Source organism: Terriglobus sp. ADX1 (assembly GCF_036877645.1).
Classification (GTDB): domain Bacteria; phylum Acidobacteriota; class Terriglobia; order Terriglobales; family Acidobacteriaceae; genus Terriglobus.
Genome location: NZ_JAEDXV010000001.1, coordinates 1 through 57,671, shown reverse-complemented (window position 1 = coordinate 57,671; position 57,671 = coordinate 1). Strand labels below are relative to the sequence as shown.

The following is a 57,671-nucleotide window of genomic DNA, read 5'->3' as shown; positions in this document are numbered from 1 at the left end:
CGCGCATTGCTGCCGACGAACTTCAACGCTACATAACCGGTGAACCTCTGCACCACTGCGCAAACCCCAAATAACGTGATGTTCACTGAAAAGACATGGCAATCGCTATGTCTCTGAGACCCACTCTAGCGTTTGGCTCTTTGTAAAATCATCGGCGGCTGAGTTCCTCCTCCGCGCCGCCCCAGTCCCAACGACGGATCGGAGCCCTCAGGCGGCGGACCAATCACGGGATGCGGCCCCGTCTCGGCAACACGCGCAGGTTGCCCTCCTCGCGGTGGCATAGCCCGGTGCAACTCCATGCGATCCCCTATAACACTGCCATCATAGGTTGTGCTTCCCGATGTAAAGTGCACGCGACCACCCTCCACTGTTCCCCGTATAGCACCAGTGGTCGCTGGTCCAAACATCGCTGGTGGAGCATCGATAGAACCTGTCAGTACATTGCCCTGTTGAACGAACGTATACAGCGTGTCGCCAGAAACAGCGAGCTGAAGCGGATCAGGTCCCGTTGGGCCTTCCTGTAAAACAGGACGCCACAATCCAGTGACTCCTTCACCTACTGGTGCGTCACGCTTCCAAACGGCCACTTCTGGTCGTTCCTTTGCAACACGCGATGTCACTGTCGCTGTGGCCGATTCCAATCCAGGCGAAGTAATCTCTATCGTGATGATGCCGCTCTCTCGCGTCGCCTGAACAATCCCCATGCACATCCCTGCAAATGCCTTGCGACTGCTGCTAGAGTCCGGCTCATGCGATACAGGATTACCGTTACCCGTTCCCCTTACGCGCGCAGGGCCACCCACCTTGAAAGAGATTTCGTTGTCTGTCATAGGTAACACGCGGCCTTCAGCATCGTGTACTTCAGCTACTACGAAGACCAGATCCGCACCATCGGCATCGATCTCAGTGCGATCAACGCGAATCGCAAGCTTCGAAGCTTTACCAGTAGTTTCTCGTCTGGTCGACATCATCTGCTGGCCATTCTTGAAACCACGCGCCTCCAGCGTTCCCGGCTTATAAGTCACAATCCATTGCAGGTGCGAATCCTTTGGCACGCGCTGTCGCCCAAGACTCGTACCATCCTGCAGCAGTTCCACTTCGTCCATGTTGGAATGCGCCCAGACAGCAATTTCTTTGCCCACAAGATCCGGCCAGTTCCAATGCGGAAAGATGTGCAGAACTGGCTTCGCGGTCCACCATGCCTGGTAGTAAAAGTATGTGTCTTTAGGGAAGCCGCACGTGTCCAGGAAGCCATACTCTGAGCTGATGTTGGGCCATTGATAAGGCGAAGGCTCACCGCGATAATCGAATCCCGTCCATACAAATCCACCGCTCATCCACGGCCACGAATTCACAAAACGCCACCACCCCTCAGCCGAAGCGCGCCCAGTCATGGTGTACGGATCGTAAGAGCTCACAGCGCCATTTGCCTCATCAATGGCATATGCTCCGCGTGTAGCCACAGCGCTCACGTTCTCTGTGCCCATGCATGGCAATGTGGGATGTGTTTTGTGGAATGCTTCAATCTGCGGATCAGCGTAGTTGTAGCCAATGACGTCGCTCACCATCAGTCCGCCCTGTCCTAACCCCATACCAAGCGGCGGCGGTGCGACCGTGGCAGGTCGCGATCCGTCGAGCTTCGTTGCGGAACGCTTCATGGTGGACAGAATATGCAAACCTGTCTCCGTCGTTGCCTCGCGCTCCTCGTTGCCCATGTTCCACATAAAGACGGAGGGGTGGTTACGATCGCGACGAATCAAATTCTCAAACTGCGCAATGCCTTCCGGGTTCGAAGACATCATGCGTGTCTCATCCAGAAACAACATGCCCATCTCATCGCACTCATCCAGCAACTCAGGCGTGGGCGGATTATGTGCGCTGCGATACGCGTTGCAACCAACGTCCTGCAACGTCTTCACGCGAAAGCGCTGTGCCGCATCCGGCAGCGCAACACCAAGGCCAGCATGATCCTGGTGATTGCACGTGCCTTTGATCTTTACCGACTTTCCATTCAAGAAGAATCCTTCATTCGCATCAAAGCGCAGCGTGCGGATACCAAAGCGCGTCTCGTATCGATCCATAGCCACGCCATCTGAATCCACCTCAGTAACAAGCCGATATAGATTTCGTTCTTCCAGCGACCAAAGTGCGGCATCACTCACACTCACCTGCTGCTCAAATGTGCCCGTCTCATCTGCAGGAACAGCCATCGGTTTGCTTGTGATTTTTCCTACACTCTTTCCGCTGGGATCAATCACTGTCGAGGTCACCCGCACAGCCTTCGAAATACCTGATTGGTTCTCCACTTCTGTGCGGATCTGTAGATTTGCCCTTCTTCCCTCTACGGTGGAACGAACAAACGTGCCCCATTGCGCTACATGAACAGGAGCCGTCTTCACCAGCCATGTGTGTCGATAAATTCCCGCGCCCTCATAGAACCAGCCATCGCTCTCCGTCGCGTCCACACGCAGCAGCAACACATTCGCTTCGCCAGGCTTAATGAAGTCCGTCACGTCATAGCGAAAAGGATCGTAGCCACCGCGATGACGGCCAATGTAATAACCGTTGAACACTACAAGTGCTTCACGATACACACCATCAAACTCAACACTAATGCGCTTGCCTGTATCTTCTTTCGCAAGCATGAAGACACGTCGATACCACCCCACGCTGTTCTCTGGATACGATCGACCAATCGGATAAAAGCCCTTGCTGCTCAACGACGGATCATTTTTGAAAGGCAGTGAAATCACCCAATCATGTGGCAGATCAACATCCATCCAACCAGTGTCATCAAAGGGAAGCGCTGCTGCAGGCAGGAAGTTACCAGTCTTCTGAAACGATCCGTTGCGTCCAGAGTTGTAACCAAAATCCTTGGCCGCGTCCGTCGCGTGGCCAAAATGAAATCTCCAACCGAAGTCGAGACAGAGCTGTTCGCGCACCGTGTGCGATGCTGGAGCCTGCGCTGGCAATAGCTCTGCAGGCAGTAGGCTCAATGTAGGTAGTGCCACTCCGCTCTTCAATACTTCCCTGCGCGACAACGAAGCCATGAGATTCCCACTCAGAAAAAGTGCCCATGCAAGAATCCGGGCCGCACCATCTTAGCCTTATTTGAATCGTCTCAACCAGTGAAAAATCGCTGGTCCTGAACTGAACTGTGTCGGAACCGTAAACCTGAATTTCAATTGGGCAATTGTCCTGCTTTGTCTGTATAAGTCCTTCAGCGTTCATTTTGGAGAGAGGACGGGGAGGATGACGACAGGAGTCATGGGGCGATTTGCTTTCCTGTTGGGCTGCTGGTCACTCCGCTGCTTGTAGGAGTTACCAAACTATGGCAAACCACCGGTTGCTGTCGCGGACCCCGCCTTTGCATTTTGAAAAGCAGATCGTTCGTATTCCTCTACATCGCAGGATGGACAGCGAGAAAGAACAACCTCCAATTCAACCAAATGAAAACGACCTCCTGGCAGATGCCCAGATAGTCAGTTCATTCATTTGTGCTCTCCACATTCAGTGAAACTTAAGTTTGGATAGCAGATAATAGAGGGTCATGAGAATCCTCCTGGTCGAAGACGAAATCCGGCTGGCTGCAAACATTGTTAATGGCATGCGCGAGGCAGGTTTCGCTGTTGACCATGCAGCAGACGGCAAGGAAGGTCTCGACTATGCGGAACAAAATCTCTTCGACCTGATTGTGTTGGACCTCATGCTGCCGGGACTATCCGGGCAAGAAGTTCTGCGCGTTCTGCGCAAGAAAAAGAACCTAACACCGGTATTAATCCTCACTGCGCAAGAGGGTAAGACGACCATTATTGAGATGTTGAATGGCGGTGCAGATGACTACCTGGCCAAGCCTTTTGATCTGGGTGAGCTGATTGCGCGGATCAAAGCTTTAATTCGTCGCTCGAATGGAGCAGCATCGCCAAAATTGCAGGTGTCGGATCTTCAAATTGATACGGTGTTACAGACAGTCAATCGCGGCAGTGAAACCATCGACGTATCACCCACCGAATACCGCATCCTGGAGTATCTGGCATATCGTCCTCGTGCCGTCGTTTCCAAGAAAGAGCTCTTAGAGCATCTTTACGACTACAACTGGGAACATCATTCGAACGTGATTGAGGCGCACATCTCGAATCTCCGTCGGAAGATTTCTCTTCCAGATGGTGAGCCAATCATTGAGACACTGCGTCATCGGGGCTACCGGCTGCGATCGGGTGAGGCAAAGTGAAATCGGGCGTATCCATTACGCGCAGGCTCATGCTTGCAGTATTGTTGCTGGAGTTTCTTGCGGCGCTTGTATTGATTGCAACCGTTACAAATCACGAGCGACGTGTACAGTTCGAGACCTTCGACGCGAACCTTCGTGCAACCTCCAATGCTCTGTTGGGCGCAGTACAGGAAGCAGACAGTAAGGACGGAAGTATCGCGCTGGATACGCAAGGTGTGAGTCTGCCTTCGCGGGCCGCCTATCGCGTAACTGCAGATAATGGGCAGGTGTTGGCCGAACGTGGAAACGTGCCTTCCTTGCCACTCAATTCCGGCACAGTATTCCCTACGCGGACACAAGATCACCCGTTTCGCTTCTATGTCTTAAAGGGTGATCGCATCATTGATCCCAACAGCCCACGCTCAGTGAATCACAAGGTTACCGTTGTTTATGGCCTTCCGGAAGGGCGCACATGGCATTCGATCTTTGAAGCAACACGTTTCTTCATATATGCGACACTCATTCTTCTCGGCATAACCGCCGTCGTCTTGTCATGGTTGATTCGCCGCTCTCTTCTTCCTATACGCGAACTGGCACAGGAAGCAGAAAAGGTTGACGCTGAACGATGGGCCTTTGAAGCACCTGCAAGTAGCCAACAATTCCACGAACTGCGCCCGTTGGCATCGGCCATTGAAAAAACGCTTGCACGTTTGCAGCGGTCATTTGAACAACAGCGCCGATTCACAAGCGATGCAGCACATGAACTGAAAACAGATCTTGCGATTGCAAAATCGTCCCTCCAATTACTTGCGATGAGACGCAGAACGGCGGAGGAATACGAACGCGGACTGGACGTGGGGTTGGAAGACATCGCTCGCCTGGAAGCCACAGTACAGAAAATGCTGGCGTTGGCGCGCCTTGAACAGAGTCCGAAAGAGGGCTCGCATGAAAGCGACTTTGCACAAGCTTTACGGAATGCGATTGCTCAATGCCAATCGTATGCCGATCTTCGTGGAGTCATCTTCGAGCTTTCAGATCTCCCATCAAGTGCAAAGATCAATCTCAATTCTGAAGATGCGCTGCTTCTGTGCTCGAATGTATTGGTCAATGCGATTCAGCATTCGCAGGAAAATGCGCGGATCGCAATATCGCTAACAGTCCATAGCCCATGGACCGAACTAAGAATCCGCGATCACGGCGACGGAATTGCAGACAGTGATCTGCCGCATCTCTTCGATGCGTTTTACCGTAGCGATGTGTCACGTAGCCGCAACACTGGTGGCACAGGCTTGGGCCTTTCCATCTGCAAAGCGATCTGCGCCCGGGCAGGTGGCAGAATTTCCATCGCCAACCACTCCTCGGGAGGCGCTGAAGTCGTAATTCTTTTACCAATTCTTGTTACAAAGTCAGGGATAAATTAAGCCCTACTTAAGCCGGCGAGACGAAACTCATCGTCAACGGTGCATTTTCTGCGCCGAATTCAACGCTGGAGTGCGATCGTGCGTTCATTCAATCAGGGCGTGACATTGCTTTTTCTCTCGTTTGCGGTCATGTCACAGGCGCAAACCTACCATGTTTCCGACCACTGGAAGATCGGAGGCGAGGGCGGCTGGGACTATCTCCTGAGCGATGATTCCGCACATCGTCTCTACGTCACACACGGACCTCGAGTGGAAGTCGTGGATACAAGCACCGGAAAGCCTATTGGCGCAATCACGGGAATGAAGAGCACGCATGGTGTCGCGCTTAATCCCGATGGAAAGACGGGATACATCAGCGATGGCGCTGGTAATGCAATCATCGTATTCGATCGCGGAACTCTTGCCATCACCGCAACTGTGTCCGCCGGAACTAACCCCGATGGCATCACCTATGAGCCTGTCACGAAAACCGTATGGGCCTTCAATGGACGCAGCAAAGACGTGTCCGTGATGGATGCAGCAAGCCATCGCATCGTGGCGACCATTCCCTTGCCGGGCAAGCCTGAATTCCCTCAGGCCGATGAAAAAGGCAATGTCTTCGTCAATATTGAAGATAAAAACGTCATCGTAAAACTCGATGCCAAGACCAACAAGTCTGTTACAAGCTGGGCCTTGACAGGTTGCGATTCCCCGTCGGGCATGGCAATCGACCACGCGGGACATCGTCTTTTCTCTGTGTGTGATGGGAAGAAGATGGCCGTCTCAGATTTTGCTGATGGAAAGTTAATCGGACTGGCCTCTATTGGAGACTCTCCCGATGCAGCCTTCTTCGATCCCAAAACACGTCTCGCGTTCTCCTCCAATGGAGAAGGAACGCTTTCGATTGTGGATACGAGCAAGCCTGGCTTCCCCACCGTACAGACAGTAACTACCGTGAAGGGTGCGCGCACCATGGCGTACGATGCCATCACGGGCAAGGCATTTCTTTCTGCCGCTCAATATGGACCGGCTCCGGCCCCCACGACTGCAGCACCACATCCTCGCCCAACAGTACTTCCGGGAAGCTTTGAGATTGTCGTCGTCTCACGCTAACGGTATAGCAATCAAATAGGAATGGCCCGCTTAGCGGGCCATTCTATTTACACATCAGGCGACAACTTCCGGCGATGGATCATGCCTGTGAGCCGTCAACAGGTAATACACAACGGGAGTAACAATAAGACTAAGGAGCATGGAAATCACCAGGCCACCAATGACTGCAATAGCAAGCGGCTGCAGCATCTGTGATCCAGCTCCGATCGCAAAGGCTAGCGGCAACATACCGCAGATAGCAGCCGTTGCTGTCATCAAAATAGGCCGAAGACGCCGTTGTGCCGCATGTAGCATTGCATCTTTTGCCGACGTCCCATCACGGCGATAGCGTTCATCGGCATCCAGCAACAGAATTCCGTTCTTGGCCACAATGCCAATCACCATGATGATTCCCATGAAGGAAGCAACATTGAAGGTTGTGCCTGTGATGAACAATGCGAGCACAACACCTGCGACAGACAAAACAGAAGAGGTAAGAATTGCAACGGGTGCAGAGAAGTTTCGGAACTCCACCAGCAACACTCCAAACACTAACGCCAGGGAAATCACCAAAACCTTCAAGAGCTCACCAAAAGATTTCTGCTGTTCCTGATAGGTTCCACCGTATACGACCGTGACGGTTGAAGGCAGATGCATTGCATGGACCGTCTCCTGTACTTTCGCAATGGCTGTGCCAAGATCGGATCCCTGTAGCTGTGCCGTGACAACGACAAGGCGTTGCAAATTTTCGCGTCGTATTTCATTCTGCGGCGGAAGCTGTGTAATCTGCGCAAGCGATCCAAGCGTTGTCAGTTTGCCGCTTGCGCTATTAAAGACGGTATTTTCGATGGTATCGAGAGACTTCCGCGTCTCTTCTCCCAGTCGCACGCGTACAGTGTAAGGGCGACCATTTGCAATCAGAGGATCGGTCGTAGTGACACCATCAAGAATAGAAGTAGCATCCTCAGCAATTTCCTGCGGCGTAAAGCCCATCTTCCCCGCGACAGTGGGGTCAATCTGGAAATTGGTCGCAGGGCTGCTGAGCGTGTTCTCGATTCCGTTTTCTACGCTGACAACGCCGGGAATCTTTTCGATAGCATCTGCGACACGCGGGGCCACATTCGATAGCAATGCAGGATCGCTGGCAAAAAGCTTGATCTGGATCGGTTCCGGAGCATTGGAAAGGTCGTTGATCATGTCCTGTAGAACCTGCGTGAACTCAACATCGAGTTCCGGCTCTGTCTTCTTAATCTCAGCGCGCGCATCCGCAATGACTTCATCAATGCCGCGGCTGCGTTTGTTCTTTAACTTGACGGTAAAGTCTCCGTAATTCGCCTCAGTAACAGCGGCAAGCCCCATTTGAAGCCCGGTTCTGCGCGAGGTACTTTCTACTTCGGGGATCGCATGAAGAATACGGTCGAGATGTTCCATGACGCGGTTTGTCTCTGTCAGAGAACTTCCCGCAGGCATGATGTAGTCAAGGATGAAGCCACCTTCGTCCATCTCCGGCAAGAGATCGGAACCAAGCGAACGATATCCGAAGAACGTACTCACCACGAGTACTCCGCAGAGACCCAGTAACAGGAATGGTCGAGACAGCGCCCAGGTTAACCAGCGTTCATGCCATGACAAGACTTTTTGCATGACGCGGCCATGCTGTTCGTGCTGGCCCGGTGTGCTTCGTGTTTCTCTCAACAAGACAAGGCTAAGAGCCGGCGTCCAGGTGACCGCGAGAAGCAGCGATGTCAGCAGCGCAACCGTCATCGTGATAGCAAGCGCACGAAAGAAGCTTCCGGTAACGCCCGTCACCATAACAAGAGGGAGGAAGACCACAACGGGTGTAATCGTAGAGCCCACCAGCGGTACAGCGATTTCTTTCAAGGCGAGTCGCGCAGCTTCTGCTCGCGATTCACCATTGTCGCGATTCAGAACAATGTTTTCCACCACGACGATGGCGTCGTCAATTACAAGCCCAACCGCGGCCGCCAAACCACCGAGTGTCATCAGGTTAAAGCTCTCGCCCATGGCCCAAAGCGCAAGTACTGTAAGTGCAACTGTGACGGGGATAACAAGCGCCGCAACCAGTGACGAGCTCCAGTCGCCAAGGAAGAAGAAGAGGATGACACACGCGAGTAGCAAGCCGATGAGAATAGCATCGCGCACACTGCGTATGCTTTCACGCACCAACTCTGATTGATCGTAATAAGGCTTTAGTTCCACACCTGCTGGCAGTGTTTTTCGCAGTTGCTCAATTTGTGCAGCGACTGCATCCGCAACCGCAACAGTATTACCGGCAGGTTGTCGGGTGATATTCAGAAGCACCGCAGGCTTCCCTTCTGCAGTCACCGCTGTGTAGACAGGCAGCACTCCATTCTGAACGGTGGCTACATCAGAGACACGGACAGCCGCGCCTCCGGCAGTTGTCTTTACAACAAGATGGCCCAGTTCCGACGCATCGTGTGCCTGCGCGCCCACAAGACCAAGCACAAGCTGATGGTTCGCTTCGTAGAGACCGGGCGAATCAATAATGTTTGAAGCCTGCACCGCATTGGCAAGATCCAAAATGGTGACGCCTGCCGTTTGCATGCGTGCCATGTTAGGGACGATATGAAACTCAGGGACCTTACCGCCCTGCACGGTTACAGTGCTGACACCTTCCACGCGATTGATGGGTGGCTTCAGTTGATACGTTGCCACTTCCCAAAGTTGTGTTTGAGAAAGCTTGTCTGAAGTAAGGCTGTATCCAAGAATTGGGAACGTTGCGAAGGTCAGCCGATTCGTCGTGATAGTGGCTGTTTGTGGAAGAGTCTGACGCGCCTTACTAAGTGCTGCATCCACAAGCTGCAGCGTTTGGAACATGTTGACGTTCCAATCAAAAAACAGACTTACTTCAGCAGAGCCGCGACTGGTGGTGGAACGAACCGTGGTTAGTCCGGGAACAGAATTCACCGCGTCTTCAATGGGTTTTGTAACGGTGACCTGCATTTGATCTACAGGCATGACACCGTTATCAACACCGATCACGACACGAGGAAAGTTCGTTTCCGGGAAGACAGAAATAGGGACTTTCTGTGCTGCATAAATACCGGCAAGTGAAAGGACAATCAGAAAGAAAAAAATGGGTCCGCGAAAGCGGACGAGCCAATAACGATTCTGGCGCGGCATGAGGGGATGCTCCATTACTTATCGTCTCCCTCGGTTCCTGCCTTACCAACTTTTACTTTTGCTCCATCACTAAGGCCATAAGCGCCTTTTGTAATGACCGTCTCTGAACCGTTCAATCCTTGTGTAACCTGCACATCTTCGCCATCGTTGATACCAAGTTGGACGGCTACCTTGTGAGCTGCTCCATCGGAACCAATCGTGAAGACAGATTTTCCGGCATCTTCCGCAGTGATGACTGCTTCCAACGGAACTTTGATGGCACTCGGAGCGGTTCTTCCCATGATGGCTACGCGAACAGGTGTGCCCGCTTTGAATTTGTTTCCGTCGTTAGGAATCTTCAACCAGATTTCAACGGTCGTGCTGCCCGGATCAAGTGCGGGACTGATAAGGGTTACTTTCCCTTTGACTGCTTCATCGACACCGGGAATGGTGACAGAAGCTTCATCACCCAAGCTCAATCGCTGCGCAACAATCTGTGACAAATGCACCTTCGCCAAGAGCGATGAGGTATCCATGACCGTAATCAGCGTTGTTCCGACGTTTGCTGTTTCGCCCTGGAAGAGTGGGCGATCTGTTACCACGCCAGAGATGGGGCTGTGAATCTGCGAATACGATACCTGGGCTTCAGAAGCCTCTAGCTTTCCCCTCGCTGAAGACAACTGCCCCTGGGCTTGTTGTAGTGATGCTTCTTTACTAACGTTCTTAAGAGAGGTGAGGTGGTTGCGCGCGACATCGTACGCAGCCTGAGCCTGCACCTGCGCTGCCACCGCCGTATCATAGTCACGACCTGCAATGGCACCTTGCTCTAACAATCTCTTGCGAGCGGCAACGATCTCTCCCTGCAGATGCAGTTGCGCCTGTGCCTGCGCCACATCCAGTTCCGCCTTCGCATAGTCTTCCGGAACCTGCGCCTTTGTTTGCATGTTGTACGACGCCTGGGCCGCTGTGTACTGACCTTTGTTGTCTAGTGCTTGCGCTGAGAGATCGCGATTCTCCAGCACTGCCAGCAATTGCCCCGCTTTCACCTGCGATCCGCGCTGCACATAGAAGGTGCGGACAGGAGCAGTAATCTTCGGAGAAATTGCGGCCTGGGCCAGTGGCGAAAGTGTAGCGTCTGCCATGATTCGCTCAGTGACATCGCCCCGCTCGACATGCTCTGCTTCCACCGTTACCAGCGATTGCGTCGTATCGTCTTCAGATTTTTTGCAACCCGTCATTGTCGTGGCGCATAAGAGCGAAAGTGTAAGTAGAGAAGCCTTCAGCGGAGTCATATGTGAAACCAATTTGTTGGTCATGGATTAGAGGTTTCCTGTAAGTACTTGAAGTGCAGCAAGTGCCGATTCAAAGCGAACTGATCCGTCAGACTGCGCAGTTACGGCTGCAAGATAAGAATTCTGAGCATCCACCACTTCAAGCGCAGTTGATTCTCCAGCCGCATAACGAAGTTTAGTGAGACGCAGACTCTCTTCGGCGGTGTGGACGCTTTGATCCAGGAGGTCAAGCTCATCTCTCGCCGCAGTAGCTTCTGCATAGCTCTCTTCAAGTGTGGCGATCAAGCGTCGCTGCGCTGACGTCAGACCCACCTTTGCGGCATCGCGTTGAATCTCACTTTGTTTAACCCGCTTTTGCGTGGAGAACCAATCCCACACAGGGATATCAACAGTTCCGCTGATGGAGTAACCCAGGTTACGAACATCATCCGGGCCTCGTTTCGCGAATTGTGGAGCGTCAATACCGTATGTGAAGTTCAATCCAAGATCCGGAAGATATGCAGCCTTTGCCGATTTCACGCCGGCATTTGCAGCATTAATGGCGGCCAGCGCGCTACGCATCTCAGGATTATTCTTCGTCGCCAGTAGATTCACTTCTTCGCGCGTTGGAAGGTTGCGTTGCTGGGTTGATGCATCCGTACTATAAGGGGTTCGCGGATCGGGAAACAGCAGAACGCCAAGCTCGAGTCGAACCCTGTCTGCCGCCACATTTGCATCTGTTAGATCGCGCTGTTTTTGTTGCATTTGAAGTTGCGCCTTCACCACATCGGCATGTGCCACTTCACGCGCAGCCTCGCGTTGCTGCGTCACGGTGGTAAATGCCTTCGCCTCTGCAAATGCGTCCGCCTGCGCCTTTGCTTTGTCTCTCGCTGCTGTAAGGCTGTAATACAGCGCTACTACTGTAGCGACCAAACCACGACGCGCGATTTCAAGTTCCGCTGTAGCTCTCGCAGCATTCGCTGCGGCAACCTGAGCATCGGCAAACTGCTTTAGCCCAATCGTTTCATTCACGACACCTTGGCTCGTGTATTCGTGCACTGCATTGTTTGCAATGAAGACCGGCGACGCCTGAGCACCCACCTGACCACCCTGATTTGTCTGGCCGTTGGGTTGGGTGTAGAGCATTTGATTGTGATAAACGACGGACGGCAGCAGAGCTGTCTTCGCCAGGTAGCCATCAATCCGCGCGGATTTTTCCGCGGCAGCGGCTGCAGCGAAGGTGGGCTCATTGGCCTGTGCCTGCTGAATGGCTTCACTCAGTGTGAGGTGATGCGATGGATCTGGCTGCACTTGTTGAGCCAGACTCAAGGACTGACATCCCGCAGGAAGCAGAATGGCGAAACACATTGTTTGGCACAGTCGGGACCGGAAATCCATGGTCCTCAGCTTATGGGGCAAACCTTAAACAAGACTGAAGCCGTTTTAGAAAATTGCTTAAAGTTTCCCTGTGCATTCCGCTGCGATTAATGCACATGAACCGCTATCACCTTGGTATTGCCAACGCCACCATGAATGAAGTCACCACTTAACAACACTTCAAAGTCATGGAGATGTCCGGAGCTATCTGTGGCCTGACGAAGGACGGGACCATAGAGCCAGTCACTGGTGAAAAAGTTCAAGGCGCCATAGGTTGTTCCCATGGAAGTGCCTTCGACAATCAACACGAGCCCCTGCCCTTGCGAGTTATTCAGGAGAGCAATATGCGTGATGGTTTTCAGGGCAGGTTTGCCACGCCGATAGATATAAGTCGACTCTTCACCCGGTTTCGGCGATTTGTTTTGTACGGAGTAGACATCGGCTACGTAGTCGTAGTGCGCCACAAAATCCATCTCAGGTTGATAAAGCATCACCCATGGATTGAATGTCTCCGAACCAATCAGAATGAGGTTATTGTCGTGCGTATCCGCCACGGCAACATCGCGGGCGTATCGGATTTCAATATTCCGATCGAGTTCGGGCATTCCCATATGCTCTGGCGCCTTCACCAGATTAGCGACCAAAGCCAGATCAGCCATCGGAGTCACCGAACGTACGGCAAGCGGCACATCCGTATGCGTCGGCGGAATGCTTGCAGTGGAATCACGGTCATAGTTGTGCGAGGCATATTGTTCCAGCGTGAGCGATCTCTGCTCCCAGACTGTAAACATGTCCAACGCAGCGTCACCCGGGACAATCAGAGTCTTTCTGTCGGGGGTGAAGAGTGCCTTCCAGATTGGAAGCGGCCCCTTCTGAACAGGCGGCACCACCAACGGCACACGGCGCTGTTGGATGCACACCACAGCCAGCACCAGAACAGCGATGCTCAAAAGGATCGTCGCAATACGATAATGTGCACTCTCCCGAGATGTGACTGGAGACACGAGCGGAACAGCAAGTGGGTACGGAGAAACCACAGGAGGCACCGCGGCTGCCGATGCTGCGGAAGCGCTATGCGCCGCCTGCCTCTCCACCGTGGCGATGTAACCGCCTTTCGGAATATCGATCCGGAACTGGTTTCCTGCCCCCTCCGACGAGTAGTAGAGATCAAGGCGTTGGCGCAGTTGCCGCACCGTCACGCGGACGATGGTGTCCTCTGAGGAGTTGTAACCGGGGACGCGACCGAAGACCTGGATACCGATTTGCTGTTCCGTCAGGTCCCCATGAGAGCCCCGAAGTGAGTGCGTTACTATGAACCCAAGGAGGGAACAGAGGCGCGGAGACTTAGCGAAAGAATGACTGGTTAGGACACGTTCCAGTTCCAGCTGTTCTGCCAAACTTTCGGTATTTGCCACAGTCTCAGGCGTTGTAGACACGTCATGCTTCTATCACCTTCCTCTTTCCAGTCACAAGTGCAACCCCAGCCTTGTAGGGCCGTGCTCGCAATTTCGCAGCGCATTCCGGCCTGTTGTTGTTGTCGATAATCCTCACAAAATGAAGGAATAACCGGGTTTTCACGTGTGTTTCACACGTGAGACACCGTGAATCTCCTGCTTACCCTTGCCAGCCGTGTGTGCTGCCCTTCAGGGTTGCACTGTTTCATACCTCCATGTTCCTTGACTGCCTTCCCGTGAATGACGAAGGCCTTTTCCCTTTTGAGAATGACGATGAATAGACGTGAATTTGTTGGTCTCTCCTCCGCCGCCCTTGCCGCCACACAGGCACGAGCTGCGATGGCCTCCACACCGGCCCCTGCTGACAGTCGGCCTAACTTTCTCTTCTTCATTGCGGACGACCTCATGTTCCGCACGATTAACTCCATCAACAATCCCGAGGTTCACACCCCGAACATCGACCGACTGGTTCGCGACGGCGTCCACTTCACCCATTGCTTCCACTCCGGTTCGTGGACCGGAGCCGTCTGTATCGCCAGCCGGACGATGCTGAACACCGGACTGTCTCCCTTCAAGGCGCAGAAGGCCTTGGTGGATAACCAGTCAGGCATGGTCCCCGTTTGGGGCCAGACTCTGCGCAATGCAGGCTACCGAACTTTTCAAACCGGCAAGTGGCATCTGGATGCTGTTTCCCTACAGCGTTCGTTTACCGATCTGAAGACAACCGGCCCCGGCTACCTGGACTCTACCCATGACCCGAAGGATCCGGCACACAACATGTACAACCGCCCGGCACCGGGCAATGTGTGGAGTCCGACCGACCGTTCCCTGAAGGGTCACTGGCTCGACAAGCATCTTTGGCTTGACGGTCCCGAGGGTGAGACAAAGCATTCCTCCGAGGTCTATGCCGACTCCGCGATCGACTTCCTGAATGGGCAGCGCGGCAAGCAGGAGAAGCCCTTCTTTATGTACGTGGGCTTCAACGCGCCGCATGATCCGCGACAGGCACCCGAGGAATACCAGGCGATGTATCCAGTGGATAAGATCGCGCTTCCGCCCAACTACCTTCCTCAGCACCCCTTCGACCAAGGCGACTTCCACACGCGCGACGAGCAGCTTGCTCCCTTTCCGCGGACCGAGTTCGACGTGAAGACGCACCGCAAGGAGTACTACGCGATCATCACGCACATGGATGCGCAGATTGGCCGCGTGCTGGATGCGCTGGACAAGAGCGGACAGGCAAAGAACACCTACGTGATTCTGACCGCCGATCACGGGCTTGCTGTTGGCGAGCACGGCCTGATGGGCAAGCAGAACCAGTACGAGTGCTCCATGCGCATGCCACTGATCATGCGCGGTCCTGGCATCAAGGCTGGAACGCACGTGGACGAGATGGTCTACCAGCACAGCATGTACGCCACCACCTGCGAGTTGGCGGGCGTCCCTGTGCCAAAGCATGTGGAGTTCCCCAGCCTGAAGCCGATGGTGCTGGGCCAGTCCACTGCGCCGCTGCACGATGCGATGTTCGGATGGCTGAACGTCATCCAGCGCTCCATCCGCACCAAGAAGCACAAGCTGATCTTCTACGTGCCCATCAAGCGCTTTCAACTCTTCGACCTTGAAAACGATCCCTGGGAGATGCACGACCTCATCAACGATCCGCAGTACGCGTCGGTGAAGACGGACATGATCGCAAAGCTCAAGGCCGAACAAAAACGGTTAGGCGATCCGCTGGACATTGATGCGCCGCCAGCCGTAAAGAACGGCAACTCGTACTGAGCCGGAACGACAGCAACACCATTTCAGGAGGCCACGGCCCTCACCGTGGATGAAAAATGACACATCGATTAAAACATTTTCTTGCCTATGCGCCACTCCCAGCTCTCTTCCTGTCTGCCACAATGATGCACGCGCAGAACTCAACCGGTGCCATCAGCATCACCGTCTTCGACTCGGGCGGTGCTGCTGTGCCGAACGCGCAGGTCGTAGTTACCGGAACAGACACAGGCGTACAGCTACGCTCACTCACCACCAACGATCACGGCATTGCAGAAGTGCCACTAGTGCCGCCAGGCAACTACAACGTCAGCATCACCGCAACCGGCTTCAAGACGTACCAACAACAATCGATCAACGTACAGGTGGGCGCTACTGTCACGTTGCGCCCAGCGCTGGAACTGGGCTCGGCAAGCGATGCTGTTACCGTCACCAGTGAAGCCCCGCTGATCGAAGACAAATCGCAGACCGTACAGCAGGTCATTGAGAACAAGGAACTCACAGACATCCCATTGAACGGCCGCAACTATATTCAGGCCGCGAACTACATCCCCGGCGTCGTGCCGCAAAACTCCGGTCGCGATAACTCCTTCGTTGCTTACGGTAATGACGGTTTGCAGAATAGCTTCCTTCTGGACGGTGCACGCAACGTGAACTATCTGCGTGGCCTGGACAACGGGCAGCGTGACATGGTGCGTCCACCACTCGATGCCCTGCAGGAATTCACAGTACAAACGTCGAACTACTCTGCTGAGTTTGGTGCGGGTGCAGGCGCAATCCTGAATGCCATCACCAAAAGCGGCTCGAATAAGTGGCATGGATCAGCCTACGACTTCATCCGCAACAAGGTGCTGGACGCGCGTCCGTACAACCTCTCAACCGCTGTAGTGAATAAGCAGCAGTTGGTACAGAACCAGTACGGCGGTAGCCTGGGTGGGCACATCATTAAGGACAAGGTGTTTTTCTTCGGCGCATACGAAGGCCGCCATACGAAGTCGTCCTCACAGAACAACGGAACGGTGCCCACTGCGCTGGAACGCGTTGGTGATTTCTCGCAGTCGAAATACACCGTGTACGATCCAACCACAACGACGAAACTATCCAACGGCACGTATGTGCGCGCTGCCTTCGCTGGCAACAAGATCCCGACAGCACAGATCAACTCTATCGGCCAGCAATTGGCAAACCTCTATCCATTACCTAACTCGACCAGCTCTACGGATCCGTACACGCACTACTACACGTCTTTCATTCCCAGCAAAACAGATGTGAAGAATGGCATTGGCCGAATGGACTACACACTCAGCAGCAAGGACAGCATCTTTGCTCGTTATGGTGAAACTCTCAGCAATGTCTACACCGGTGTGGGCTTGCCCGGCGCGCAGGATCCCGGCAACAGCCGCGTAGATTCTAAGGGCATCGGCGCTGGCTATACGCGCATCATTACGCAGTCACTGTTGAACGAACTGCGCTTCTCCTGGACGTCCATCGCCGACGATGGCCTGGGAACCTTTGCTCGCAAAGAGTTCATCTCCGGATTGCTGGATCCGAACCTTGCAGAAGGTTGGCCTACGTTCACCGTCACCAGTGCAGGTACGATCGGCTCTGAAGCCGTGGGCAACTCGCCACTGCACAAGACTTCGGGCGTGTGGGACTGGGCAGATAACGTTTCCTGGTCACACGGCAAGCACCTAACCAAGTTCGGCGGCGAAATGATGTGGATTCGCCCGAACACTCAAGCTGCATCGAATGGCCGTGGCGGATTGACGTTTACCGGCGCATTCTCTCAACAACCCACAACTTCCGCGACCAAGGCCTCAAGCGGCTACGGTGTTGCGGACTTGCTTCTGGGGTATGCAAATGGTTTGACTACAGGCACCGTTCTCAAGAGCGAAGAACGCGGATGGTACTACGGCGGTTATGCGAACGACCAGTGGACCGTCACGCCGAACCTAACCATCAACTACGGCGTTCGTTATGAGCTGTTCACTCCCTTTTACGATGTGAACAATGGTGAAGCCAACTTCATCACCGATCCAGACAGCCCGCTCTATCTCCAGTACATCAAGGCAGGCATTGATACTCGCCTGCCCCGTGCGCTGGTATACACCGATAAGAACAACCTCGCTCCTCGCGTCGGTTTCGCGTACCGTGTTCCGGGCGTGAAGGACATGACGCTGCGTGGATCCTTTGGCATGTTCTACTCGCAGGATCAAGGCTTGGGTATTACGAGCCGACTGTCCACCAACCCGCCGTATAACAACTATGGCGCCATCTCGCAGACCAGCGATCAGCTCAATACCAGCACCGCGTTCTATCTCTCCACATCGACGAGCATTCCGCGGCCACCAGCAGTCAATCCAGCCACATTCACGTTTGACCCCACTTACACTGGCACCATTACCAGCTGGGTGGAACACATGCAGTACGGCTATGTGCAGCAGTGGAGTCTCTCCGCTCAAAAGCAACTCCCAGGTGGTCTGCTGACGGAAATCAATTACGTCGGCAACCATGGCGTGCATCTGCTTGGCCGATCAAACCTGAATCAGCCTAAGGTGCTGAATAGCACGTCTGTGGCATCCCGACGTCCATTTCTGCCATACACCGCCGCTGCAACTCTCAATCAGATCGGCGATTGGAACGCCTCACAATATGAGGGTATTTCCGCCAAGGTGGAGAAACGCTTGGCCCACGGTGTGCAATTCCGTGACTCCATCACTTACGGCCGCACGTTCAGTCTGCTCAGCCAGGCACTGGACGTAAATGACTCTGCAACGAACGGCGATACGCTGCAAAATCCATACGACCATGCAGCGAACTGGGGACCTGCTGATTTCGACATCCCCTTCCGCCAAGTGCTTACCGGCATCTTCTCTGCCCCAACCGGTAGCCACGCAATCTTCAACAATCGGTTAGCATCTGCGGTTCTAGGCGGATGGGCCGCATCACCGGTATGGGTATGGCAGTCCGGTCAGCCTCTGACACCGTCTACCAGTGCTGACAATGCCAACTCCGGCGCAACCAATCGCCCGAACCTGCTCTGCTCCGCCGTGCACGGGGCGCCGCATACTGCCACGAAGTGGTTCAACACAGAATGCTTTGCAGCAAATGCGCTCTATACCTATGGCAACGCAGCAAAGGGCTCCATCCGGTCTCCAGGCCAGAACCGCGTAGACCTGAGTCTGCAGCGTAACTTTGGCGTCCCTAAGTGGGAAGGTGCAAACATCAATTTCCGCATCGAAGGCTTTAATGTTCTGAACCATCGCATGTGGAGCAATCCCAACGTGACCTATGGCAGCACTGCATTTGGCACCATCTCCTCGGCACAGGCGATGCGTACGGTGCAGGTGGCAGCACGCCTCACGTTCTAATCCATTTACCCCGAAGGGCACGGCCTTGTGCTGTGCCCTTTTCCTTTGGCGCGACATACAACAAAAGCGCAGCACTAGAAAGTACACTGTTGGCATGGCAATCCGCGTGAATGGAGAGATCATCAGCGACGAGCGATTCCATCGCGAATTCGTTGAACTGTCCGGTGGCCGCACTCCAGAGCAAGTTCAGGAACAAGCTCCCATGGATTACCACCGGCTACTGCAGACAGCAGAACGCAGCGCGTTGCGTTCTGTCCTACTTCATCAGCTTGCCGTTGCCGAGGGCATCACAGCCACTGAAGAGGAAGCGGAAGAAGAACGCCGCTCCACATGGGGTAGCGCTGCGAATCAGTCCTGCGGTATTGGAATTACCAGCGATATGACTTCGCGCCTGATGGTGAAGAGGGTACAGCACCACCTTACGCGGCATGTGCAGCGTCCTGATCGCCGCGAAGTGGAAGCCATCTATCGCAATAACTCTGCGGCGTTCACACTTCCAGAACGCTGGCTGGTTTCTCATATTGTTCAGATTGCCGAAACCGAAGCAGAACGCGCGAAAGCTATCGAAGTTTTGAAACAGGCTGAGAGTGAACTCAAGCGCGGTAAGTCATTTGCTGCTGTTGCTGATCGTTACTCCGATTGCAAAGGCAATGGAGGTTCGCTCGGCTGGATCAGTCGCGGCGCAATGGTTCCTGAATTTGAAGCGAAAGTCTTCACGCTGGAACGACGTCAACGCAGCGACATCTTTGAAACAACATTCGGCCTCCATCTGGCCATACTGCATGATTCAAAACCTGCTGGGTTGCAACCACTGGACGAAATCAGAACCGATCTTGCTCGACACATCTTCGAAGAGCGCAAGCAGGTGTTGCTGAATCAAATCACAGAAGACCTGATACGCCGCGCAAACATTGAAATGCTGCCGGACTCCGAACACAGCGTTACTGCTGGGGAGAAAATGTAATGAAGAAGAACCCATCTCCTTGCTGCGTCCCCAGCAAACAGCATGCCGATGTGTGGCAGGCTTCGCAACAGAATTCATCCTCACGTATTCGCGCTATCGGCGGCAGTACAGATGAAATGCTCCTCCTGCCCGGTGGACCATTCCTGATGGGTTCCGAGTCAGCAGACACGTTTCCGAACGACGGTGAAGGCCCGGTACGCCAAGTGACCGTCGATTCTTTCTGGATGGATCAGTACGCCGTCCGCAATCGCGACTTCATGAAGTTTGTGCAGGAGACGCAGTACATCACCGAAGCAGAACGCATTGGATGGTCCTTTGTTTTTGCAGGTGATCTTCCAGAAAATTCTCCTGCGGTGAACGCACAATCGGTTCACGGAACGGAATGGTGGCGTGTCATCGAAGGAGCCACTTGGCTACATCCTGAAGGCCCCGGTTCCAATCTCGCTGACCGCACAGATCACCCGGTCGTACAAGTTTCATGGAATGACGCAGCAGCTTACGCCGCATGGGCGGGTAAGCGCCTGCCAACTGAAGCCGAATGGGAGTTCGCCGCGCGAGGTGGCCTGGAACAAAACGCCTATCCCTGGGGAAACGAACTCACGCCCGACGGAAAGCATCTGTGCAACATCTGGCAGGGAGTCTTCCCTGTTTCAAACACGGCAGAAGACGGCTACGCTTCAACCTGCCCTGTGGATGCGTTTCCACCGAATGGATACGGCTTGTTCGGCATCACAGGCAATACATGGGAATGGATTGCAGACTGGTTTCACCCCACCTACCACCAGCTTGCAACCCGCCACAACCCGATTGGCCCGCCACAAGGAACAGCACGCATGCTGAAGGGCGGCTCCTATCTCTGCCATCGTTCTTACTGCAATCGCTACCGTGTCGCAGCTCGCAGTTCCAACACACCGGACAGCGCGACTACAAACATCGGCTTCCGTTGCGTCCGCGACATAGCGTGAACCTAAGGGACTGAGAACTAAAACAAACCGCAGGAAAGCATTTCCTGCGGTCCTATGTTTAAGTCGTCTTCTCCTCAGCTTGATTGCATCCCATGGAAACGTTCACTCGAACCCAAATGGTCTTCCCGCGGCAAATCTTGGCAATTTAATCAATCGCTTAGAATTCCGACAAACATCGTACGAAGATTTTCGTTGACATCTACGAAGACCTTCGGATATTGTCCTGTCCATGAAGATCACCAAGCAAATCCCAAAGCCGACAGAGGGTGAACTCGAACTCCTGACCATTCTGTGGGAGCGAGGCGAAGCCACCGTTCGCGACGTATTTGAAGCCGTGAATGAACGACGCCCCGTGGTGTACACGGGCGTGCAAAAACTCATGCAGATCATGCTGGACAAGGGGCTGCTGGAACGCGACGCTACGGAACGTGCGCATGTCTATCGCCCCGCCATCGCAAAAGAAGATACGGAGCGCCGCTTTATGCGTGAGTTGAGCGACCGCTTTTTCGCAGGTTCAGCGGCACAGTTGGCGCTGCGTGCGCTGGAGATGGAACCCGCCAGCGACGAGGATCTTCTTGAGATTCGCAGACTCATTGCAAAGAAGCTGTCCTAAAGGAGCCGGGGATGAGCGCTTACCTTGGAATACACACAGGCGAAGTGGTTGCGCTGGGATGGACTCTACTGCACTTCTGTTGGCAGAGCGCGGCGATAGCGCTGCTGTATGTTCTGGTAGATCGATGCACGCGCAGCGCCTCTGCATCGATTCGCTATGGCATCGCAGTGACTGCACTCGCGCTCATGCCACTTGTTGCAATCGCGACCTTTGTGGAACAGGAGCGACTGGTGGTTCCCCTGCAAAGCACCGTGCAGGCCTCTACGCAGATGGAGCAACAACTCCCCGTCATTGCCTCACGTCTGGGCAGCATGCACACGGCAGTTCTTGATGAACTTCCCTCTGCCGCCCCTGTGGTCAGCGGAGGCGAGCTTTGGATCGCAGAACACGCCGGATTACTACTGCCATGTATGGATGCCGTATGGCTTCTGGGTGTGGTGTTACTTGCAGTGCGTGCAGCAGGCGGATGGTGGCAGTTGCGCGGGTTGAAATTGCGCGCAAGCAACGCTGTACCAGCGGAAGTCCATGTGGCATTTGAACGATTGAAGCGCAGATACGCATTAAGCCGCGGCGTTCTGCTGCGTATGTCAGATGAAGTGATATCGCCCATGGTATTTGGCGTGTGGCGCACGGTAGTTCTCGTACCGCTGAGTGCAGTCGCACAGTTGACACCTGAGCAGATGGAGGCCGTGCTCGCGCATGAACTCGCTCATGTGCGGCGTTGGGATTACCTGGTCAACCTGATGCAAACGGTGACAGAGTGTCTGTTCTTCTTCCATCCAGCTGTGTGGTGGATCAGCCATCGTGTCAGAGACTTTCGTGAAGTGTGTTGCGATGAGGCGGCAGCACAGACCTGTGCGGATCCTGCGATCTACGCATCAGCCCTGCTGCAGATGGAGGAACAACGCTTCCGTCAACCGCAACTGGCAATGGCATTAAACGGCAATGGTGGAACGCTTTTGCAACGAGTACGGCAAATTATGGGAGAGAAAGCAATGGAGCAGAGACAGATGAGCGGAATCCGAATGATGACGGCAGGACTGGCACTGGTAGGACTGTATGCAGTTCCGCATGTAGCCCACAGTATGAAAATGGAGATAAAGCCGCAGGCAACAGTTGCGCCAATCGTAGAAGTAACTCCAGATGTGGCTGTACAACCTCCACCAGCAGTTTCCGTCGTGATGAAACCAAAGATCGACGTCGCAGCTGTCCAGTCAGTCGATGTGGATACTGCGGATGCGAACCCCATGCCAAATCCCGCACCAACTCCAAGCCCAATGAACGAAGATGGTTCGCAAGAAGTGAAGCAGAATGGTATGCAGTATCTCGATGCCATGAAGGCTGCAGGCTATCCGCTGGATCTCAACAACGATCTCAACGAAATCATCCATCTGCGCGCCGTGGGTGTAACTCCAGAATATGCAAATGCGATGGCACAATCCGGCATGGGAAAACCCACGCTGAAAGAATTGGGCACGCTGAAGGCCGTTGGCGTAACACCTGAATATGTCAGGTCACTGAAGTCTTCCTCTTCCGCGCCAACAAACTTTCACGATGTGATCTCCTTCAAGACCCTCGGCATAACGCCTGAATATGCGCAACAAGTTGAATCGTTAGGACTCGGCAAGCCCACCGTGCATGACCTCACCAGCATGAAGGCCGTCGGCGTCACGCCCGAATATGCTGCAGGATTGAAGAGCGCAGGCTTCACACCAAAGGATCTGCATGAACTGGTAAGCATGCGCGCTGTAGGTGTTACTCCGGAATACGCAAGCGCTATGGCTGCTGCGGGCTTCTCCGCGAACTCCACGCACGACCTGGTCAGCATGAAAGCACAGGGCATGACACCGGAGTATGCGAAGTGGCTGAAGACAAACTTCCCCAACGCAGACATGCACGCCATGCGCCAGGCAATCAACTTCCACATTGATGACAAGTTCATCGCCGATGCCAAGTCTCACGGCTTCAACGGAACTGACCTGGATAAGTTGACGAAGCTGAAGATGTCGGGCTTGTTGAACTAAAGTTCAGCGGCCCGAACAAACTCCCTAAACATTGCAAACGGTTAGTCGTTGCGGCGCACATGCTGCAACGGCGGAACCACGCCTTTTCCGGCGTGCATGACAGAGCACGCCCTCAAAAACGAGGAGACACGCTGATGAAACGTACATGGATCGCGCTGGTAATGATCGCTGCTTCTGCACCATGCATTGCACAAACCATCTCAGGAGTCTGCATGATCTCAGAGGGTCAACACAAAGACGGAACACCGGTAGCCAGAGTCATGCTTTCTGAAAACAACTGTGCAAGCGATGGCCGCAACTGCATGGAGATGTCGAATACATCCACCGAGTGGCGTCAATGGACTGGCGTTTCGCCGGAGATACTGCATCACGATAACGCAACGACAGATGCAAAGCTCGTCGGCGATGCAGGAACGCTTACATGCAATGGCATCGTGCATGACAGCATCCTTTCCGGACGGTTCAGTTTCGATGCGAATCCAACATTCGTTACAAACATGGCCGCGCTTGGCTTTGACGGCATTCTGCCACGCAAGCAGTTGGGCATGCTCATGCTGGATATCACTCCTGCTTGGGCAAAACAGATGCAATCGCTCGGCATTACCGAACTCAGTACGAACAGACTGCAGGGCCTGCGTGCCTTGCATGTCGATGCCGACTACGTACATGCAATGGCTGCAGCCGGCTATCCCGAATTGCGTGCAGGAAAGCTGACAGAGATGAAGGCTGTCGGTGTCACGCCGGAGAAGGTTCAAGAGGCGAAGTCGCTCGGGTTTCAGCCTTCAGAGCAAGACCTGATTCAGATGGCTGTCTTCAAAATCGATAGGCCATTCGTGGAACGGATGCGTGCGCGGGGACTGACAGACCTCACGCTAAAGAAGCTGATTCAGATCAAAATCTTCAAGCTGGACAACTAAGTACGAGAAATATCTGAAAGGAGCATACCCATGACATACAGGATACTGTTTGCGGCACTTCTAAGTCAGGTAGCTTGCTTGCTGGCGATGGCCGCGCCGATGGAATCCGTGGCACACAATGCAAGGCCCACAGACCTCAGAGCCAAATCAGAGCAAAGGGCCATACAGAATAGCCAGGGACTGCATCTGTCCATTCGCGGAGGCACGGCGTTATGGGCCTTCCAATTCGTATGCACAGACACACACTGCCAATTTCGCCATATTCGCGCATCGCGTCACGTACAACAGCCGGAATACATCGATCTGTCTGTCAGTTTGACATGCTCGGCGGAATGCATGGGACGTCCGAACACACCACTACAATCAGCTTCTGTTTCTGACGGACGTTAGTGTTTCAGAAGAAACATGCCCCAGCTCACTACGATTGCCGCCACCACAAATCCGCCGAAGCAAAGCGCTCCGAACCGGATCATGTTTTTGGGCTCTGTACGCTGGGTGATTCCAAACACAATCGAAGCGAAGAAGGCATATACCACAAGGGCTGCAAAGTGAGACATTACAGACCCTCCTTGCGACCGTTGGCCAACGACTGCGCATCCACCGCAGCCATCACGTTCAGCAGCCCGGCAACCACTGCAAACTTGCTGCCGTAGTCGGAAACCGTGTCCGTCAGCGCCTGACCGCCAAGACTAGCCGCATGGGCGATCACATACAGCAACGGCGAACCCATCTGTCCCACAAAACCCAGCAGATCCAGCACGTCGCCATTGGTGGCGGAATAAACCTTACCGTGCATCATCATGCCCAGAAAGAACATGCTTACGATGGAGACAAACAGTAGCGCCGCACGAATAGGCTTCTTCACCAGAACATGCCCAAGCCCCGGTACCAGCCAGCCAGCCAACAACACCAGCGTAGGAGACACTGCACTCTGCCGCACCGGCACACTCGTTGTTTGTGTCACTGCCATTCGTTGTCGATCATATCAGCTAGATCCGAACCAGTTCCCGCTGAATCTTCCCGGTAACAACCGCGCTGCCCGGTTTCGTCAACATGTCGATCTCGCTCCTCACCCCAAAGCACTCCGGCCCCGGCGGCAGATAGATGCCCGGCTCCACGGAAAAGCAGGTCATCGGGAGGATTAGGCGTTCGTCATGCGTCTCAAAATTGTCCAGATGAGCGCCCGCACCATGAAGTTCCGTACCAATGTTGTGTCCCGTGCGATGCGTGAACCACTGCCCAAACCCGGCATTGACGATCACCTGGCGAGCTGCGGCATCTGGTTCCCACCCCGCAACCGGCTTCTCCGCAGCAAACCGCTGTTCCACCAGCCGAATCGCCGCATCACGAGCCTCCACAACCGTGCGGAAGACGCGCCCTTCAAGCTCGGTGGGGTCACGATCCACAACACCGGTCCACGTAATGTCGTACCAGACCGCCGATGGATCGTCCTTCAGCTTGCCCCAAATGTCGATCAACACAAATGAACCGCGCTCAATGCTGGAGGACTTCCCTGCTACCGGTTCGTAGTGCGAGTCGGCTGCATTCGGCCCCACGCTGACGTTCGGCCCATGCTCCCACACAAGGCCTTCCTTCGCCAGCTCTGCCTGCAAAAACTCCACCATGGCGAACTCGTCTGTACCTGCGCCGCGGACACGCGATCCTATCTCGCGCCACGCATCTTCCAGGATGCGATCAATCTTCCGCTGTGCAATGTAATGCGTTTCCACCTGGTGCTCTGTCAACACAGCCTCAAACCGGCTGACCAGGTTGGCCGAAGAGACAATCTCCTTCCCCATGCCATTCAACACTTCGATGGTGCCGGCATCCACCATGGCCACATACATCACGGCGTTGCGCGGCGAATACTGCATGGCGATGCGCGTCGAGCCTTTGAGCATCTGCTCCAGCGCTGACTCCATCTCCTGCCATGTTGAGTACAGCACGCGTTCGCCCGGCAGCGTATCCAGCTTGCCCGCTTCAATGCGGTGATTCAGCTTGCGTGGCTCACCCTTCGCGGGGATGAAGTAAAACCATCGACGCGTAATGTGCATAGACGGATCCAGCCCCAGGATGCGGTACGCCAACGGGTCGCGCACATGGTGGTCATAAAACAACCAGCCATCCACACCCGCCTGCTTAAGAGCCTCCTGCACCTTCACAACGTCCATCACACCACCTCGCACTTCATGCTACGCGAAAAGCAAAACGCAGCGATGGGCTTACGCACCGCTGCGTCACACTGAGCTTGTTGTCGCAATTACTTCATGAAGGTTACGGGAACCCACACATCCGTGGTCTCCCATTTCACGTGCATCTCTGTGCCCTTCGCGGTGGTATTGCGGAACTCGATGGACATCATTTCCTGCGGTGCATCCAGCGTTGACTTCATCATTGGCACCTTGCCAAGATCGTCGGCCTCAAAGCGTTCCGTTCCCCACTGTCCAAGATGCTTGCAGAACACCAACTGCCATTCATCAGCAGAGGGGAGCGTGACCAGCGTGTATTTGCCAGCAGGCACATGCAGTGAACCCACCATCAGGTCAGTGTTCGTTTCAAAGAGCGTGGCCTCATTCGCGCCCGTACGCCACCAGGTGGTGTATGGCACTAGTTCGCCCATGATTTTTCGTCCGCGCATGCTGGGTGCGCCATAGTCCACCTTTACGGTGTGGCTACCAATGCTGGCCTCCGCCTGTTTCCGTGGGCTCGCCAGTGGAGCACCCGGCTTCTGCGGAGCCATCTCCATTCCACCCTGCGCCATTGCCGAAAGACTCAAGCCACAACACAGCAGCGCGGCGGCTACCACCAGCTTTCTGATCTTCATAAAGAACTCCTTTTTGCGCCTCTCACGTTATACGAAGCGAAGCGTGGGAAGACAGCAACCGCCACGTTATTTTTCAGACTTTTCCTTTGCTATCTCGGCTTCAAAGGCAGCCTTTTTCTCATTTACGGCCTGGTGATATCCAGCAGGGTCAATCCATACCGCATCACCTTCCTGCGGCCAGCGCGCCATCTTCCCCAGAAGATCGAAGTACACACCATGCGCACCAAGAAAGATGTCCACAGGAAGCGCATTCAACGTGGCAAATGTCTTTTGAAAATCCTGCTCAATGCCCGGATACGACGCAGGCTTACCCGGAGTGGAAACTAGCCTCACTGCCGGATTCCATGACATACCACCCACAATCACAACGTGTAGCGTACGTCCCTTCTCCTGCGTATCCATCGTCCATGTGGTGCATCCCTGCGTATGGCCCGCTGTCTTGTGCGCAACGATGGTAGTGCCACCCAACTGCACCTTATCCATGTCATGCAAAACGCGATCGACGTGTACTGGTGGAAAATGATCCAACGTGTGGTCATAGTCGGATAGGCCGCCATCTTCCATGACCTTCACATCGCCATCCATCACCATCAATTTTGCGCCTGTTTCCTTCAGCACTTCCAGAGAGCCAGCAGCATGATCGTAGTGCGACTGACTGCTGAGAAGAATCTTCGTGTCACTCCACTTGAAGCCAAGCTTTTCAATGCTGGCACGTATCTGCGGAGGCGACGTCACAAGATTCGCATTGATCAGAATGTTGCCCTTCGGCGTGGTGATCAGGTAAGCCGCAAGATCACGCGACCCAACGTAATACAGATTGCCCGAGATGCGAAACGGCGCAGTGGGCGCAACCCAATCTGCTTTGTTCTGAGCCATTGCAGGCATTTGCAGTGCGGCTGCTATCAGTACGGAACAGAGAATGCGAAGAGTCATGTGCCAAGGTTAATGGCATTCCGACTCAACAGTAAGACAAAAAAGAATCCCCACCCGCAGGATGGGGATAGCAATGTAAACGGCGGTGTGTTTAGCGCTTCCTGGCAACGGAGGGAGCGGCTTTCTTCTCGTCCTCTTTGCTCTTTTTCTCACTGTACTTTTCCTTACCGGACTTCGGCTTCTTCTCTTCTTCGTTCTCGGTCGGATCACCCTGCCTTAAAGCTGCTTTCAGCAGTGGTTTTGCCCCTGCAAAGATGGCCTTGGCGGCTGCCACTTCTTCGTTCAAATTTGCCTGTAACAGGCTGGCCACATCGCCAAGACCGAGTGATTTTGCCAGAGCAATCGACGTTGTGTATCCGGCGATTTCATAATGCTCTACACGCGCGCTTGCGCCGCAGATACCCAGATCGAAATTCGCGCCATCTTCATCCTTCTCCAGCGCGTCCTGTCCCTCTTCAATCAAACCTTCCATACCGTTACAGTGCTGACCGGTAGGTTTCTTACCAAGAATTTCAAATGCCTGCCGCAGGCGCAGCACCTGTCCTTTTGTCTCTTCCAGGTGATTGCTGATCAGGCTTTTCACAGACGCGTCCTTCGCGCCCTTCGCCAGCTTCGGCAAGGCCTTCACTAACTGATTTTCGGCGCTGTAGAGATCACGCATCTCATCCAGCAAAACATCCATCAATGCCATAGCTTGTCTCCCTGTGGCCCGATTTATCTACCGGACGCACACGATTGGAGCTACGAAGGGGAAGATGCGTTGCCAGCGCGACCTGGAACGAGCAAAAGATCCTTTATGTAATCAATCGAACATAAGCAGGAAGACTACTTACCAGCCACGTGCTGCTGAAACTGCTGAAGAAGCTGCGTCACCATGGACGGCCACGGAAGGTCTTGTTGTCCGGAAAGCGTCTCCACCCACACCAGACTTTGTTCGCCTCGACCACGCGACGGATCATAGATATTCAGGCGCGCCACCGCTACATCTCCCGGACCAAAATCGATGCGTCCACTGCGATCAATCCACATCAACTCAAAGACCAGGTCCGCGCGCTGTTCCGGTGCAACAAGCTTCTTGCCAAGATCAGCGACCAGCTTCACCATCTGTCTGCGTCCAAAAGAGTCCATGCGACCTGTATCCACACGAACATTCTTTGACACCGCAAGCAGGTGTTGAAATGCATTGCTGTTGCACTGGTAGTAGTCCGTCTTCTCCAGGGTGCATCCGGGCTGCGGCGCGTTCTGCGCAGACAAAGGAAGCATGAAAGACGCAAACACTATGGTGATAAGCAGACGGTAACAGCGCATCCTTTTCCTCACTCAGGCATTAGATGCGCTGTTCAACCGAATCAAAACATCGCCCTACGCTGTTACTTTTGTGCCACGTTTCGCAATAATGGGCTCCATGCGACCGTAAAGTTCCTGCAGTATCTTCACACCCGCCTCAGCGGCAGCACGATCAGGCGTTTCGTTGGCGTCGTTCCATCCTTCTTCTTCACCGCCAACATTCGGCTGAATCACAATGCCATCGCGCCGAGCAAGCAGGTTCAGGCCCTTGTATCCGATGCCATAGTTCACACCCTCCTGCGGTATGAGCCAGGCAATCTGGCCACGCACCGGAACGATGCTTTGGTCGCCCCATAGTGCCTTTGAGTCATAGCCCGTGCAGCAGAACACAACACGTTCTTTCAGCGATGCAAATTCATTGGGCGCGTGAAACTCGCGCATCTCAAGCCGCCCACCTGCAAGATAGAACTCCTGCATCAACAACTTCGCATAGCCCGCGACGTTAAACGTCAACGACGAATTACGACGCACATACTTCGTGGGGAAAGGCGTTGAACCAGGAGGCATGTCTTTGGACTTGGGAGTAATGTCCGCGATGCTTTGGCTGTAACGCGCGAACTCGTGCACCTGTTTTGTTTTGTCGGCAGGATCAGCGGCCGTATTCGGATCGACAGGGCGATTTCGATCGCGCGGCGGATCATCCGAAAGCTGATAGCGATCCGTCCACTCAATGGGTGAACCGGCTACTCCGAGATAGCTGTTGTACATGGCCCATGAAGTACGTGCCATGCGTTCCCACAACGCAGCGAAATCTGCAGGAGCATCCGTACTGAGCGCCACGCGCGAATCTGGCGTCCACGATCCAGTAGCGCGCACGCTGCGAATGTAGGGCGCGGTTTCTTTCGCGTAGATAGTTACCTTGTAGCCCATGCGCTGCGCGGTCAACGCTGTCGTCAGGCCAAGCGCACCTGCACCGATCACAGCGCATTCTTTCACACCCGGCGCGGCTTCCATCGCCTTACGTACGACTACATCGGCCGACCCCCATGAGAGCGACCATCCGCTACCACCATGACCGTAATTTGTAACCACGGTCTTATCCCCCACCTTCACCACGTCCATGCGTGGTCCCACTGCGCGAAACGGACGCAGACACACCGTAATACGGAAGATGCGATCCACATCTGCACGAATGGGAAGGATATTTCCCGGCACATCATAAAAAGGAAGTGCAGGAGCCGTTGCCATAGCAGGTGCTGCAATGTGCTTCGCGCAGCCTTGCAGCAGGCTCAAACCGGAAAGTGCTGCTGATCCATGAAGAAATGAACGACGGTCCATCGAAATCTCTCTCCCTTCGGGGTTGAAAGAAAACCATGCAAAAGTCGTGCGAATGCACAACCATGAAAATGTCTGCGGAATGAATTAGGCGTACTTCCTCACTTATAACCGACATTGCCGTTTTCACAGGTGGAAATCCTCATTTTGCCCGGAATCTCTGGCCGGAGTAGCGCATATTCCCTGCGTCGCGAGACAATAGAAGCAGTCATGGCATTGAACGTAGGCATCGTCGGTCTTCCCAACGTGGGCAAGAGCACCATCTTCAGCGCACTCACCGCAATTGAGGCCGTCGCTGCGAATTATCCCTTCTGCACTATCGACCCCAACGTGGGCATCGTTACGGTTCCGGATTCGCGGTTAAACCGCATCGTGGAGCTGGTCAAGCCAAAGAGCATTGTTCCCACAACCATCGAGTTCGTGGACATTGCTGGCCTCGTAGCAGGCGCCAGCAAGGGTGAGGGCCTGGGCAACCAGTTCCTCGCGAATATCCGCTCGACAGACGCCACCCTGCACATCGTGCGCTGCTTTGAAGATCCGGAAGTGATTCACGTCGCCGGCAAAGTTGACCCGCTGGCGGATATTGATGTCATCAATACCGAGCTTCTCCTCGCCGATCTGGACACCGTAGAACGCCGTTACGAGAAGGCACAGAAGCTCGCCCGCACATCGCAGGACAGCAAGATCAAGAACGAGTTCAGCGCTTTGGGCAAACTGCGTGAGGCCATGAATGCTGGCAAGCCTGCTCGCGCTGTGGAGTTAACGGATGAAGAGAAGCCGCTGGTACGCGACCTGTTCCTCATCACCATGAAGCCGACTCTCTACGTAGCGAATGTGGACGAAGCCTCTCTCGCTGGAGGCAATGAGCACACACGGGCCGTGGAAGCGCGCGCAGCCAGTGAGGGCAGCGACGTCGTCCGCATCTGCGGTGCAATGGAAGCAGAAATTTCGCAGCTCGACCCCGAAGAGCGCAATGAATTTCTTGCAAGCATGGGTATGCAAGAGCCGGGACTGGATCGCCTTATTCATGCGGCCTATCGCTTGCTTGGTCTGATCACATACTTCACCGCAGGTGTGCAGGAAGTACGTGCATGGACGATTCGCAAGGGCACAAAAGCACCAGGAGCCGCTGGCGTTATTCACTCTGATTTTGAACGTGGCTTTATCCGCGCTGACGCTTATAACTGCGAGGACCTTTTCACACTTGGCAGCGAACAGGCTGTGAAGGAAAAGGGGCTGTTGCGCAGTGAAGGCAAAGAATACATCGTTAAAGACGGCGATATTCTCTTCTTCAAGTTCAATGTCTGAAGAGCCTTTAACACTCTGATTTTTGCGGTGTCAGAAGCGATGCTACACACGGTGTCATTGGAAGAGCCTGATACCGTGTGTAACATCGCTTTTCCAATTTCATACTCTGTATCGACAGCATATGCAGCAGCAAAGCGTTTAGGATGATTCTGCATGGAAGCAATCATCCATTACGTGGAAGACCTTCAATTCGCTTGCTTCGCACTCGTCTTTAGCATCATGGCGCTACAGTCGCGCCGTGATCGCACGATTCGCTTTGTCTGCTGTAGTTATCTTCTGGCAACGTTGGTATCCATCATCGATGTCACGTTGCCGCATCCTTACAGTCCACTGACCAATGCTGGCATTCTCACCGTACTTAGCCTGCGTTATGCGGTACTGGCTGCAGGTCTGGTGTACTTCACACGGAACTCTGACTGGGCTTCAAAGGTCTCGTTCTTCCTTGCCGGAGTTTCATTACTGCTGACAGGGCTGTCGTTCACGCCGCTGGCAGGGCCTCGTCAGCTCGCCATCTATTACTTCGTGCTCGCGTGGCAGCAGGCGCTTCTTGTTCTTGTCGTCATGCGTTCCAACGAATCGTCGACGCGTATTCCTCGTGTTCTGTTGGCATTCTTGTTTCTGCTTTCCGTGGGATACCGGCTGAACCAATTACACTTTGCCCTGTCTCATAAGACGGCGCAGGACCTCTGGCTGCGCAACATTGGATTGTTCATCAACGGGACGGTGTTGAGCGGTCTACTTCCCTTCACCATCGTGTGGATGATGAACGCTCGCGATCACGCCAACCTGTTGCAGCAGAGTCTGCTGGATCCATTGACCGGGCTTCTAAATCGACGCGGCCTGGATGAGGCCGCGGATCGCGAACTGAAGCGTTACTCTCGCTCACAACAGGAATTCGTTGTGGCTGTAGCGGATATCGATCACTTCAAGAAATTGAATGACCAGCACGGGCATGCCTTTGGCGATGAGGTCCTGGTCGATTTCGCAGTGATATGTCAGACAGAACTACGCAGCTATGATGTCTCCGGTCGCAGCGGCGGTGAGGAGTTCCTGCTGCTGCTACCAATCACTTCGCCAGATGCAGCCATGACAGTACTGGAGCGCATTCGCAAACGCTTTGAAGCAAGCACACCGTTAGGAAGCGAGCCCAACACGGTAAGCATCGGTGTCACATCCACTCGCGGACGCGCCCATGTCACGTGGGCACAATTGCAAAAAGAAGCAGACAAGGCGATGTATCACGCGAAGCATCTGGGACGTAATCAAACCATCGTCTATGAAGCTGAGAGCGAAGTAACGCTAACAAACTGACGAGCCATGCAGACAAAGCATATTCTGCGATTCATTCCGTCGCTATTTTTGCCGATGTAGTTCGCATGGAACCGGCTTTTTGCGCCAACGAAGAAGAGCTCAGGATGGGCTTCCCTTTCAGCATGGCATTTCAGCCCATCGTGCATGTCAGCACGGGCAATATCTATGCGTACGAGGCTCTCGTCCGTGGCCCTCAAGGACAAAGTGCGGCCAGCATACTGGGACGATTGAAAGAGAATGACCAGTTTCTCTTCCATCAGAAATGCCGCAGCCGTGCGATGACGTTAGCGACAAATCTTGGCATTACAAAATCGAATGCCGCGCTGTCCATCAACTTCCTTCCGCGAGCAATCCGCACACCGGAAGCATGCAGCGCAATGACACGCGCCGCCGCTAACTCATTGAACTTTCCCTACGAGCGGCTGATCTTTGAAATGACGGACTCTGAGCGCCTACTCGATACAAAGCAAGTGAGAACTGTTGCCAACGAGTATCAACGCAACGGCTTCCGCATAGCCCTTTCGATTGACGATCTGCAGGCTGCCCTCTCAGAGAAGGCCATGCGCAAACAGATACGAGCTGACATTCTGAAGCTGAATATGTCGATCACACGCAATCTGCATCTGCATCCACGCTCACAAACCACCATCGCTTCCCTCCAAAACGTGTGCAATGCGGAAGGAATAGAACTGATCGCAGAAGGCGTGGAAACCCGTGAAGAGTACGTCGCTTTACTGCGTTGCGGAATTGAATACATGCAGGGTTATCTGTTTGCCATGCCCGGTTTTGAATCCCTGCCAAACTTCACACTGCCAACAGCTACTGGAATGTGCGCGTGAAACACAAAGAGAAGAGCCGGGCAAAAGCCCGGCTCTTCTCTTTGTAATGTTGGAACGAATTACACGGTAGCGGGTTCCGAGGACTTGGCCTCTGCCGCCTTGCGATCGGCAAGATTCTCGCCCAGTTCTGCAGCGATCTTCTCCGTGGAGAACGCTTCGATCAGATCGCCGACGCGAATGTCCCGAAGGCTGAGATCGATACCGCATTCCATACCGTTGGTCACTTCGCGGACGTCGTCCTTGAAACGCTTAAGGTTGGTGATCTTGCCCTTCCAGACTTCGGCGCCATCGCGCATCACGCGTACCTGTGAGTTGCGGGTGATGGTGCCATCGCGAACCACGCAGCCGGCAATCTGGCCGACCTTCGTGATCTTGAAGACGTTGAGCACTTCTGCACGTCCCAGGTAGTTCTCGCGGAAGACCGGATCCAGCAGGCCAAGCATGGCCTTTTGAATCTCGTCCTGCAGCTCGTAAATGATGGAGTGCAGACGGATTTCCACGTTGTCCTGGTCGGCCAGCTCTTGAGCCTTGCGCTCCGGACGCACGTTGAAGCCGATGATGACGGCGTTCGACGCGGTGGCCAGCAGCACATCGCTTTCGGTGATGGCGCCCACGCCGGAATGCAGTACGCGGACGCGCACCTTTTCCGTCGTCATGCGCTGCAGGCTGTCGATTAGTACCTGCACCGAACCCTGCACGTCGCCCTTGAGAACAAGGTTGAGATCCTTGACGCCAGCCTGCTTGATCTGTTCTGCAAGGCCTTCCAGCGACACACGGCTGCTCTTCGCAAGCTGCGCTTCGCGTTCCTTGAGCGTACGATAGCGCGCAATTTCCTTGGCGCGGTCGCGATCACTCATCACGATGAACGTGTCACCTGCATCTGGAATGCTCTCCAGACCAAGGATTTCCACCGGCGTCGAAGGTCCTGCAGCTTCAATCGAACGGCCACGATCATCGAACATGGCGCGGATCTTACCGAAGGTGTTGCCGACGATGTAGCTGTCGCCAACCTTCAGTGTGCCGTTCTGAACCAGGATGGACGCCACCGCACCTCGGCCGCGATCCAACTTGGCTTCAATAACGGTACCCACTGCCGGACGCTCAGGAATTGCTTTCTGCGCGTTCGTGTCGGCGACGAGGCAGATCATCTCTTCCAGACCGTCCAGGTTGATGCGCTGCTTCGCGGAAACTTCAACGAATTCCACGTCGCCGCCCCAGCCCACAAGCTGCAGACCACGCTCGGCAAGTTGGCCCTTCACCTTGTTGCTGTCCGCACCGGGTTTGTCGATCTTGTTGATCGCCACGATGATCGGCACCTTCGCCGCCTTCGCGTGATCGATAGCTTCAATCGTCTGCGGCATTACGCCGTCATCCGCTGCGACCACAACCACGACGATGTCCGTAACCTTGGCGCCGCGTGCACGCATGCGGGTAAAGGCTTCGTGACCCGGCGTATCCAGGAAGACGATCTCGCGGCCAAAGGCCGGCGAATCTTCCTTGGTGACATGCACCTTGTACGCACCGATATGTTGCGTGATACCGCCAGCTTCGCCGCTGGCGACATCGGTAGAACGAATCGCGTCGAGCAGCGAAGTCTTGCCGTGATCGACGTGGCCCATGACCGTGACCACTGGCGGACGAACGATTTCCGTCATGCCGCTGGTGTCCGTCAGAACGCCTTCGATTGCTTCGTTCTCAATCTGCTCTTCCACGGTCTGTATCTGTGCATCTGCGCCATAGGCGGCGGAGACAGACTTAACCAGCTCGTTATCGAGCGACTGGTTCACGGTGACGAATACACCGCGCATCAGCAACGTGGCGATCAGATCCTTGCCACGCAGACCCAACGCTTCCGCCAGATCCTTCACGGTGACGCCTTCCGTCACAGTAATGGTGCGCGTAATGGGCTGGTCGCCCATGGCAATCTGCGCTCCGCCAAATCGGGACGGCGGCGCAAAGCCCTTCATTGGGCCTTCTTTGCTCTTTTCGTAACGCTTCTTGTTCGCCGCGCCCTTCTTGGCTGCGGGACGCATGCCGGGCTTCTGCGCACCGGGCGTTCCCTCTGCAATCAGGCCACCACCACCGGGGCGAGGACCGCCAAAGCCGGGACGAGGGCCACCGAAACCAGGACGCTGGCCAAAGCCAGGACGTCCGCCCGGTCCGGTCGGAGGTCCGCCGGGGAACGAACGCGTCGGATGCATCGGACGACGGCCTGCAGGGCCACCGCCAGGACCACCATAAGGCGGACGAGGGCCACCCGGTCCACCGGGGCCAGCACCGGGAGCCCCCGGACGCTGGAAGATCGGACGGCGCGCCGGAACGTTAGCAGCCTGAGGCGGCGCCGTATACGACGGGCGTGGGCCGGTCTGCGGCATGATGACGCGACGCTTCGGCTCTTCAGGAGCTGCGGGCACAGGCGCTGCTGCTTCAGGAGCAGAAGGCGGAGTGGCCGGGGGCGGCGTTGCAGCCGATGCCGCTGGGGCGGATGCAGAAGCTGGAGGACGCGCAACCACGACGCCCTGTGGCGGAGGCGTGCCGCCGGCAATGGCCGGACGCTCTCCTGCGGGCTGTCCTGGACGTACCACCACACCCTGCGGAGGACGCGAGGCAATAGCCGGACCGTTTTTCGGCGCGGGATGCACAATGACCGGAGCCTGACGTGCCTGCGGAACGATCGTGCGACGCGGAGTCTCCGGCGTGGCAGATTCAGTACGTGGCTGTGCAATCTTCAGCGTCGGCATCACAGGGCGCGTGATGGGAGGACGGGAAGGCGCTACCGGAGGAGTCGTGGGCGCAGGTGGCGCAACGGGAGCGACTGGACGAACGACAACAGGCTTCTCAATCACTGGGGCTGCTGCCACTTCCACCGCAGGCGCAGGTGCGGCGACTACCGGAGCAGGAGCAGGTGTAGGAGCGGGCGCAGCTGGCTTGGGTGGCGCTACCACAGCAACAACTGGCTGCTTCGGCGGTGCCGACACGACTGCGGGCTTTGCCGGTACCGGAGCCTGAGCAGCCTGCTGCTCGGCCTGACGGCGTTCCGCCAGCATTCGCTGGATGTCGCCGGGCTTACGCGCGCTCGACAAATCAATCTTTTTCGGCTCAGCGGCGGGTGCCGTACGTGCAGGTGTGCGGCCACCGGTCAGGTGCCTGCGAACCTTGTCCGCTTCGTCATCCTCGATGGAACTCGAGTGGGTCTTCTTTTCTGTGACTCCGACTGCTGTAAGCGCGTCAAGAATTTCTTTGCTCTTGACCTCAAGCTCACGCGCCAGATCGTTGATGCGTACTTTGCTCATCCGCCCTCGTCTTACTCCGTTGCCCTCTGCTAGCTGTTCATGGCAGCTCCACTCCAGAAGGAATCAAGTCCAATACATTCATTATCGCTCAGGAGGGTACAATTCGCGCCTCCGAAGCACTTCAAAGCGCTGTGAAAGTCGGCGGCGCAGTCCTCCGCGCCGCCTTTCTTCACGCTAACCACGGGTGTTCTCATCCGGGTCGATGGTTTCGTTGCTGAATTCACCGGCCTGTTCGGCCAGATCTTCAATGGTCTGGTTGTCGTTTTCGATCATGGCTTCGCGCACGTCTGCGTCGCTTCCAAAACCGTCAAATTGGCCTTCGGCCTCTTCCCGCTCCAGCAGTTCGTCCGCGGATTCGCTCACTTCAATCGGTTCCACGCCATCCAGACCGCGTTCCGCGATGATTGCTTCCGGTGTCTTACCCATCAGACTTTCCTCCGATTCGTCGCTATCCGCATCCACCACATCGGTCGACGGCTCGCCGTCTGCCTCGGTAGGTGCTTCATGCGATACAGATGATTCAGATGCTCCGTTTTCGCCCAGCGACTCCGCCACAGCGCTCAGCGTGGCCGGACGCTCCTCGCCCTCTTCGTACTGGCCGAAGTAGTGGCGCACCGCAACCGCAATCTTCTCCACCGACTTTTCGCCAATGCCCGGGACCTCGCCCAGTTCCTCAGCGGTCATGTCCGAGAGGTGTTCGACGGTCGTGATACCGGCGGCAATCAGCTTCTCCAGAACACTTTCGCCAAGTTCCGTGACCTGCTCGATCGGAGTGGAAGGTCCGCCGCCAAGAGCAGCCATGGCCTGCTCCACTTCCTGGCGCTTCTCTTCTTCGCTCTTGATGTCGATCTTCCAGCCGAGAAGCTTCGCTGCAAGGCGCACATTCTGGCCCTTCTTGCCAATAGCCAGGGAAAGCTGCGTGTCGTCCACGATTACTTCCAACTGCTTCTCGCCAAGATCCGTAATGGACACACGGGATACCTTCGCAGGCTGCAAAGCCTTCTCGGCAAAAGTCGTGATCTCGTCGGAATATTCGATGATGTCGATCTTTTCACCGCGCAGTTCACGGATGATGGACTGCACGCGCATGCCCTTCATACCCACGCACGCACCCACCGGATCAACGTCCTTGTCACGCGAAACAACTGCGATCTTCGTACGTTCACCAGCTTCACGCGCAATGGCACGGATCGCCACGGTGCCATCGTAGATTTCCGGAACTTCGCTCTGGAACAGGGTCTGCACCAGCGCCGGAGCGGCGCGGCTCACAATCACCTGCGGCCCCTTGGCAGCACGGTCGACACGCAACAGAGCCACACGGATACGCTCGCCCACAGTGAACTGCTCCAGGCGCGACTGCTCACGCTTCGGCATACGGGCTTCGGCTTTGCCCAGGTCAAAGATGATATCCATGGGTTCAATGCGCTTCACCGTGGCGTTAATAATCTCGCCCACGCGATGGTTGTACTCGTTGTAAACCGTGTCACGCTCGGCTTCGCGCACCTTCTGGAAGATGACCTGCTTGGCCATCTGAGCAGCAATACGACCCAGCGGTGACGTGTCCTTGTAAAAGCGCAGTTCCGCACCAACTTCTACGCCCGGCGCCATCTCCTGCGCTTCGGTCAGCGTGATGTAGTTCTCAGGATCCTCTTCAATTTCGGCATCGTCTTCAATCACCGTCTTGTAGACATAGGCGCGAATTTCGCCGGTCTCTTTGTCGAACTCGCCGCGCATGTTTTCCTGCGTCTTGTAGTACTTGCGTGTTGCAAGTGCGATGGCGTCCTCAACGGCGGTGACCACGACCTCGGGCTCAATCCCCTTGTCGCGGCTCATGGTCTCAATTGCCTGATACAGTGCGCTTGCCATTGTTGTGTTACTCCTGCGTATTCAGTTGTGTTGTTGCAATCTTGTTTTTGATGCAGTTCTTAAGCCAGGTCAAAAACTCAGCAGCTCCTACCCGGGCGAAGTAGTCTTCGCACACCGCTGCAGGAATCTGCCGTGGGCTTTCGAGCGAACGACCTAGAACTCGGCCACCAGGTTAGCCTTCTCAATATCCCGCAGCGGAATAGTAACGGTCTGCGGTGGAGGCTCGGTGCCCTTCTTTTTCTTGCCCTTCTGCTTCACCGCAGAAAGGTCCAGTGTCACGGCATCGTCTGCAAAGGTCATGCGCCCGGTCAGCGTCTTCATGCTGTTGATTGGCGTGAACAACTTCACCGCAACGAGGAAGTCCTGGAATCGCTGGTAATCCGCTGGCTTAAATAGCCTGCGCTCAATACCCGGCGATGAAACCTCCAGCACATACTCCTGCGTTCCGGGAACAAGTTCTTCCACGTCCAGCACGGTGCCGAAATCCTGCGCAAAGACCGCGCAATCCTCATGCGTCACGCCGGATAGCGCCTCTATAGGAACACCGCTGGGCAGGCCAAGCGACTCCGCATCCGGATCATTCGCGGCTTCAGCAGCCTTCGCCTTCAGAGCTTCGCGGCCAGCAGCGTCTTTCTCAACAAACACGCGGAGAGCACGTGCCTTACCAGCGCCCGTGAAGTCGACTTCAACAACTTCAAGCCCGTGGCTTGCCGCAACGCGTTCTGCCGCGGCACGGATTGCATCCATGGAAACTGCCATTGCGAAAAGCCCTCCTTCACGGCGAAGTGCCGCAGAAATCCAAATAAACCAAAGAAAATGGCGGGCTCTCGCCCACCAGTCGTTTCGCCGAGGGTTGAATGGCCTGGCGGGACTCTGATTTCTTAAATATCCTACCTCACTCTGCAGGCGATATCAAATCAACCATTACTCCTCGAGCTGGCTAACGTACGGGTGGGATTGAAGATTCCCGATCCCACGACACGCTTTGTGCAAGGTGATCTTGAGGCTTTGTGCCAGGATAAAATCCGCTCCAGACGGCGTTGAGATGAGTGGTCAGTGCATCGTGATAGGGGCTGTCTTTCCGAATCGCAATGCCATAAACAAATGCCCCCGCATAGAAGTCATACTCCGCTAAAAACTTTGGGGACGTTATGAGGATTCCGCGTTGCCACGTGTAGTCGTCGTGCGGAAGCCAGATTAGATCCGGTTTTCGATCCAGGAACCTGTCTGGATGAAATCCGTGCAAAGCAATTTCCCTATCGTTCAGGCCCGCTAGATCAATTACGTTTTGGTGCAACGCCCGATAACCGAGTTCTCCAACCTCGCTGGAGGCCATGGTGCCGCCTGTGGGCATGGCATTTGTCATGGCGCTAACACCTTCAATACACACCCAGTAATTCAGTACTGGTAACGGACGCATATCGGCCACGGTCGCTTCCACTGCCGAATATCGCAGAGAGGGTTCTGCGTACCATTCCAGCCAATCGATGACCTGGCGCGGTACGACAATTGCCAGGACAAATACAAGCATCGCGCCAACAACCTGTGGCATTTGGAGAATCGAGCGGAACGATCGACCTTCCTGCAATCTCTCATCCGTGAGCAGAAGTGCCGGGATGACGCAAAGCGGGAAGTAAGGGATAAAGTAACGAACCGAGCCGCCCATGATCTGTGTCACAACACAGAGGTAGGACATGGTAATGGCCAGCGCGCCGAGCATTGCCACCACCATGCGCCGATCGGCTTTCCGGCAGAACAGTATTGTGGCAACCAGAAATGGCCAGAACATCTGCAGGAACTGAAATGCCATCATCACCGGATGCCACCGCGCAGCGTAGCCACGATACGCATGTTGTGATTTCAGGTAGAAGCTAAGCGGAACATAGCTGCCAAAGTAGAACTTGCAGCACACAGCAGTGATGATCCCCATTGCGAACAAGACACCAAGAGCGCGGAAGGCCGCGATGCGCTGCTCACGATTGCGCCATTGGGTGATCAGAATCACAATCGTCACCATTGGCAACGCGCTCTCTGGTCGTGTGAGATAAGCGAGCCCTGCGACGATACCGGTCAACCAGCCACTTCCCTTGATCCCGTGCAGACCGCGCGATTGAGCTATCGCAAGTCCTGCCGTCGCTGCAATAAGAGTGGCAGCCAACATGGTTTCCATACCATTCAGGCTGTTGAACTGAAAGATAGAGTTGTTGACCAGCGGTAGAGCCGTGAGGAGGAAGGCGTAGGGTGTGAAACGGAGGGAGCCACTGGCGTTGCGACTGACAGCTACTGAGACCGTTACCAGAGCCACCCCTGAAAACAGGTAGGAGAGTGTATAGAGCAGCTGACCCGGCTGCATGGGCAGGAAGCTGCCAACGATCACCACGAACTGCCAGAGGAGGCTGGTCATGCCATAGGTGTGAACACCGTCGAGGTTCCAGCTCAGGCCTAAACCTTCCCGGAGACGCACTGCGTACCGCAGGAACATCCATGCATCGTCAAACTGGAATGGCTGTGGTGCCAGGTGCCACAGAATAGCCCACAGAATGATCACTCCGGCAGTAAGTGCTAGTGCTACAGTGCGTAAGCCGCCAAGTCTCGTCTGCCAATGCTTGACCATCCGTGCCGGAACTCCGTGAAGGGGATCGCTTACGTCCTGCACTGAGACGCAAACTGGCCATTCATGGGTTGACTTGGCAGAGCTTTCCCTAGGGGCAACGGCATAGGATTGCGCGGTACTCGACGTCATTCCCTAGACTGCAGCAGTTGCAAACAACGCAATAGGACTACAATCTATGGAACTTTATGCTATTGAGCGCGATTCCCGAAGCCCTGACGTTTGACGACGTCCTGCTGGTACCAGCCTTTTCGGATGTGGTGCCTACCCAGGTAAACACCTCCACCCGCCTTACCTCCCGTATCACCCTGAACACACCTCTGCTCTCCGCCGCCATGGACACTGTTACTGAGTCGCGGCTGGCGATTGCCATGGCCCAGGCCGGTGGCATGGGCGTGGTGCACCGTAACCTCTCCATTGAGCAGCAGGCCGCCGAGATCGACAAGGTGAAGCGCAGTGAGAGCGGCATGATCGTCGATCCCGTGACCATTGAGCCGGAAGCGCCCGTCGCTGCCGCGCTGGAAGTCATGCGCAAGTACAAGATCAGCGGTGTTCCGGTGACCAAGAACAAGAAGCTGGTCGGCATTCTGACCAACCGCGATCTCCGCTTCGTCTCGCGTACTGATATTCCAGTCAGCGAGGTGATGACCAAGGAGAAGCTGATTACCGTTCCAGTTGGAACCACGCTGGAAGATGCAGAGCATATCCTGCATCAGCATCGCGTAGAGAAGCTGCTCGTGGTCAATGACAACTACGAGTTGAAGGGCCTGATCACTGTTAAGGACATTCAGAAGAAGCTGAAATATCCGAATGCCTGCAAGGATGAGCAGGGACGGTTGCGGGTGGCGGGGGCCATTGGTGCTACCGGCGACTTCCTGGAGCGCGCTGCCGCACTAGTGGAGGAGAACGTAGACGCTCTGGCCATCGACTCCGCTCACGGTCACTCCAGCCGCGTGCTGGAAGCTGTCAGCGAGTGCAAGCGCCGTTTCCCCAATGTGGACCTTCTGGCGGGCAACATCGCCACCTATGACGGCTGCATGGCCCTGATCGATGCGGGCGCGGATGCCGTGAAGGTGGGCATTGGACCGGGTTCCATCTGCACCACACGTATGGTTACCGGCGCGGGTATGCCGCAGATCACCGCGATCAGCGAGGCCTATCGTGCGGCCAAGGAACGCGGCATCACCGTGATTGCCGACGGCGGCATTAAGTACTCCGGCGACATCACCAAGGCGATCGCGGCAGGTGCGGGCTGCATCATGATCGGATCGCTCTTCGCCGGTGTGGATGAATCGCCGGGCGAGACGATTCTGTACCAGGGCCGCAGCTTCAAGGCGTATCGCGGCATGGGATCGCTTTCGGCTATGGCTCAGGGTTCGGGCGAGCGCTACTTCCAGGGCAAAGACGACCTCAGCGGAGGACCGAAGCCTTCCCTCACCGCACCAGAGCCAACGGCGAATAACCGGCTGAATAAGTTCGTGCCGGAAGGCATCGAGGGTCGCGTTCCGTACCGTGGACTGTTGGGCGATATGGTGTACCAACTTGTTGGCGGTCTGCGTTCCGGCATGGGCTATCTGGGCTGCTCGACGATTCCGGAGCTGCAGGAGAATGCGCGGTTTGTGCGTATTTCCGGCGCTGGTTTGCGCGAATCGCATGTACACGATGTGGTGATCACACGCGAAGCACCGAACTACCACGCAGAGTAACGGGAGGGGGTCCCCCCTCCCCCCTTGTTTTCTAAAATCGTCTTTCTATTGGGTTTACGGCTTTGGTTCCGCTAAAATCGTCTTTCCATTGGGGTTAGAGGCAAAATCTTCTTTCTAAAAGAGTTAGGGCCGCGCTTAAGCGCGGCCCTTTTGCTCTCTGGTTCTATTTTAGTGGTTCGGAGGAAATAACCTGCCAACTCTATTTCTTTTCGTTTGTTTGAGTTGAGTGGATCAGGGGCTTGACAGATTTCGTGCGATTCTTAACACCTCGACATTCCTTTGGCCAAAGCGAATCGACGTTCAGGAACGAGAGATGAAAGGCGCGTTTTTCAAAGACCATGGCTCACACTGCCAGTCGAACTCACTCCCCATCGTCCGAGCGTCACCAGCGAAGAAACCCATCCGAGTAAGACCGATGCCACCACAATGCTCAGTGATTCATCGAATCCTGGCTTGGCTGCCATTAGCAAAACTGTTCCGATCACAATCCAAATGCGGATGTTTAACAAAATCTTCAGCAAGGGACTTTGTAACCTGGCCTTCAGCTCGGATTCCTTTTCACCCACTCTGTTGCAAAGTTTTCGAATCGCGCGTAGCCGCCTTCCCGTCAGCACGCCTAAAACAACAAACAAGACAACTTCCAGCACCGCAAATCTGGGCCAAGCGAGCTCCCATCCCCTCAAGCTTTCTGTCAGATATGCTCCCGTGACATACACAATCACCAGGGAACTTATGCTGGCCACGGTGAGCGCCGGGACTGGAGCCGTACACGAGCGAACTTCGCCCAGGCTCGAGGCTCGCCTGAGTTGAAACAGCATCCACGCTTCCACCGTCAGGCCGGCAGTGAGAGCAAGGACGGCTATCGTGTGAACAAAGAGAACGCTCGTATAGATCGTCATGATTCACCTCAAATCTGAAGTGGCGATGTGCACTGTTCAGGTTGCGCTTTGATTAATTACTCAAGCCAACGATCTTGCGACTCGACGCATGATTCTCAACACACTGGACCATAAAATTCGCAACGTCAGCACGCGCGATCTTGAAACCAAAGGTGGGTAGATGTTCTTCCCGCACGCGATACCGCTCTGTCTGTGGTTTGTCAGTGAGCTGCGGTGGACGCACCAAGGTCCAGTCGAGTCCACTCTCCATCACAATCCTCTCCATCGCCTCGGCATCGGCAACAACACTCGGAAAAAACAGACGGCCAAACAAATAGGTTGGCGGAATGATCGAATCCTTGAATAGAAAGGCTGTCGACACGATGACTGCGCGCCTTACTGCCGTTTGCAACATCGCACTCGTCAACGTCGTGGCGAAGCGTTCCAACAGGTCAGCATCTTTGTTCGACAAAGGCAGACGAGGCCCAAACGCTGACAGGACTCCGTCGTGGCCTTCCAGTGCTCGACCAAGTTCCGCAGCATCCATCATGTCGCCCTGGATGAGCTGGATGCGCCCGGCAAGTGTGCTGAGTTGCCCAGGCGTGCGGACAAAGGCTGTGATGGAATGACCGCGTTCCATTGCCTGCCGAACAATTTCAACGCCGATGCCACCAGTGGCACCAAGAACTACCAGCTTCATCGATCATTCCTTTCCATCCTGCCGTCTTGTTTTCGGTCATCATGCTGCGATCAATGAATTGCTTCGCAGGCGATAAGACCACATGCGTTCATTGCGTTGCCAAAGTCTGCCGAGGCGAAGCCCATTCGCGCAGCTTGACGGTGACGCCGTAGCGCGGACCTGGATGCATTTGTGCGATGTTGACAGCCTGATCTCTGTCCGCTGAGTCGAAGAAAACAATCGTGACCATCACGGGGTCACTTGCCCCATTACCAGAGCCAGACATGCTGCCTGGTTCGGAGAAGTCAGCTTCCACCTCTCCAAGATTTCGCGGGTCGAGTGTGATCCCCATATCCGTAACTTGTCTGACCCAACTCGCAATATCAACTGGACGCTGCTTCTGCTCTTCAGGAGTGAGCGTGCGTGTGGAATAGAAGATCAGGGCGTAGTGCTTCATCGATTTCTCCTTGGAGCTGGTTATCTGGACAGCACGAACGAGAACAAACCTGCTGCTTCACACCGGATGGAGATGCCGGCCCGAAGAGAGGGAGTCTCATTCCTCGAAGGTAGCCAATGAAGGATGGTTGCTAATTGGAAAAAATCGGCAGATTGTGTGAGGGGGCCGTGCGAAAAAACTCCTCCGGTGATGTACCGGTGAAGAGTCGGAAATCGCGCACCATGTGCGATTGATCGCAGTAGCCGGCTTCAAAGGATATTTCCGTAAGAGACTTTCCTTTGTCCCATAGTCTGCAGACATGCTGCAAGCGTGCCAATCGGCTGAGCTTCTTGGGAGTTGCACCGACTGCAACGCGGAAATGTCGTTCCAGTGCGCTTTGGCTCATGGCGGCATGACGCGCAATTGCGGCAATGGAAGACCGGCCTTGAGTACTGCGGATCATCTGCGCGGCCGCCTCGATCTGAGGAGAAATATCCTGCTGAATGATTCCATTCCGTGTGCGGATACGACTGCCGAGAAAGCGTTCTACCGCCATGAAGTGCTTTTGTAGCTTGCGGGTACTGGTAAGAACGTTCTGGATATGGTCGATCTCTCGTGGTGGCAGGACAGAATCAAGTGGTGCCGTCCGATTGTAGAGAAGATCTGCGCGATCCTGCAGTATCGTCGGTGCACCAACCTCCGTGAATCGAACGATAACCAGCGAGGAGTTCGCTGCGTGTTCGATGAAGCGGGTCCGTTGTTGCAGGCCCGAGATAATTGCATTGGGAAGTGTCTCGTTTCGCATGGCTGCAGAACCAGACTGCCGCAAGACAAGAGTGAGCGTGGTCTCCGGCAGCAGAACCTGAACCCGGGGCCGCTCCGAGTGTACCCACAAGATTTCGCGCACATAGCGGCGAAGGATGCCGCCTGGCTGGTGGACGAAATAACGCATCTCGCTCATCACTGCTTTTGGATGAGCGGCCTTCGAGCGGCGACTCGTCAATTTGATCGAGCCTGCCTCCGTAAGTTGGCATGCGAGACGTGAAGGTCGCGCTTTGCGCGATAACCCAGACAAGTCTCTATTGCTTATTTTGTTGGAGCTGATTCTCTGCGGGGCTTGTCCGGATTTACCAGCAGTTGCTGCGCCATGGTCCAGAAGGCCTGCATCACTGGTGAGAACCACTTATCGCGGTGACGTACTAACTGCGTGTAGACATAGACGGGCTTTTGCGGCCATGCGAGTGCTACCAGTGAGCCTCGTTGTAGTTCCGCTGCGACGACTAATTCTGGCAGTACAGCGACGCCCATGCGCGCGATGGCGCACTGCTTCAGGGCCTCGACACTGGCGAATTCGAGCACACGGTTTACACGGCCACCTTCCTGGGCCATGATGCGCTCGAAGACAGCGCGGTAACTGCAGGAATGGTCCGTGAGCAGAATCTGTTGCTCCGCTATGTCAGAGGCGGAGAGCTTTTTCCGCTTTGCCATGGGATGCTCTGCCGCAACCAGCGAGAGCACGCGTTCCTTGCGAAGGCTTTGCGCGAGAAGCGACGGCACCTGGATGGGAGTGTCAATGGAGATGGCAAGATCGACACCGGGTTCCTGCACGGCCGCGGAACAGGAGGCGTCTGCACGAAGAGTTAGCCGGACGTCGGGATAGGTGGCCTGAAAGACACGGAGCAGTTCCGGCATGCGATAGGTAAGCAGGCTTTCTGCGGCGCTTACTACCAATGGGCCAACGATGCGATCGTCTTTTTGTACGGAGAGGCGTGCCTGTTCTGCTGTGCAGATGAGTTTCTCAGCATGCGTGAGGAACTGGCGGCCTGCGTCGGTTAGTTCCACCTGGCGGCCCAAACGATTGAACAGGGGTAAGCCAAGATCAGACTCAAGCGCCTGCACCTGCGCTGTGACACTGGACTGCGCATAGTGAAGTTGAGACGCCGCACGGGTGAAGCTGTGTGTGTGTGCCACTTCTACAAAAGTGCGAACCTGCCGAAGATCGAGAAGCTGTTCCATCGCCATTTCCGATGGAAGCGATCATATCAATTCATTGGACACGATGACAGGAGGAGGCGAAGATTTTGCCATGAAGACGCGCTATGTGGCCCAACTGTTGCTGCTTTCCGCTGTGTGGGGAATTTCATTTCTGATGATCCGCATTGCGGATGTTGCCTTTCCGCCGGTGTGGGTAGGTTTGCTGCGCAGTGCGACGGGCGCTGCGTTTCTGTGGGTGGTGTTGCTGGCGGGGCGTAAGAAGCTGCCGCCGCGCCGTTTATTTCTGTGGCTGTTTCTTGTGGCATTGACGAACAATGCGCTTCCCTTCTTCTGTTTTGCGTGGGGTGAACGCGTTGTTCCGAGCAGCGTGGCTGCGGTGATTAATGGCACTACGCCGATCTGGACACTGTTGCTGTCGTTGGCGGTTTCGCGGACGCGCGCGCAGATGCACACGATACTTGGCGTGCTGCTGGGGTTTGCTGGCGTGGCGATTGTGGTGACATCGCAACAATCAGACAGTGCAGGTGCAACGGGACATCAACAGTTGTTGGGTGCTGCAGTGATTGCTGTGGGCGCGCTGGGCTATGCGATTGCAACCGTAATTGCGAAGACGAAGTTGCAGGGGCTGGACCCGATTGGATTGGCGACGACGCAGCTTTCGCTATCTGCCGTAATCCTGACGCCGGCTGCGCTGATTGGGCCGCATCCGGCACAGATTCCTCTTGCGTCTGTGTTGGCTGTTCTGGTGCTGGGATTAGCGGGAAGCGGCATTGCTTACCTGCTGTACTACAACCTGCTGGTGCATGTTTCCGCAACACAGGTGGTCGCAGTGACGTATCTGCTGCCACTGTGGGGGATGTTCTGGGGCGCGGTGGCGCATGAGTCGATTGCACCGATTGCCTATGCTGGTGCCGCAGTGGTGGTGCTGGGACTGGTGATTTTGAATCGGCGACCTGCACCGAAACCTGCTTTGCAGGAAGCATGAGGGATTGCCCATGTCGTCTACTGCTTCTGTTCTTCCTAATACTTCTGTCGTTTCATCGGGACGCAGTTATCGGATTCAGTCGCTGGATGTGCTGCGCGGTCTGTTGATGGTGCTTATGGCGATTGACCATACGCGCGACTTCTTTTCGAGTGCGCCGATTGATCCCGCAGACCCGATTCGTTCATGGCCTACGCTGTTTGCCACGCGATGGATTACGCACCTGTGTGCGCCGGGATTCATTCTGCTGGCGGGGGCGAGTGTGTATCTGCAACGGCAGCGCAAGAGTGCGGGGACCGTGAGCCGCAGCCTGTTGCTGCGTGGGCTGTGGCTCATCTTTCTGGAGATTACGCTGGTGACGCTGGGATGGTCGTTCAACTTCGGCATACCGATTCTTCAGGTGATCTGGGTGATTGGCGCAAGCATGATTGTGCTTGCCGGGTTGCTTTGGTTGCCGTTGCCTGCTGTTGGATTGTTCAGTGCAGTCGTCATCTTTGGGCATGACCTGCTGGATGGTATTCACGCGGACAGCCTTGGTCGATGGAAAGATGTGTGGCAGTTACTGCATGAGCGTGGCTATCTTACGTATCACCATCATCCGTTTGTTCTGTACGGATATCCTTTGCTGCCATGGGTGGGTGTGATGGCACTGGGTTATTGCCTGGGGCCAGTGTTGTTGCGGCCCGCTGTAGTACGACAGCGTTGGTGCGCGCTGATGGGAGTTGCAAGCTTGTTGTTGTTTGCAGTGCTGCGGCTGCTGCATGGGTATGGTGATCCGGGCGATGGATTTCAGCATCTGGGAACGGCGAGTCACACTGCGATGTCATTCCTGTCCGTGCAGAAGTATCCGCCTTCGCTGCATTACTTGCTGGGTACGCTGGGAGTGGTGCTGCTGCTGTTCGCTTTGATTGATCGTGTTGTGGAAGAGGCGAAGCTGCGAAAGACGCGCGGGTTTCTGGAAGTGTTCGGAAAGGTTCCGTTCTTCTTTTACATCCTGCACATCTTCCTGATTCACGCAGCGGCGCTTGCGGTGGCATATGCGACAGGAGCCAACTGGCGCTTCTGGATTACGCCGGATGTGGTGTTTACGAGCCATCTGGATGGGTGGGGCTTTGGTCTGCCTGTGGTCTACCTGATCTGGATTGCAGTGGTGTTGACGCTGTATCCCGCTTGCGTTTGGTTCAGCGGAGTGAAGGATCGCAATCGTAGTTGGTGGCTTGCTTATCTTTGATTGGATTCAACACAAAAAAGAAATCGACAGTGAAGTAAAAGCGCATGGCTGCCGATAAGAACGCTGATGTCGTCACACTCACATTGGGTTCGAGAGCAACAGAAGGAGCCGCTACCTGGTGACGGGTTTTGCCGGTTTGTTGCGCGTCAGCCGATTGTGGATCGGATGCGGCGCACGTTTGGCTTTGAGTTGCTGTTTCGGTCCGGGTGGGAGAACAGTTTTTGTGCGGATGGTGAAGCGGCGTCGCGGCAGATTTTTGATAACGCGGTGAGCTTTGGGTTGGATTCGATTGTGGGCCAGTCGGTTCCGTTTGTGAACTGCACACGTGCGCTGATGCTGAACCGTATGCCCGCTGTATTGCCGCGAGGCACAGTGCTGGAAGTGCTGGAAGATTCTGAGGTGGATGGCGCTCTGATTCATGCTTGTCGCGAGCTGAGCATGATGGGCTATGGCATTGCGCTGGATGACTTTGACTTCACGGAAAAGTGGGAACACCTGATTCCGTTTGTGAACTACATCAAGCTGGATTTTCGCAGCAGTACGTCTCCGCAACGTGTGCGGCTGATACGGCGGTTGAAGTATCACAACATCCGTTTTGTGGCGGAGAAGGTGGAGACGGAAGAAGAAGTGCAACAGGCGATGGATGAAGGATTTCACCTGTTTCAGGGTTACTTCTTTATGCGGCCTGTGGTGATGGCTCGGCCGTCATTGACGGCGATCGTGAACAAGCTGCGTTTTCTGGCGGAGTTGAGCCAGGCGGAGATGGACCACACGCGGGTTCTGCAGTTGTTGAAAGAAGAGCCGTCGATTTCGTATCGCGTGTTGCGTGTGGCGAACTCTGCGGCGCTGGGTTTGCGGCAGCCGGTGAAGAGCCTGGAAAATGCGCTGGCCTTGATTGGCGAAGAACAGTTTCGGCGGCTGGCTACGCTGGCGTTGGCGACCGAGTTCTCTGGTGGCACTTCGCTGGAACCAATTCGTTTCATTCTGCAGAGAGCCCGGCTATGTGAACTGCTGGGCGTTGCGATGGGGATGGAAGCGGGAGAGATGTACCTGCTTGGCATGATGAGCGTGGTGCGCAAGACGCTGCAGGTGACAGGCGAAGAGGCAAACCAGGTGTTGCGCATGACTACGGAGATGTCTGCTGCGCTGGACGGTGCGGACAATCCTTATCGCTGGCTGCTGGAGTTGGCGGAGGCTTGCGAAAAAGGATTGTGGGAGCAGATGGAACGCTCTGCGTCGCTGTTGCATGTTGCGGAAGCGAAGGCGGCAGAACTTTTGTTGGAGTCGCAGGCGTGGGCAGCCGGGATCCTGCGGCACGCTCAGGACGTATTGGTTTGATATCGAATCTTTTTTCCGATGCGTGCATCCTATGGGTGTTATGCAAATTGGAATCGATAGTTTCGCAGCATTAGTAGAAGACCCCATCACCCATGAGACGCCCACCGCGGCGGTGCGCATGGAGCGACTGCTGGAAGAGATTGAACTGGCGGATAAGGCTGGTTTGGATTTCTTCGGGCTTGGCGAACATCATCGCGCGGAGTATCTGGATGCAGCCCCTGCCGTGATTCTGGCTGCGGCTGCTACACGGACGAAGAACATTCGTCTGGGCAGCGCTGTCACTGTGCTGAGCGCGGCTGATCCTGTGCGTGTGCACCAAGAGTTTGCCACGCTGGATCTGATCAGCGGCGGACGCGCGGAGATTGTGGTGGGGCGTGGATCGTTCATTGAGTCGTTCCCGCTGTTTGGTTTGAAACTGGAAGACTACGATGACCTGTTTATTGAGAAGCTGGAACTGTTGCTGAAGCTGCGTGATGAGACTTACATCAACTGGAGCGGTAAGCATCGTCCGGCGTTGACGGGACAGGGTGTGTTTCCGCGTCCGCTGCAGAAGAAGCTGCCGGTGTGGCTTGGAGTGGGTGGAACGCCCGCTTCGTTTGCACGCGCTGGCGCGCTGGGATTGCCGCTGATGGTGGCGATCATTGGCGGCGAGCCGCATCGTTTTCGTCCGTTGATTGACCTGTATCGTGAGGCGGGCAAACGCGCTGGTTATGGCGAGGATGTGCTCAAAGTTGGCGTGCATGTGCTGGGCCTTGTGGGTGATACCGATCAAGCCGCGGCGGATGCGTTCTTTCCTGGATATGCTGCTGCGTTTACCAAGATTGGCAAGGAACGTGGATGGCCTCCGGTAACGCGTGCGCAGTTTGAGGCGCTGCGCAGGCCAAAGGGTGCGCTGATGGTGGGTGAGCCTTCTTTCGTTGCCGATAAGGTGGCGCAGATGAGCGAAGATCTGGGCGGGTTGGATCGTGTGACCTTCCAAATGAGTGTTGCTGCCCTGCGGCATGAGCCGATGATGCGTGGCATTGAGTTGCTGGGAGAGCAGGTGGCTCCGGTGTTGCGCGGGAAGTGATTTTCCCTCAGCGGCTAAAGCCGCTTGCATGAAATGGCTTTAGGGCAGGGCTGAAGCCCTGCCCTTCCTCTTCGTGCATTATGAGTGAGCTGTTGCGGCGTGACGTTTGCCGCGTTGTTGCTGTGGCGCTAAAGACGGGCTGATTATCCGAGTTGGGTCCAATGGGGCACGGTGTAGGGGGATGTTCCCTGCACTGTGCCTTTGTTGTTTTTCCATGTGAGTTGCGCCGAGGATGCGGGCAGATGGAAGGAGCGGCTGCCGTCTCCGTAGACTCTTGCGGCGATGCGGCGGGATTGGGGTGTGCCTGCGTGGAGGCCAACTTCTGCCCAGGGGACGATGCTGCCGGTACGTACGTAGGCGGGGATATCGCGCGTGTCCGCAGCTTGCAGTGTGATGGTGGAACCGCCGGGGATGCGCTTGCCTGTCCAGAAGTCATGCCAGTCTTCACCCGCGGGGAAAACGATTTTTCGTGTTGCCTCGTTCGCGAAGAGGGGCGCGATCATCATGCGGTCACCGACGAGGTATTGGTCGTCGACCTTGAGGAGCGCAGCGTCCTGCGGGTGGTCCATGATGACGGCGCGGAAGGGTGGTGTGCCGTCCTGCTGGTATTGTTCGAACGCTCGCAGAAGGTATGGCACTAGGCTCATGCGCCAGCCGATGATCTCGCGGCAGCGGGCTTCGAGCGATTCCCAGTTGGGCATAAGTTCGCCCGCGTTGTTACGGTCGCGGTTGAGCTGCTTCCACGGCGGGCTTTTGATGTACCAGCCGTTGACCATGGCAAGCGGCGAGAAGACGACGCTTTGCAAGCGACGAATGAGGTCTTCTTCACTTTCGGCGTCGCGTACCTCCGGGCACCAGAGCACGCCACCGAAACCGGAGTTAACGAGGGCGCGGATGAAGTCACGGTGGTTGTAGAGGTCGCTGTAGAGGACGAAGGGATACGGTGCGGCGAGTGCTCCGCTGGAACGCACGAGGCTATAGGTTTCGCGCTTGCGGCTGCGGAAGGCGTCCCAGAGCGCCTGCTGATAACGCAGGCCGAAGACGTTGTGCATCTGTTCGCCGTCGACGCCGGAGGGAAAGCGGCTGAGTTCCGGGAAGGACCAACCGCCGGTGTAATCGGAGTTGTCGCACTCATCGAGTTTGAAGCCGCTGACGCCTGCGTCAAGGAATGTCTTTGCGTGGTATTCGCCGAAGCGCTGGCGTGCTTCCGGGTTGGCGAAGTCAGGCACGAGGCCACCCCATACGCCGTAGTCAGCCGAGAGATTTTTTAGCTGCGAAAAGAGCGGCGATGCAGGATGCGTGTAAGCGTGTTCCCACAGGTTGACCTTGTAGTTCCGCGCAGCCATCTGTTTGAGGAAGGCTGTAGGATCAGCGAATCGTGTGGGTTCCCATACGAAGGTGCAGGAGTAGGCGTGGGTCTGCCAGCCGGGTTCGAGGCCGAAGACATCGCAGGGGATGTTGCGCTGGCGCAGTTCGTCTGCGAGAGCGAGTGCGGTGTCTGTGGTAGCGCGTGCGTCGGCGCGATACCAGAAGCCGAGTCCCCATTCCGGCGGAAGAACGCCACCCCCTGAAAAGACGTTGTAGCGGCGCACTGCGTCGAGCATGGAAGGGCCTGCGAAGAGATAGACGTCTACGCCGGATGCGCGTGGCACTTCGATGGTGACGCGTCCGGGGTCTGCGTCCTGAATGTTGTGCGAATAGTTAGGGTCCGGGTTGGCGTTAGTGGCGGAAGCGACGGGCTGCTGCGGTTTGAGCCGTGCGTTGCCGAAGTAGAAGGTGGCGTAACGTGCAGTATCGACGAGGATGCCGACGCCATTGGTCGTGACGTAAAACGGGACGGGCGCATGGGAGTCGCCGGTGTCGAACTTGGGATCGGCGTTGACGCGGACCACCTTCTTTTTGCCGCGTTGTGCGAAGGAGAGGAACTGAAGGCCGAGGCCGTACACGCCTTCCTGCGTGCGAAGAGGCAGCGAGAGTTCACAGCCGCGCGAGGAGATGCTGGCCTGCGGCGCTTCCAATGGACACTCTGCCACGGACGGCAGATGGCGGAAGGCTTCTTCTTTGACGGAGACGAGGCGGCTGGTGACAGGCGTGAAGGTTTCCGGTGTGCCGATGCGTGCGCGCCAGATGCCGGGATAAACCTGTGTCCATGCGGCCTGCGCGGGTGTCGCCTGTTCTGCGGCGGTGGCGTTACGAATGGGCGATGCCGCAGTGGCGGCGCCGACCATGGCAATCTGTTTGGCCAATGCTCTGCGCGTGAGCTTTGTGTTCATGCACTCTTCTTCCCTGTTTGCGTTTCACGGACGACGCAGAGCGTATGCCGATTCGCAGACCATGATACGGCTGGGGTCTGAGTGTATCGATAGCCGGTTCGTGCTTAAGCGAAGAGCCGTCCTTGTGCTTCTGCGAATGTTGCAGCGCGTGAGGGCTTTTTTTCGTTGCGGTCTTCGCCGCTGAGCAGGCTGTCCATATGGCGTTCGCCTACTTTGTGGCGGATGCAGCTTGCTTTGACGAGGGCCCGCAGACGTTCGCGGTAGGGGCGAGAGGCGAAGTCCATGTCGCGGAAGCGTTCGAGATAAAGCACCTGCAGATGCGGAAAGTGTTCGCGGATGAACTCGAAGTATGTGGGTCGTGAACAGGGTTTGAGGAAGAGTGGATTGGCGCCGAGGAAGCTGGCATCGACACTCTTGGCGAGTGCGGCCATGTGGTCGATTGCTTGTGCTGTGTCCGTGATGCCGGGGAGCAAGGGGCAATTGAGGATGCCGGTGCGGATGCCTGCTTCGCGGAGTTTGCGCACGGTTTCAAAGCGCAGATCGGGGCGCGGGGCGCGGGGTTCGAGCTTGCGCGCAAGTTCCGCGTCGGGCGTGGTGATGGTGATGTGCACGACGAGTGTGCTGCGTTCGTTGATTTGCTGGAGAAGGTCGATGTCCCGCTGGATGAGTGTGGATTTGGTGACCATGCCGATCTTCAAACCTTCATGACGAGCGAGGACTTCGAGGAGACTACGCGTAATCTTCATGCGGCGCTCGATGGGCTGCCACGGGTCAGTGGCGGTGCCGAGAGCGATCTCTTCGTGGAGTTTGCGTTGCTTTGCCATGCGGCGCAGGTCCTGTTCGAGGAGCCATGCGGCGTTTTGTTTGGCGAAGATGCGGCGCTCGAAGGCTTCGGGGTCGCGGAGATTGATTTCGTTTGTTCCTTGTTGAAGTAGCTTGGGCTTCCCTTCTGAATTCCCAAAGCGTGAGAGGAATGCAGGTCCCTCCACTTCGCTGCGCTCCGGTCGGGATGACGAATTGGAGGGTAAAGGCTCACGTGGAGACGACGAATTTTTTGATGGGGCTTCGGCGTCGGCGAGAGTGCCGCGGATGGGTTCGGTGGCGGCTGGAGCGAGGAATTCGTGGGTGTAGCGGGCGTAGCAGTAGCGACAGCCGAATTCGCAGCCTCGGTAGGGGTTGATGGACCATGCCATCCAGTGCAGGCGTTTGGAGACGGACTTGTTCAGGATGGAGCGAACGGCGAGCGTGCGGAAGTCGACGTCGTGGCCTGCGTCGAGGTGTTCGCTTTGCTGGGCCATGCGGCCCAGGCCGTTGACTCGGGGCTGGGGGAGGATGGAAAAGAGGGTTTCCGTATTCGCCATTTGTTCGCCTTTTCTGAGGTGAGATTAGGCTTTGTTTAAGGCGGGGTCAACTGGGTTGGTTGTGGAAAGATTTCCTCCGCGGCTGAAGCCGCTTTTCTTGTCTGGTTTACGGCAGGGCTGAAGCCCTGCCCTTCCGAGTGCTTCGTACCGTTCTTGACGCTTCGCGTGATCGCGCTTTGCGCGATGCCCATACCTAGGGCACCCGGCTATACTTCACGTGGCAATCGGAGGCTTATGGGCAACGTGGCAGTTGCAATCGCACTTATTCTCAATGGCCTGCTTTTCACGGTCGTCGGAATCTCCCAAGCATTCGCACCCGAAACGTGGGTGAATCGATTGATTCCTAGCAGGCTGGAACTTGTCGTGGATCAAACCAAATGGAAGCGGACGATGACCGGCCCGACCGCTCGTTTTGCTGGTTGCCTGATCGGTTTATTCGGACTCTACGTCACGGTCCAATCGAGCATCCTTCTTTGCCATTTCTTACCAACAAGTCGCTGAAATTTTGAAGGCAAGCTTCCATTATGGAAGCTTGCTATCCGACGGCCAGCTCTTGTTGGGTTGGGGTCCCATTTTGAAGGTTAGTTCGCCGCCGTTGATGATGTCGGTGTGTTTGATCCAGAAGTTGTTTAACGGTTTGCCGTTGAGGGTGGCGGACTGGATGTAGATGTTTTGCGGGCTGACGCCTTCTGCGCGGATGTGGAAGGTTTTGCCGTTGGTGAGGTGGATCTTTGCGTCGGGCAGCAGGGGTGTGCCGATTTCGTAGGCCGGGATGCCTGGAGTTACGGGATAGAAGCCGAGCGCGCTGAGGAGATACCACGCGGACATCTGGCCTGCGTCGTCGTTACCAGCGAGACCGCTGGGGCGGTCCTGATACCAGTTCTTGCGGGTGACAGCTACTTCCTGCTGTGTCTTCCAGGCTTCGCCTGCGTAGTCGTAGAGGTAGGTGATGGCGTGCGACGGTTCGTTGCCGTGGTCGTAGAGTTTGCGGGCGAAGAGCTCGTCGAGCTTCTTTGTGAAGCCTGCGTTGCCACCCTCTAACTTGATGAGGCCGGGAATGTCCTGCGGGACGAAGAAGGTGTACTGGAAGGGCAGGCCTTCGGTGATGTACTTGTAGGGCTTCGATGGGTCAAAGGGCGAATCCCATGTGCCGTCGGCGTGGCGGCCGCGTGCGAAGCCGGTCTGCGGGTCGATGACGTTGCGGTAGTTTTGCGCGCGCTTCATGAGTGCGGCTGCGTCTTCTGTCTTGCCGAGTGATTTGGCGACCTGCGCTACGACGAAATCGTCGTAGGCGTATTCGAGTGTGCGTGAGACTTGTTCCTGCTGGTGGAAGGCGTCGAGCACTTTGTTTTCGAGTGGGACGTAGCCGAGCTTGAGGTAGTCGTCGAGAGCGCGGCGGCCTTTGCCGTCCTTGTATTCCTCGATGGTCTTAGGCTGCTCGAAAGCGTTGCGACGCATGAGCGGGTAGGCGCGGTTGATTTCGAAGCCGCGGATGCCCTTCAGGTAGGCGTCGGCGATGATGACGGCGGCGTGGTCGC

The 57,671-nt window shown here is 55.6% G+C and carries 45 protein-coding genes (1 of these 45 running past the window's edge); 20 read left to right on the top strand and 25 right to left on the bottom strand.

The annotated features are described in order from the left end of the window. Positions 1–74: the 3' end of an NAD(P)-dependent oxidoreductase gene (locus JAO32_RS00225; protein ID WP_334236492.1), read on the top strand. 946 nt of this gene lie to the left of the window's left edge; 74 of the gene's 1,020 nt are visible here — the last part of the coding sequence; its start codon lies off the left edge, out of view; its stop codon occupies positions 72–74. A gap of 51 nt (positions 75–125) precedes the next feature. Here the strand turns inward: JAO32_RS00225 and galA are convergent, their stop codons facing one another. Continuing rightward, positions 126–3,050 (bottom strand): beta-galactosidase GalA, encoded by a 2,925-nt coding sequence (gene galA / locus JAO32_RS00220; RefSeq protein WP_334236491.1) that lies wholly within the window; start codon positions 3,048–3,050, stop codon positions 126–128. Positions 3,051–3,550: 500 nt separating this feature from the next. Between galA and JAO32_RS00215 the strand changes: the two genes are divergently transcribed. The 3 genes from JAO32_RS00215 to JAO32_RS00205 all read left to right on the top strand — a co-directional run bounded on the left by JAO32_RS00215 (position 3,551) and on the right by JAO32_RS00205 (position 6,723). Next, positions 3,551–4,231, top strand: coding sequence for a response regulator transcription factor (locus JAO32_RS00215; protein WP_334236489.1), 681 nt, complete (start codon positions 3,551–3,553; stop codon positions 4,229–4,231). Between the two features lie 404 nt (positions 4,232–4,635). After that, a complete protein-coding gene (locus JAO32_RS00210) occupies positions 4,636–5,631 on the top strand; it encodes a sensor histidine kinase (RefSeq protein WP_334236486.1) in 996 nt (331 codons plus the stop codon). A gap of 78 nt (positions 5,632–5,709) precedes the next feature. Continuing rightward, positions 5,710–6,723 (top strand): YncE family protein, encoded by a 1,014-nt coding sequence (locus JAO32_RS00205; protein WP_334236484.1) that lies wholly within the window; start codon positions 5,710–5,712, stop codon positions 6,721–6,723. A gap of 54 nt (positions 6,724–6,777) precedes the next feature. Here JAO32_RS00205 and JAO32_RS00200 read toward each other — a convergent pair whose 3' ends face one another. The 4 genes from JAO32_RS00200 to JAO32_RS00185 form a co-directional block, all read right to left on the bottom strand. Next, complete coding sequence (locus JAO32_RS00200) at positions 6,778–9,867, bottom strand: efflux RND transporter permease subunit (protein WP_334236482.1); 3,090 nt, start codon at positions 9,865–9,867, stop codon at positions 6,778–6,780. Between the two features lie 14 nt (positions 9,868–9,881). Beyond that, complete coding sequence (locus JAO32_RS00195) at positions 9,882–11,162, bottom strand: efflux RND transporter periplasmic adaptor subunit (protein WP_334236480.1); 1,281 nt, start codon at positions 11,160–11,162, stop codon at positions 9,882–9,884. Positions 11,163–11,165: 3 nt separating this feature from the next. Continuing rightward, complete coding sequence (locus tag JAO32_RS00190; RefSeq protein ID WP_334236478.1) at positions 11,166–12,446, bottom strand: TolC family protein; 1,281 nt, start codon at positions 12,444–12,446, stop codon at positions 11,166–11,168. 155 nt (positions 12,447–12,601) lie between these two features. Then, on the bottom strand, positions 12,602–13,891 hold the full coding sequence (locus JAO32_RS00185; protein WP_334236476.1) for a hypothetical protein: 1,290 nt from the start codon (positions 13,889–13,891) through the stop codon (positions 12,602–12,604). 330 nt (positions 13,892–14,221) lie between these two features. On the opposite strand from JAO32_RS00185, the gene JAO32_RS00180 reads away from it, so the two are divergent. The 7 genes from JAO32_RS00180 to JAO32_RS00150 all read left to right on the top strand — a co-directional run bounded on the left by JAO32_RS00180 (position 14,222) and on the right by JAO32_RS00150 (position 24,578). Then, positions 14,222–15,727 (top strand): sulfatase-like hydrolase/transferase, encoded by a 1,506-nt coding sequence (locus JAO32_RS00180; RefSeq protein ID WP_334236474.1) that lies wholly within the window; start codon positions 14,222–14,224, stop codon positions 15,725–15,727. Between the two features lie 56 nt (positions 15,728–15,783). Continuing rightward, positions 15,784–19,095, top strand: coding sequence for a TonB-dependent receptor (locus tag JAO32_RS00175; RefSeq protein WP_334236472.1), 3,312 nt, complete (start codon positions 15,784–15,786; stop codon positions 19,093–19,095). A 94-nt stretch (positions 19,096–19,189) separates the two neighbouring features. After that, on the top strand, positions 19,190–20,059 hold the full coding sequence (locus JAO32_RS00170; protein WP_334236470.1) for a peptidylprolyl isomerase: 870 nt from the start codon (positions 19,190–19,192) through the stop codon (positions 20,057–20,059). Further along, positions 20,059–21,024, top strand: a complete 966-nt coding sequence (locus JAO32_RS00165) for a formylglycine-generating enzyme family protein (RefSeq protein ID WP_334236468.1) — start codon at positions 20,059–20,061, stop codon at positions 21,022–21,024. Before JAO32_RS00170 ends, JAO32_RS00165 begins: the two co-directional genes overlap by 1 nt. A 229-nt stretch (positions 21,025–21,253) precedes the next feature. Beyond that, a complete protein-coding gene (locus JAO32_RS00160) occupies positions 21,254–21,637 on the top strand; it encodes a BlaI/MecI/CopY family transcriptional regulator (RefSeq protein WP_334236465.1) in 384 nt (127 codons plus the stop codon). Between the two features lie 11 nt (positions 21,638–21,648). Continuing rightward, positions 21,649–23,661 carry a M56 family metallopeptidase gene (locus JAO32_RS00155; RefSeq protein ID WP_334236463.1) on the top strand — a complete coding sequence of 671 codons (2,013 nt, stop codon included), beginning with the start codon at positions 21,649–21,651 and terminating at the stop codon, positions 23,659–23,661. A gap of 134 nt (positions 23,662–23,795) precedes the next feature. Beyond that, a complete protein-coding gene (locus tag JAO32_RS00150; protein WP_334236461.1) occupies positions 23,796–24,578 on the top strand; it encodes a hypothetical protein in 783 nt (260 codons plus the stop codon). A 386-nt stretch (positions 24,579–24,964) separates the two neighbouring features. On the opposite strand, the gene JAO32_RS00145 is transcribed toward JAO32_RS00150, so the two are convergent. The 8 genes from JAO32_RS00145 to JAO32_RS00110 form a co-directional block, all read right to left on the bottom strand. Then, the gene (locus JAO32_RS00145) at positions 24,965–25,135 is read right to left on the bottom strand and encodes a hypothetical protein (RefSeq protein WP_198137541.1); all 171 of its coding nucleotides are present in this window, start codon (positions 25,133–25,135) and stop codon (positions 24,965–24,967) included. Then, a complete protein-coding gene (locus JAO32_RS00140) occupies positions 25,135–25,548 on the bottom strand; it encodes a DUF6677 family protein (RefSeq protein WP_334236457.1) in 414 nt (137 codons plus the stop codon). Before JAO32_RS00140 ends, JAO32_RS00145 begins: the two co-directional genes overlap by 1 nt. 19 nt (positions 25,549–25,567) lie before the next feature. Continuing rightward, the gene (locus tag JAO32_RS00135; RefSeq protein WP_334236455.1) at positions 25,568–26,749 is read right to left on the bottom strand and encodes a M24 family metallopeptidase; all 1,182 of its coding nucleotides are present in this window, start codon (positions 26,747–26,749) and stop codon (positions 25,568–25,570) included. 89 nt (positions 26,750–26,838) lie between these two features. Further along, on the bottom strand, positions 26,839–27,402 hold the full coding sequence (locus JAO32_RS00130) for a DUF2911 domain-containing protein (RefSeq protein WP_334236453.1): 564 nt from the start codon (positions 27,400–27,402) through the stop codon (positions 26,839–26,841). Between the two features lie 66 nt (positions 27,403–27,468). After that, positions 27,469–28,335, bottom strand: a complete 867-nt coding sequence (gene bla, locus JAO32_RS00125; RefSeq protein ID WP_443082562.1) for a subclass B3 metallo-beta-lactamase — start codon at positions 28,333–28,335, stop codon at positions 27,469–27,471. Between the two features lie 91 nt (positions 28,336–28,426). Continuing rightward, positions 28,427–29,026, bottom strand: a complete 600-nt coding sequence (locus JAO32_RS00120; protein ID WP_334236449.1) for a YciE/YciF ferroxidase family protein — start codon at positions 29,024–29,026, stop codon at positions 28,427–28,429. 134 nt (positions 29,027–29,160) lie between these two features. Continuing rightward, positions 29,161–29,598 (bottom strand): hypothetical protein, encoded by a 438-nt coding sequence (locus JAO32_RS00115; RefSeq protein WP_334236447.1) that lies wholly within the window; start codon positions 29,596–29,598, stop codon positions 29,161–29,163. Positions 29,599–29,697: 99 nt separating this feature from the next. After that, positions 29,698–30,960: an FAD-dependent oxidoreductase gene (locus tag JAO32_RS00110; RefSeq protein WP_334236445.1), complete on the bottom strand. Its 1,263-nt coding sequence runs from the start codon at positions 30,958–30,960 to the stop codon at positions 29,698–29,700. 207 nt (positions 30,961–31,167) lie between these two features. Between JAO32_RS00110 and ychF the strand changes: the two genes are divergently transcribed. From ychF to JAO32_RS00095, 3 genes are all read left to right on the top strand, one after another. Then, entirely contained in the window at positions 31,168–32,265 is a 1,098-nt protein-coding gene (gene ychF / locus JAO32_RS00105; protein WP_334236444.1) for a redox-regulated ATPase YchF, read from the top strand. Between the two features lie 153 nt (positions 32,266–32,418). Further along, the gene (locus tag JAO32_RS00100; protein ID WP_334236442.1) at positions 32,419–33,576 is read left to right on the top strand and encodes a GGDEF domain-containing protein; all 1,158 of its coding nucleotides are present in this window, start codon (positions 32,419–32,421) and stop codon (positions 33,574–33,576) included. 65 nt (positions 33,577–33,641) lie between these two features. Further along, positions 33,642–34,415, top strand: a complete 774-nt coding sequence (locus JAO32_RS00095; protein ID WP_334236440.1) for an EAL domain-containing protein — start codon at positions 33,642–33,644, stop codon at positions 34,413–34,415. Positions 34,416–34,474: 59 nt separating this feature from the next. On the opposite strand, the gene infB is transcribed toward JAO32_RS00095, so the two are convergent. The 4 genes from infB to JAO32_RS00075 all read right to left on the bottom strand — a co-directional run bounded on the left by infB (position 34,475) and on the right by JAO32_RS00075 (position 42,188). After that, positions 34,475–37,708, bottom strand: coding sequence for a translation initiation factor IF-2 (gene infB / locus JAO32_RS00090; RefSeq protein ID WP_334236438.1), 3,234 nt, complete (start codon positions 37,706–37,708; stop codon positions 34,475–34,477). A gap of 174 nt (positions 37,709–37,882) precedes the next feature. Continuing rightward, positions 37,883–39,574, bottom strand: coding sequence for a transcription termination factor NusA (gene nusA, locus JAO32_RS00085; protein WP_334236436.1), 1,692 nt, complete (start codon positions 39,572–39,574; stop codon positions 37,883–37,885). 153 nt (positions 39,575–39,727) lie between these two features. Continuing rightward, a complete protein-coding gene (gene rimP, locus JAO32_RS00080) occupies positions 39,728–40,333 on the bottom strand; it encodes a ribosome maturation factor RimP (RefSeq protein ID WP_334236434.1) in 606 nt (201 codons plus the stop codon). Between the two features lie 181 nt (positions 40,334–40,514). Continuing rightward, complete coding sequence (locus JAO32_RS00075; RefSeq protein WP_334236432.1) at positions 40,515–42,188, bottom strand: hypothetical protein; 1,674 nt, start codon at positions 42,186–42,188, stop codon at positions 40,515–40,517. Positions 42,189–42,373: 185 nt separating this feature from the next. Here JAO32_RS00075 and guaB point away from each other — a divergent pair, with 185 nt between their 5' ends. Further along, positions 42,374–43,891, top strand: coding sequence for an IMP dehydrogenase (gene guaB / locus JAO32_RS00070; protein ID WP_334236430.1), 1,518 nt, complete (start codon positions 42,374–42,376; stop codon positions 43,889–43,891). Positions 43,892–44,220: 329 nt separating this feature from the next. On the opposite strand, the gene JAO32_RS00065 is transcribed toward guaB, so the two are convergent. The 5 genes from JAO32_RS00065 to JAO32_RS00045 all read right to left on the bottom strand — a co-directional run bounded on the left by JAO32_RS00065 (position 44,221) and on the right by JAO32_RS00045 (position 47,900). Beyond that, positions 44,221–44,790: a hypothetical protein gene (locus tag JAO32_RS00065; protein ID WP_334236428.1), complete on the bottom strand. Its 570-nt coding sequence runs from the start codon at positions 44,788–44,790 to the stop codon at positions 44,221–44,223. Between the two features lie 52 nt (positions 44,791–44,842). Further along, the gene (locus tag JAO32_RS00060; RefSeq protein WP_334236425.1) at positions 44,843–45,469 is read right to left on the bottom strand and encodes an NAD(P)-dependent oxidoreductase; all 627 of its coding nucleotides are present in this window, start codon (positions 45,467–45,469) and stop codon (positions 44,843–44,845) included. Positions 45,470–45,557: 88 nt separating this feature from the next. Then, positions 45,558–45,905: a hypothetical protein gene (locus JAO32_RS00055; protein ID WP_334236423.1), complete on the bottom strand. Its 348-nt coding sequence runs from the start codon at positions 45,903–45,905 to the stop codon at positions 45,558–45,560. Positions 45,906–46,035: 130 nt separating this feature from the next. Then, positions 46,036–46,845, bottom strand: coding sequence for a helix-turn-helix domain-containing protein (locus JAO32_RS00050; protein ID WP_334236420.1), 810 nt, complete (start codon positions 46,843–46,845; stop codon positions 46,036–46,038). 125 nt (positions 46,846–46,970) lie between these two features. Then, entirely contained in the window at positions 46,971–47,900 is a 930-nt protein-coding gene (locus tag JAO32_RS00045; RefSeq protein ID WP_334236418.1) for a LysR family transcriptional regulator, read from the bottom strand. A gap of 70 nt (positions 47,901–47,970) precedes the next feature. On the opposite strand from JAO32_RS00045, the gene JAO32_RS00040 reads away from it, so the two are divergent. The 4 genes from JAO32_RS00040 to JAO32_RS00025 all read left to right on the top strand — a co-directional run bounded on the left by JAO32_RS00040 (position 47,971) and on the right by JAO32_RS00025 (position 52,499). Then, positions 47,971–48,864: a DMT family transporter gene (locus tag JAO32_RS00040; RefSeq protein WP_334236416.1), complete on the top strand. Its 894-nt coding sequence runs from the start codon at positions 47,971–47,973 to the stop codon at positions 48,862–48,864. A gap of 10 nt (positions 48,865–48,874) precedes the next feature. After that, positions 48,875–50,092, top strand: a complete 1,218-nt coding sequence (locus JAO32_RS00035; RefSeq protein ID WP_334236415.1) for a DUF1624 domain-containing protein — start codon at positions 48,875–48,877, stop codon at positions 50,090–50,092. 66 nt (positions 50,093–50,158) lie between these two features. Beyond that, positions 50,159–51,430, top strand: a complete 1,272-nt coding sequence (locus tag JAO32_RS00030; RefSeq protein WP_334236413.1) for an EAL and HDOD domain-containing protein — start codon at positions 50,159–50,161, stop codon at positions 51,428–51,430. A 40-nt stretch (positions 51,431–51,470) separates the two neighbouring features. Further along, on the top strand, positions 51,471–52,499 hold the full coding sequence (locus JAO32_RS00025; RefSeq protein WP_334236411.1) for an Atu2307/SP_0267 family LLM class monooxygenase: 1,029 nt from the start codon (positions 51,471–51,473) through the stop codon (positions 52,497–52,499). Positions 52,500–52,642: 143 nt separating this feature from the next. Here JAO32_RS00025 and JAO32_RS00020 read toward each other — a convergent pair whose 3' ends face one another. Both JAO32_RS00020 and JAO32_RS00015 read right to left on the bottom strand, forming a co-directional pair. Beyond that, entirely contained in the window at positions 52,643–54,772 is a 2,130-nt protein-coding gene (locus tag JAO32_RS00020) for a TIM-barrel domain-containing protein (RefSeq protein ID WP_334236409.1), read from the bottom strand. 104 nt (positions 54,773–54,876) lie between these two features. Next, positions 54,877–56,133, bottom strand: coding sequence for an SPL family radical SAM protein (locus JAO32_RS00015; RefSeq protein WP_334236407.1), 1,257 nt, complete (start codon positions 56,131–56,133; stop codon positions 54,877–54,879). 243 nt (positions 56,134–56,376) lie between these two features. On the opposite strand from JAO32_RS00015, the gene JAO32_RS00010 reads away from it, so the two are divergent. Continuing rightward, positions 56,377–56,634, top strand: coding sequence for a hypothetical protein (locus JAO32_RS00010; protein WP_334236405.1), 258 nt, complete (start codon positions 56,377–56,379; stop codon positions 56,632–56,634). Between the two features lie 21 nt (positions 56,635–56,655). On the opposite strand, the gene JAO32_RS00005 is transcribed toward JAO32_RS00010, so the two are convergent. Then, on the bottom strand, positions 56,656–57,671 hold a 1,016-nt coding region (locus tag JAO32_RS00005; protein ID WP_334236403.1), incomplete at its 5' end, for a glycoside hydrolase family 92 protein.

Bases quoted from the DNA above. Each gene is read 5' to 3' on its own strand.
- JAO32_RS00200 (WP_334236482.1), bottom strand. From the start codon at position 9,867: ATGCCGCGCCAGAATCGTTATTGGCTCGTCCGCTTTCGCGGACCCATT.
- nusA (WP_334236436.1), bottom strand. From the start codon at position 39,574: ATGGCAAGCGCACTGTATCAGGCAATTGAGACCATGAGCCGCGACAAG.
- ychF (WP_334236444.1), top strand. From the start codon at position 31,168: ATGGCATTGAACGTAGGCATCGTCGGTCTTCCCAACGTGGGCAAGAGC.
- JAO32_RS00120 (WP_334236449.1), bottom strand. From the start codon at position 29,026: ATGGCATTGATGGATGTTTTGCTGGATGAGATGCGTGATCTCTACAGC.
- infB (WP_334236438.1), bottom strand. From the start codon at position 37,708: ATGAGCAAAGTACGCATCAACGATCTGGCGCGTGAGCTTGAGGTCAAG.
- JAO32_RS00075 (WP_334236432.1), bottom strand. From the start codon at position 42,188: ATGGTCAAGCATTGGCAGACGAGACTTGGCGGCTTACGCACTGTAGCA.
- JAO32_RS00145 (WP_198137541.1), bottom strand. From the start codon at position 25,135: ATGTCTCACTTTGCAGCCCTTGTGGTATATGCCTTCTTCGCTTCGATT.
- JAO32_RS00150 (WP_334236461.1), top strand. From the start codon at position 23,796: ATGAAACGTACATGGATCGCGCTGGTAATGATCGCTGCTTCTGCACCA.
- JAO32_RS00040 (WP_334236416.1), top strand. From the start codon at position 47,971: ATGAAGACGCGCTATGTGGCCCAACTGTTGCTGCTTTCCGCTGTGTGG.
- guaB (WP_334236430.1), top strand. From the start codon at position 42,374: ATGCTATTGAGCGCGATTCCCGAAGCCCTGACGTTTGACGACGTCCTG.
- JAO32_RS00135 (WP_334236455.1), bottom strand. From the start codon at position 26,749: ATGGACGTTGTGAAGGTGCAGGAGGCTCTTAAGCAGGCGGGTGTGGAT.
- JAO32_RS00110 (WP_334236445.1), bottom strand. From the start codon at position 30,960: ATGGACCGTCGTTCATTTCTTCATGGATCAGCAGCACTTTCCGGTTTG.
- JAO32_RS00180 (WP_334236474.1), top strand. From the start codon at position 14,222: ATGAATAGACGTGAATTTGTTGGTCTCTCCTCCGCCGCCCTTGCCGCC.
- bla (WP_443082562.1), bottom strand. From the start codon at position 28,335: ATGACTCTTCGCATTCTCTGTTCCGTACTGATAGCAGCCGCACTGCAA.
- JAO32_RS00030 (WP_334236413.1), top strand. From the start codon at position 50,159: ATGTCGTCACACTCACATTGGGTTCGAGAGCAACAGAAGGAGCCGCTA.
- JAO32_RS00175 (WP_334236472.1), top strand. From the start codon at position 15,784: ATGACACATCGATTAAAACATTTTCTTGCCTATGCGCCACTCCCAGCT.
- JAO32_RS00025 (WP_334236411.1), top strand. From the start codon at position 51,471: ATGCAAATTGGAATCGATAGTTTCGCAGCATTAGTAGAAGACCCCATC.
- JAO32_RS00130 (WP_334236453.1), bottom strand. From the start codon at position 27,402: ATGAAGATCAGAAAGCTGGTGGTAGCCGCCGCGCTGCTGTGTTGTGGC.
- rimP (WP_334236434.1), bottom strand. From the start codon at position 40,333: ATGGCAGTTTCCATGGATGCAATCCGTGCCGCGGCAGAACGCGTTGCG.
- galA (WP_334236491.1), bottom strand. From the start codon at position 3,050: ATGGCTTCGTTGTCGCGCAGGGAAGTATTGAAGAGCGGAGTGGCACTA.
- JAO32_RS00215 (WP_334236489.1), top strand. From the start codon at position 3,551: ATGAGAATCCTCCTGGTCGAAGACGAAATCCGGCTGGCTGCAAACATT.
- JAO32_RS00165 (WP_334236468.1), top strand. From the start codon at position 20,059: ATGAAGAAGAACCCATCTCCTTGCTGCGTCCCCAGCAAACAGCATGCC.
- JAO32_RS00195 (WP_334236480.1), bottom strand. From the start codon at position 11,162: ATGACCAACAAATTGGTTTCACATATGACTCCGCTGAAGGCTTCTCTA.
- JAO32_RS00055 (WP_334236423.1), bottom strand. From the start codon at position 45,905: ATGAAGCACTACGCCCTGATCTTCTATTCCACACGCACGCTCACTCCT.
- JAO32_RS00035 (WP_334236415.1), top strand. From the start codon at position 48,875: ATGTCGTCTACTGCTTCTGTTCTTCCTAATACTTCTGTCGTTTCATCG.
- JAO32_RS00060 (WP_334236425.1), bottom strand. From the start codon at position 45,469: ATGAAGCTGGTAGTTCTTGGTGCCACTGGTGGCATCGGCGTTGAAATT.
- JAO32_RS00170 (WP_334236470.1), top strand. From the start codon at position 19,190: ATGGCAATCCGCGTGAATGGAGAGATCATCAGCGACGAGCGATTCCAT.
- JAO32_RS00140 (WP_334236457.1), bottom strand. From the start codon at position 25,548: ATGGCAGTGACACAAACAACGAGTGTGCCGGTGCGGCAGAGTGCAGTG.
- JAO32_RS00020 (WP_334236409.1), bottom strand. From the start codon at position 54,772: ATGAACACAAAGCTCACGCGCAGAGCATTGGCCAAACAGATTGCCATG.
- JAO32_RS00100 (WP_334236442.1), top strand. From the start codon at position 32,419: ATGGAAGCAATCATCCATTACGTGGAAGACCTTCAATTCGCTTGCTTC.
- JAO32_RS00015 (WP_334236407.1), bottom strand. From the start codon at position 56,133: ATGGCGAATACGGAAACCCTCTTTTCCATCCTCCCCCAGCCCCGAGTC.
- JAO32_RS00050 (WP_334236420.1), bottom strand. From the start codon at position 46,845: ATGAGCGAGATGCGTTATTTCGTCCACCAGCCAGGCGGCATCCTTCGC.
- JAO32_RS00095 (WP_334236440.1), top strand. From the start codon at position 33,642: ATGGAACCGGCTTTTTGCGCCAACGAAGAAGAGCTCAGGATGGGCTTC.
- JAO32_RS00065 (WP_334236428.1), bottom strand. From the start codon at position 44,790: ATGACGATCTATACGAGCGTTCTCTTTGTTCACACGATAGCCGTCCTT.
- JAO32_RS00160 (WP_334236465.1), top strand. From the start codon at position 21,254: ATGAAGATCACCAAGCAAATCCCAAAGCCGACAGAGGGTGAACTCGAA.
- JAO32_RS00045 (WP_334236418.1), bottom strand. From the start codon at position 47,900: ATGGAACAGCTTCTCGATCTTCGGCAGGTTCGCACTTTTGTAGAAGTG.
- JAO32_RS00155 (WP_334236463.1), top strand. From the start codon at position 21,649: ATGAGCGCTTACCTTGGAATACACACAGGCGAAGTGGTTGCGCTGGGA.
- JAO32_RS00115 (WP_334236447.1), bottom strand. From the start codon at position 29,598: ATGCTTCCTTTGTCTGCGCAGAACGCGCCGCAGCCCGGATGCACCCTG.